This window comes from Pseudomonas sp. NPDC089407 (assembly GCF_044900445.1).
Taxonomy (GTDB): Bacteria; Pseudomonadota; Gammaproteobacteria; order Pseudomonadales; family Pseudomonadaceae; genus Aquipseudomonas.
Genome location: NZ_JBJDNB010000014.1, coordinates 57,290 through 114,960 on the forward strand (window position 1 = coordinate 57,290; position 57,671 = coordinate 114,960).

General features: G+C 62.7%; 44 protein-coding genes (2 of these 44 running past the window's edge). 14 read left to right on the forward strand and 30 right to left on the reverse strand.

Going from position 1 to position 57,671, the window contains the following annotated elements; all coding sequences use genetic code 11:
* The 3 genes from ACI2KG_RS13045 to ACI2KG_RS13055 all read left to right on the forward strand — a co-directional run.
* Window positions 1–230 carry the 3' end of a murein hydrolase activator EnvC family protein gene (locus tag ACI2KG_RS13045; RefSeq protein ID WP_404662173.1) on the forward strand. Its footprint begins 1,084 nt before the window's first position, so only the last 230 of its 1,314 coding nucleotides appear in the window; its start codon lies off the left edge, out of view; it ends in the stop codon at window positions 228–230.
* 75 nt (window positions 231–305) lie between these two features.
* Window positions 306–1,631, forward strand: coding sequence for a S41 family peptidase (locus ACI2KG_RS13050; protein ID WP_400612404.1), 1,326 nt, complete (start codon window positions 306–308; stop codon window positions 1,629–1,631).
* Between the two features lie 8 nt (window positions 1,632–1,639).
* Window positions 1,640–2,428 (forward strand): divergent polysaccharide deacetylase family protein, encoded by a 789-nt coding sequence (locus ACI2KG_RS13055; protein WP_404662174.1) that lies wholly within the window; start codon window positions 1,640–1,642, stop codon window positions 2,426–2,428.
* Here the strand turns inward: ACI2KG_RS13055 and ACI2KG_RS13060 are convergent.
* Together ACI2KG_RS13060 and ACI2KG_RS13065 are read right to left on the reverse strand one after the other, a co-directional pair.
* Window positions 2,412–7,034: a dermonecrotic toxin domain-containing protein gene (locus ACI2KG_RS13060; RefSeq protein ID WP_404662175.1), complete on the reverse strand. Its 4,623-nt coding sequence runs from the start codon at window positions 7,032–7,034 to the stop codon at window positions 2,412–2,414. The two genes, ACI2KG_RS13055 and ACI2KG_RS13060, sit on opposite strands and share 17 nt — an antisense overlap.
* 119 nt (window positions 7,035–7,153) lie before the next feature.
* The gene (locus ACI2KG_RS13065) at window positions 7,154–9,100 is read right to left on the reverse strand and encodes a BCCT family transporter (protein ID WP_400613236.1); all 1,947 of its coding nucleotides are present in this window, start codon (window positions 9,098–9,100) and stop codon (window positions 7,154–7,156) included.
* A 536-nt stretch (window positions 9,101–9,636) separates the two neighbouring features.
* Here ACI2KG_RS13065 and betI point away from each other — a divergent pair.
* From betI to trxC, 7 genes are all read left to right on the forward strand, one after another.
* Complete coding sequence (betI, locus tag ACI2KG_RS13070) at window positions 9,637–10,293, forward strand: transcriptional regulator BetI (RefSeq protein WP_400612411.1); 657 nt, start codon at window positions 9,637–9,639, stop codon at window positions 10,291–10,293.
* Between the two features lie 39 nt (window positions 10,294–10,332).
* Complete coding sequence (gene betB, locus ACI2KG_RS13075; protein ID WP_404662176.1) at window positions 10,333–11,805, forward strand: betaine-aldehyde dehydrogenase; 1,473 nt, start codon at window positions 10,333–10,335, stop codon at window positions 11,803–11,805.
* A 154-nt stretch (window positions 11,806–11,959) separates the two neighbouring features.
* Entirely contained in the window at window positions 11,960–13,651 is a 1,692-nt protein-coding gene (gene betA / locus ACI2KG_RS13080; RefSeq protein WP_404662177.1) for a choline dehydrogenase, read from the forward strand.
* A gap of 247 nt (window positions 13,652–13,898) precedes the next feature.
* Window positions 13,899–15,641 (forward strand): potassium/proton antiporter, encoded by a 1,743-nt coding sequence (locus ACI2KG_RS13085; RefSeq protein WP_201201866.1) that lies wholly within the window; start codon window positions 13,899–13,901, stop codon window positions 15,639–15,641.
* A 35-nt stretch (window positions 15,642–15,676) separates the two neighbouring features.
* Window positions 15,677–18,985 (forward strand): mechanosensitive channel MscK, encoded by a 3,309-nt coding sequence (gene mscK, locus ACI2KG_RS13090; protein ID WP_404662178.1) that lies wholly within the window; start codon window positions 15,677–15,679, stop codon window positions 18,983–18,985.
* Window positions 18,986–19,165: 180 nt separating this feature from the next.
* Complete coding sequence (gene selO / locus ACI2KG_RS13095; protein ID WP_404662179.1) at window positions 19,166–20,626, forward strand: protein adenylyltransferase SelO; 1,461 nt, start codon at window positions 19,166–19,168, stop codon at window positions 20,624–20,626.
* Window positions 20,627–20,763: 137 nt separating this feature from the next.
* Window positions 20,764–21,198 (forward strand): thioredoxin TrxC, encoded by a 435-nt coding sequence (trxC, locus tag ACI2KG_RS13100; RefSeq protein WP_404662180.1) that lies wholly within the window; start codon window positions 20,764–20,766, stop codon window positions 21,196–21,198.
* A gap of 371 nt (window positions 21,199–21,569) precedes the next feature.
* Here the strand turns inward: trxC and ACI2KG_RS13105 are convergent, their stop codons facing one another.
* Window positions 21,570–22,343 carry a ParA family protein gene (locus ACI2KG_RS13105; RefSeq protein ID WP_346645137.1) on the reverse strand — a complete coding sequence of 258 codons (774 nt, stop codon included), beginning with the start codon at window positions 22,341–22,343 and terminating at the stop codon, window positions 21,570–21,572.
* A 91-nt stretch (window positions 22,344–22,434) separates the two neighbouring features.
* Complete coding sequence (locus ACI2KG_RS13110; RefSeq protein ID WP_400612423.1) at window positions 22,435–23,328, reverse strand: LysR substrate-binding domain-containing protein; 894 nt, start codon at window positions 23,326–23,328, stop codon at window positions 22,435–22,437.
* Between the two features lie 107 nt (window positions 23,329–23,435).
* Here ACI2KG_RS13110 and ACI2KG_RS13115 point away from each other — a divergent pair, with 107 nt between their 5' ends.
* Complete coding sequence (locus tag ACI2KG_RS13115) at window positions 23,436–24,680, forward strand: MFS transporter (protein WP_404662181.1); 1,245 nt, start codon at window positions 23,436–23,438, stop codon at window positions 24,678–24,680.
* 118 nt (window positions 24,681–24,798) lie between these two features.
* Here the strand turns inward: ACI2KG_RS13115 and ACI2KG_RS13120 are convergent, their stop codons facing one another.
* The 11 genes from ACI2KG_RS13120 to gspD form a co-directional block, all read right to left on the reverse strand.
* Window positions 24,799–25,146: a YgiW/YdeI family stress tolerance OB fold protein gene (locus ACI2KG_RS13120; protein ID WP_404662182.1), complete on the reverse strand. Its 348-nt coding sequence runs from the start codon at window positions 25,144–25,146 to the stop codon at window positions 24,799–24,801.
* A gap of 61 nt (window positions 25,147–25,207) precedes the next feature.
* Complete coding sequence (locus ACI2KG_RS13125) at window positions 25,208–25,615, reverse strand: hypothetical protein (RefSeq protein ID WP_404662183.1); 408 nt, start codon at window positions 25,613–25,615, stop codon at window positions 25,208–25,210.
* Window positions 25,616–25,683: 68 nt separating this feature from the next.
* Entirely contained in the window at window positions 25,684–26,790 is a 1,107-nt protein-coding gene (gene gspL, locus ACI2KG_RS13130; protein WP_404662184.1) for a type II secretion system protein GspL, read from the reverse strand.
* A complete protein-coding gene (locus tag ACI2KG_RS13135) occupies window positions 26,783–27,640 on the reverse strand; it encodes a general secretion pathway protein GspK (protein WP_404662185.1) in 858 nt (285 codons plus the stop codon). Before ACI2KG_RS13135 ends, gspL begins: the two co-directional genes overlap by 8 nt.
* Complete coding sequence (locus ACI2KG_RS13140; protein WP_404662186.1) at window positions 27,640–28,227, reverse strand: type II secretion system protein GspJ; 588 nt, start codon at window positions 28,225–28,227, stop codon at window positions 27,640–27,642. Before ACI2KG_RS13140 ends, ACI2KG_RS13135 begins: the two co-directional genes overlap by 1 nt.
* Entirely contained in the window at window positions 28,214–28,594 is a 381-nt protein-coding gene (gene gspI, locus ACI2KG_RS13145; RefSeq protein WP_404662187.1) for a type II secretion system minor pseudopilin GspI, read from the reverse strand. The genes ACI2KG_RS13140 and gspI overlap by 14 nt, the downstream gene beginning before the upstream one ends.
* The gene (gene gspH / locus ACI2KG_RS13150) at window positions 28,572–29,042 is read right to left on the reverse strand and encodes a type II secretion system minor pseudopilin GspH (protein ID WP_404662188.1); all 471 of its coding nucleotides are present in this window, start codon (window positions 29,040–29,042) and stop codon (window positions 28,572–28,574) included. Before gspH ends, gspI begins: the two co-directional genes overlap by 23 nt.
* Window positions 29,039–29,485, reverse strand: coding sequence for a type II secretion system major pseudopilin GspG (gene gspG / locus ACI2KG_RS13155; RefSeq protein WP_404662189.1), 447 nt, complete (start codon window positions 29,483–29,485; stop codon window positions 29,039–29,041). Before gspG ends, gspH begins: the two co-directional genes overlap by 4 nt.
* A gap of 1 nt (window position 29,486) precedes the next feature.
* On the reverse strand, window positions 29,487–30,692 hold the full coding sequence (gene gspF / locus ACI2KG_RS13160; RefSeq protein WP_404662190.1) for a type II secretion system inner membrane protein GspF: 1,206 nt from the start codon (window positions 30,690–30,692) through the stop codon (window positions 29,487–29,489).
* Between the two features lies 1 nt (window position 30,693).
* Window positions 30,694–32,157 (reverse strand): type II secretion system ATPase GspE, encoded by a 1,464-nt coding sequence (gene gspE / locus ACI2KG_RS13165; protein ID WP_404662191.1) that lies wholly within the window; start codon window positions 32,155–32,157, stop codon window positions 30,694–30,696.
* Window positions 32,154–33,995: a type II secretion system secretin GspD gene (gene gspD / locus ACI2KG_RS13170; protein ID WP_404662192.1), complete on the reverse strand. Its 1,842-nt coding sequence runs from the start codon at window positions 33,993–33,995 to the stop codon at window positions 32,154–32,156. The genes gspE and gspD overlap by 4 nt, the downstream gene beginning before the upstream one ends.
* A gap of 86 nt (window positions 33,996–34,081) precedes the next feature.
* Between gspD and ACI2KG_RS13175 the strand changes: the two genes are divergently transcribed.
* The gene (locus tag ACI2KG_RS13175; protein ID WP_404662193.1) at window positions 34,082–34,327 is read left to right on the forward strand and encodes a hypothetical protein; all 246 of its coding nucleotides are present in this window, start codon (window positions 34,082–34,084) and stop codon (window positions 34,325–34,327) included.
* Window positions 34,328–34,494: 167 nt separating this feature from the next.
* Here ACI2KG_RS13175 and ACI2KG_RS13180 read toward each other — a convergent pair whose 3' ends face one another.
* The 12 genes from ACI2KG_RS13180 to pilM form a co-directional block, all read right to left on the reverse strand.
* A complete protein-coding gene (locus tag ACI2KG_RS13180; RefSeq protein WP_404662194.1) occupies window positions 34,495–35,007 on the reverse strand; it encodes a cytochrome b in 513 nt (170 codons plus the stop codon).
* A 50-nt stretch (window positions 35,008–35,057) separates the two neighbouring features.
* Window positions 35,058–36,524, reverse strand: a complete 1,467-nt coding sequence (gene gbpA, locus ACI2KG_RS13185) for an N-acetylglucosamine-binding protein GbpA (protein ID WP_404662195.1) — start codon at window positions 36,522–36,524, stop codon at window positions 35,058–35,060.
* 216 nt (window positions 36,525–36,740) lie between these two features.
* Complete coding sequence (hemE, locus tag ACI2KG_RS13190) at window positions 36,741–37,805, reverse strand: uroporphyrinogen decarboxylase (RefSeq protein WP_051099567.1); 1,065 nt, start codon at window positions 37,803–37,805, stop codon at window positions 36,741–36,743.
* A gap of 251 nt (window positions 37,806–38,056) precedes the next feature.
* Complete coding sequence (locus ACI2KG_RS13195) at window positions 38,057–39,475, reverse strand: FAD-dependent oxidoreductase (RefSeq protein ID WP_003249156.1); 1,419 nt, start codon at window positions 39,473–39,475, stop codon at window positions 38,057–38,059.
* 123 nt (window positions 39,476–39,598) lie between these two features.
* Entirely contained in the window at window positions 39,599–44,044 is a 4,446-nt protein-coding gene (gene gltB / locus ACI2KG_RS13200; RefSeq protein WP_404662196.1) for a glutamate synthase large subunit, read from the reverse strand.
* A 374-nt stretch (window positions 44,045–44,418) separates the two neighbouring features.
* The gene (locus ACI2KG_RS13205) at window positions 44,419–46,023 is read right to left on the reverse strand and encodes an SPOR domain-containing protein (RefSeq protein ID WP_404662197.1); all 1,605 of its coding nucleotides are present in this window, start codon (window positions 46,021–46,023) and stop codon (window positions 44,419–44,421) included.
* A 15-nt stretch (window positions 46,024–46,038) separates the two neighbouring features.
* Window positions 46,039–47,136: a 3-dehydroquinate synthase gene (aroB, locus tag ACI2KG_RS13210; RefSeq protein ID WP_404662198.1), complete on the reverse strand. Its 1,098-nt coding sequence runs from the start codon at window positions 47,134–47,136 to the stop codon at window positions 46,039–46,041.
* A gap of 97 nt (window positions 47,137–47,233) precedes the next feature.
* A complete protein-coding gene (gene aroK / locus ACI2KG_RS13215; protein WP_201201961.1) occupies window positions 47,234–47,752 on the reverse strand; it encodes a shikimate kinase AroK in 519 nt (172 codons plus the stop codon).
* A 4-nt stretch (window positions 47,753–47,756) separates the two neighbouring features.
* The gene (locus ACI2KG_RS13220) at window positions 47,757–49,019 is read right to left on the reverse strand and encodes a type IV pilus secretin PilQ (RefSeq protein ID WP_404662199.1); all 1,263 of its coding nucleotides are present in this window, start codon (window positions 49,017–49,019) and stop codon (window positions 47,757–47,759) included.
* Window positions 48,943–49,959, reverse strand: coding sequence for a pilus assembly protein PilP (locus ACI2KG_RS13225; RefSeq protein ID WP_404662200.1), 1,017 nt, complete (start codon window positions 49,957–49,959; stop codon window positions 48,943–48,945). Before ACI2KG_RS13225 ends, ACI2KG_RS13220 begins: the two co-directional genes overlap by 77 nt.
* Window positions 49,956–50,492, reverse strand: coding sequence for a PilN domain-containing protein (locus ACI2KG_RS13230; RefSeq protein WP_404662201.1), 537 nt, complete (start codon window positions 50,490–50,492; stop codon window positions 49,956–49,958). Before ACI2KG_RS13230 ends, ACI2KG_RS13225 begins: the two co-directional genes overlap by 4 nt.
* The gene (gene pilM / locus ACI2KG_RS13235; protein WP_404662202.1) at window positions 50,489–51,370 is read right to left on the reverse strand and encodes a type IV pilus biogenesis protein PilM; all 882 of its coding nucleotides are present in this window, start codon (window positions 51,368–51,370) and stop codon (window positions 50,489–50,491) included. The genes ACI2KG_RS13230 and pilM overlap by 4 nt, the downstream gene beginning before the upstream one ends.
* Window positions 51,371–51,548: 178 nt before the next feature.
* Here pilM and ACI2KG_RS13240 point away from each other — a divergent pair, with 178 nt between their 5' ends.
* Window positions 51,549–54,002, forward strand: coding sequence for a penicillin-binding protein 1A (locus ACI2KG_RS13240; protein WP_404662203.1), 2,454 nt, complete (start codon window positions 51,549–51,551; stop codon window positions 54,000–54,002).
* A gap of 224 nt (window positions 54,003–54,226) precedes the next feature.
* On the opposite strand, the gene ACI2KG_RS13245 is transcribed toward ACI2KG_RS13240, so the two are convergent.
* The 3 genes from ACI2KG_RS13245 to rpmE form a co-directional block, all read right to left on the reverse strand.
* The gene (locus ACI2KG_RS13245) at window positions 54,227–55,495 is read right to left on the reverse strand and encodes a malic enzyme-like NAD(P)-binding protein (protein WP_400612447.1); all 1,269 of its coding nucleotides are present in this window, start codon (window positions 55,493–55,495) and stop codon (window positions 54,227–54,229) included.
* 178 nt (window positions 55,496–55,673) lie between these two features.
* The gene (locus tag ACI2KG_RS13250) at window positions 55,674–56,495 is read right to left on the reverse strand and encodes a thermonuclease family protein (protein ID WP_404662204.1); all 822 of its coding nucleotides are present in this window, start codon (window positions 56,493–56,495) and stop codon (window positions 55,674–55,676) included.
* A 2-nt stretch (window positions 56,496–56,497) separates the two neighbouring features.
* Entirely contained in the window at window positions 56,498–56,713 is a 216-nt protein-coding gene (gene rpmE / locus ACI2KG_RS13255) for a 50S ribosomal protein L31 (RefSeq protein ID WP_012274639.1), read from the reverse strand.
* 167 nt (window positions 56,714–56,880) lie between these two features.
* Here rpmE and ACI2KG_RS13260 point away from each other — a divergent pair, with 167 nt between their 5' ends.
* Window positions 56,881–57,671: the 5' end (the start) of a primosomal protein N' gene (locus ACI2KG_RS13260; RefSeq protein ID WP_404662205.1), read on the forward strand. The gene runs 1,429 nt beyond the window's last position; 791 of the gene's 2,220 nt are visible here — the first part of the coding sequence; it begins with the start codon at window positions 56,881–56,883; its stop codon lies beyond the right edge, outside the window.

Here is a 57,671-nt window from a genome sequence, read left to right on the forward strand (position 1 = left end):
CCGACTGGTTGCGCGGCGCCGGGCTTCTGGTCATTCTCGACCATGGCAACGGTTACCTGAGCCTGTACGGCCACAACCAGAGCCTGCTCAAGAGCGCCGGTGATATCGTCAAGGCCGGTGAAGCCATTTCCACCGTTGGCGACAGCGGTGGCCAGGACGCGGCAGGCTTGTACTTCGCCATCCGCCAGCAGGGCCGGCCTACCGACCCTTCGCAGTGGTGCCGAGGCTAAAATATCTACGGTGTAGCCTGAATGCTGCGCCGATGCTCCCCTGGGAGCGCTTACAGGATCAGGAGTTCGTTCGACATGCTGCACTCGCCTCGTCTCACCCAGCTGGCCCTGTCCATCGCCCTGGCGGTCGGCGCGCCCCTGGCCATTGCCGCACAGCCGGCGCACGCGGCTCAGCCTGCAGCCGTACCGGCCACCGAGGTGACCGCAAAAGCGCCGTTGCCGCTGGAAGAACTGCGCACCTTCGCCGAGGTCATGGACCGCATCAAGGCCGCCTATGTCGAGCCGGTGGACGACAAGACCCTACTGGAGAATGCCATCAAGGGCATGCTCAGCAACCTTGACCCACACTCGGCCTACCTGGGCCCCGAGGACTTCCAGGAGCTGCAGGAGAGCACCAGCGGCGAGTTCGGCGGGCTGGGCATCGAAGTGGGCCAGGAAGACGGCTTCATCAAGGTGGTCTCGCCCATCGACGACACCCCGGCCTCGCGTGCCGGCGTGCAGGCCGGCGACCTGATCGTCAAGATCAACGGCGCGCCGACCCGCGGCCAGACCATGACCGAAGCGGTCGACAAGATGCGCGGCAAGGTTGGCGAGAAAATCACCCTGACCCTGGTGCGTGACGGCGGTAACCCGTTTGATGTGACCCTGGCCCGCGCAGTCATCCAGGTCAAGAGCGTGAAGAGCCAGTTGCTGGAGAACGACTACGGCTACATCCGCATCACCCAGTTCCAGGTCAAGACCGGCGACGAGGTGGGCAAGGCCCTGGCCAAGCTGCGCAAGGACAACGGCAAGAAGCTGCGCGGCGTGGTGCTGGACCTGCGCAACAACCCCGGCGGCGTGCTGCAATCGGCCGTGGAAGTGGCCGACCACTTCCTGACCAAGGGTTTGATCGTGTACACCAAGGGCCGCATCGCCAACTCCGAGCTGCGTTTCTCGGCCGACCCGGCCGATGCCAGCGAAGGCGTGCCACTGGTGGTGCTGATCAACGGCGGCAGTGCCTCGGCCTCGGAAATCGTCGCCGGCGCCCTGCAGGACCAGAAGCGCGCCGTGCTGATGGGCACCGACAGCTTCGGCAAAGGCTCGGTGCAGACCGTGCTGCCACTGGCCAATGACCGCGCCTTGAAGCTGACCACCGCGCTGTACTTTACCCCCAACGGCCGCTCGATCCAGGCCCAGGGCATTGTCCCCGACATCGAAGTGCGCCCGGCCAAGCTTACCGCCGAAGTCGATACCGACAACTTCAAGGAAGCCGACCTGCAGGGCCACCTGGGCAACGGCAATGGCGGCGCCGACCGCCCGACCGGCAGCAGCAAGCGCAAGGAGCGCCCGCAGGATGACGACTTCCAGCTGAGCCAGGCCCTGAGCCTGCTCAAAGGGCTGAACATCACCTCGGGCAAATGATCCTCACGATGCGTTACCTGCTGTGTCTGTTGTTCTGCCTGTTGGCCGGGGTCGCGCAAGCGGCGCCGGCCGGCAAGGCCTACCTGAGCATCATCATCGACGACCTGGGCCAGAGCCCCGAACGTGACAGCCGCACCCTGGCCCTGCCCGGGCCGGTGACCATGGCGATCATGCCCGACACCCCGCACGCCACCGACTTCGCCCGCCAGGCGCACAAGGCCGGTAAGACCGTGATCCTGCACATGCCCATGGACCCGGCCACCGGGCCATACGCCTGGCACCCTGGTGTGCCGCTCGAAAAGCTGGCCAAGCGCCTGGACATGGCGTTGAGCAAAGTCCCTTGCGCCGTGGGCGTGAATAACCACATGGGCAGCCGCATGACTGCCCAGAACGAGGCGATGGCCTGGCTGATGGCCGAGCTGCAGCGCCGTCACCTGTTTTTTGTAGACAGCCGCACCAGTGCCGCTACCGTAGCGGCGGCACATGCACAGAAAGTGGGCCTGGCGCAGGTCTCACGCGATGTGTTCCTGGACAATGAACGGACGCTCGAAGCGATCGACCAGCAGTTGCAACAGGGTGTCGCCCTTGCCCGTAAACAGGGCTCGGCAGTGCTGATCGGCCACCCGTATCCGCAGACACTGGCAGTACTGGCGCGGGAGTTACCCCACCTGAAAAGCCAGGGCATCGAACTGATCAGCCTTGAACAGATGATTGCCGAACGGGGCAACCAGACGATGCCCGCGCATCGCAGCCGCCGTACCGTCGCCCCGGCTGGCCAGGTCAGCGGAACGGAATGATGCCCCTGGCCTGTTCCAGTGTCAGTTTGCCGCGATGCAACCGCTGACCCGCAATGGCCGCCAGGCGGCTACTGAGCCGACGCTGGCTCCAGGTCTTGAGATGGCCCACGGTAAAATCCTCAGCGTTGGCGACAGGCGTAGGCAAATGGAAATGCGCGGCCCAGAGGTAGCGTCTGCTTGGCAGGCGAACAATTCGGTATTCATCAAAGACGCCTCCATCCTGCATGGTCTGCCTGGCGATGTACTCGACCTGGATCAAACCTTCGCCATGCAGGAAACGCAACGCCTCAGCTGAAGGATAGTGGGTATCGGTATACAGCGTTGTCAGTTGCAGCCGCTTCTCGTGGCGTAAGGTATCGGCGTCACGCTCCAGGCTCCTTATCAGCGCATCGTTACCTCCGGCATCGCGCACCACATCAACCGCCTTGTCCAGTTTCTCCAGCTGCTGGTCAAACAGCTGCGCAAGCAAGGGGCCTTTGATATCGTTCTCGACATAATCACTGGCCTTGGCCCGCACAGTGGTACTCTCATCCAGCAACGCCTGGACCCACATCGGCAGGTCGCTCGGCGCGCTATGTTCGGTCAATGATGGGCGCTTGCTGACACGCTGCACCCACTGGCCCTCCACCAGGTCAAACGTCGCCAGCATCTGCTCACTGAACCCTTCGCGCACCTCGACGACAGGCTGGCCGTCGATCTCGACCTGCGTGCCAATCATCAGCTGGCCCTCGCGGTTGCGCACTACCCGCTGTTGCTCGGTGGAAACCCGATACGGTACACGTTTACCCGCCGCATCAAGGGCTGGTTGCTGCAGCGCGGCGACCAGGCGTTGACCCGCATCACGCTTCAATTGCTCGACATGCTGGCGGTACCGTTCCAGCATGGCAGGCTCTACCAATTCGCCGCCGTCACGCAGCATGCGAGCACTGTTGAGCAACGCAGCAGAGTACTCATCCCATGCCTCCTGCAGGATCACCACCTGGTCTTCTGACGAAAGGTTGGCCAGATCCAGTTCACCGTGTGCATCAGCCGCACTGCGCAGGGACAGCCCGACCAGTTCGTCCCGATAAGCAGCAAGCGCCTGTCGGCCGGAAGCCGCGTCCAGATGCAGCGCCAGATCCGCCAGGTTTTGAACCTGGTGGAAGCGCAGCTGGACCGTGGTGAATTTGCGCTCACCGATCAACTGCCCCACCGTTTGCTGGTGCTCGGGAATGACCGAGGAAATGACCAGCTCATCCGGCGAACTGGCCAACAAATCATCCAGTACGATGCGCATCGCGAGCATGCGGTCCTGGTAGTCAGCAACAACCGCTAAACGGTCGCGAAGGGCGGCGTATTGTTGGCCAACTTCTGCCAAGGGCTTACCATCAAGGTTACTTTGCAGCACGCTCAGCTGAGGGTAGTCGGCAAGGATCTGAAACTCGTTGAAAACGAACTGGCTGTCGCGGATCAGGTCGACTCGGGTCGTAGCCTGGTGCTCTTCAAGCACCGGGTCCCAGGCGCCGATCCTGCGCTGGGTCGCATACTTGGCTTCTGCCATGGTCGATAACAGCCCTAGCCGATCCTGACCTTTGCGAACGGCTTCTTCCAACGAAGTAGCCGCCAGTTCCCGCGCTTGCACGATACGAGTCTTTAGCGCGGCGATTTTCTGGTCATATTTCAGCGCCAGCGATTGCAAACCCGAGAGTTCCTCGGTCGCCGGTGCCGAACCGATCTGTGTCTGCAAACCACTGCGCAAGCGCTGCACGGCTTCAAGCTCGCGCCCAGCAGAGACTACATCAGAACCTGCCTTGGCCACGTCCAACCTGACGTTTGCGATTTCAAGGTCCAGGCGCGCAACTTGCGTATGCATGGCGTTGAAACGCGCGGCAATCCGCGCCGCGCCACCCGGGACGCCCCCGGCAAGGCGTAACGCGGTATCGATACGCCAGACATCATTGGCGACCACAAGCCAGGGCCCTGATGCGCCTTGGTCATCAACTACCCGCACACCCTCTGGCAAAACCTCTACGCGGTAGACGTCACCTGACATGGCGGCATAGTAATTGTCATCGATGTGATACAACCCCGCATACATACCCTCAGGCAGCGGCCGCAACCCGTTGACCGACACGCTCGAGCGCATGGCCTGCAACTGTTTGCGTTGTGCCGGCGGCAACCAGTTGAAGCCGTGCTGGCCGCGCCACGAAAAGTCTATCGCCTGGCCGACCAGGGGGATGAGTGCCTGTTCAATGGGTTTGACCGCCACTTCACTGAACGCTCCTGTTTGACCTCGGGCGCCTTCAAAGCTAAAGGCGCCAGGCAAGACCTCACGGGATACTTCAAGATTCGGTTGATGGGCATGCAGCAATACCATGGACAGGTTCAGCAACAGATCGGCAACGGCAGCAGGCCGGTCGAAATCGCTGCCCTGCTCCAGCGCCGTCAGGTCATGCTGCAACGACGTCAGCAGCTGCACGAGCCAAGCAGCTGTAGCAACCGGGCCGCGCACCGCCAAGGTCACTACATCGAACAACAGCCAGGCCCCCTCAGTCAGGAGCGCCCAGCGGCTTTCGGCAGTGGAAACCGATTGCAGGTCTGCCAGCTCGATCAGCAAATCAGCATTGGCCTTGTAGAAGCGCTCGTCGAGGTCGTTGTGCCAGAACTTGATGTCGAGCAGCGCCGGGGCTGGACGCTCGGGCAGTGCATACGGGTCGATGCCCAGGCTGACGATATGCGGCTCAGTGAAGCCACCTTGCTGGTAGACAGTCTTAGCGCCAGGCTCCATCCAGTCGAGGATGCTGGCTTGCAGCAACGACGAATCTCGGACATGTTCAAGTAATGCGTCGAGGCTCGCATACTCGCGAACGGTGTCCTGCCGATACAGGGGCCGGTACAACAACACCCGGCGCGGCTCGGCACAGAACAGCACGTACATGCCACGCACCGCGTCTTTGTGGGTAGAAGTGCTACTGCGCCTGAATGCCAGGGGGAAAATGGTCATTCTAGGCGTCTGCGGGTCCACATGACCTGCGCAGAAATCAACCACGCTCTGCAAGCCGGTTTCGGAAACCTTATCGTCCAGTTTCCCCGTCAGGGCACTCGCCAGGAATGCGCTTCGCCACGCCTTGCCAAAGCGCATCACACGCTCGGCTCGCCCGGCAGGGTCGTTCAGCTGAGCAGCCACGTAGGCCGGATACCGGCCCCCGATATCGAGCTCAGTCACCAGTTGTGCAGCGGCCGTTGCAGTCAGCCAGGTCGGGCTTGCCTTGCCGTCCTTGCGGCGAATTTGTTTGATGAAAGCACCCTTTAGCGAAGCAAGGTTGCCGATGGCGAACTGTGTCAGGGTCTTGCTGCCGACAAACACCAATGGCTCACCACCACCTGCACCCGTCGCCGCCCCGCCCGGTACCCCGCGGGCGAGGTACAAATCCAGCAGCAGGTCATCGGGAGAGGTGTCATCGCCATGGTCCTTGGCGATCCGCTCACTCAACTTGTGGCTGGCGTACTCCGTTAATGGCTGGATACCATCCAGCGCTGACACGCCATCGGCATCCATGTGGTGCAGCGCCAACTGCAGCAAAGCAGCACGCCATGCAAAACTGTCCTGCGGGGAACAGGTAGCGATCCCCGGGGGTGATGCAACCGCTGCCGTCTCGTCCTCATATCGGAGGAACCAGGCGGCTGGATCGCTCAACCGGGCGTAGCACCGCTCAAGCTCGTCGACATCGGCAAAATTGTCGTGACGTAACAGGTCAACGCGTTCGAACATGCCGTCGAGAAGCAGCGATACCTGTTGGGCAAACACGTTGCCCTCAACGCTGCAGCGGGTCCAGCTGAGACTGTCGAAGCTGTAGCGCTGGGCCAATTCGTCGCGCAAGCCTTCGCCGAATGCGGATAACGAGGCAAAACTACGGACAATGCCCGACGGGGCGCACCACAACACCATCTGACGGGCATCGGACTCGCCCATCACCAGCAAACTGCTGAGCTTCTCCTGAAAATACAGCGAGCCATTTTCCAACTTGGCCCGCACGACAAACACCGGGGGCTGGTCTTTGCCACCGCTGATCAAGCCCCGTAAGCAAGCCTGCTCCTCTTGGTCCAGGCCTTGCAGCGGTAGACCGCGCAACAGGGCGGTGCGCAGCAACAACTGCAACCAGCTGTCCCGGCTAACGCCAGCGCTACCCTTCGCCCGCCAATAGTCCAGCTGCGCTTCACAGAACCGTCGCGGCAGCTGTTCAAGCAATTCATTGAGCGGGGCCGACAAACCGGCCAGTTGTCGCGTTGCGAATTCACTGTCCGAGCCTGCAAAGCGATAGTCTGCCGTCAAGCCAAGCTTGTAATGGCGCTCGCCGATAGGCTCCAGGTCCAGCTCGCCAGGGCCAAGCAGCGCTTCGAGCACTCTGCCGAGCAACGGCTGCGTGGTCCAGTAAGGTGTGTCGGGGTCTGGGCTATCGAGCATCAACGGGTCGGCATCCGGCAGCGCAGGCGTCACGTAGGCAAGCCACGGCAGCTCAGCCAGCAAGACCTTCAACAGCTGGCGACTCGCCACTTGGCGTAACGTCGGACGGTCGGAAAACTGCCTGGCGGCAGCGTACTGGAAGTCGAAGGCGGGAGGGTTCATGTGCAGCACCTTTGGGCAAAACCAGCAAGGTGCCTTGGCGGTGTCAACCGCGTGGGATACATAAAGCTTGGGCAAAAAAAAGGCCTTGCACACGGCAAGGCCCTTCTTACTAGCGTGGCTCAGCTGTACACACGCCCCAGCAACTGGCGGTGGCTTTCAAACTGGTCCAGCACATCACGCACGATCTGCTCAGGCGCAAAGCCCATCAGGTCGTACTCCTGGCTGCCATCGTGCAAGTATACCTCGGCACGGTAGAAGCGCTGGCGCACTTCCGGCTCGCCTTCCACCGGTGCTTCGCTCGGTGCGGCCATGTAGCCGTCCAGGCTCACTTCGTAAACGAACGGGTTGCCCTCGTCCATCATCACCCGCAGGCCCATCATGTTGCGCGACTGGCCAACGCGGGTTTCCACCTCGAAGCCCAGGGTCTGCAGCTGCGCAGCGGCCTCTTTCAGCGCCGGGCTGACCTGCTTGTCCATGAAACGCTGCACCACGGCCTGGGTCGGCTGCAGCTCAAGCTGGGACAGACGCTCGCTGAAGCCGCGACGACCACGGGCGGCCAGCTCGGCACGCTCCTGCTCGACCGCCACGTCCTGCTTCATGGCCTTGTACAGGCCGAACATGAACAGCACCAGCACCACCGAGAACGGCAGGCCTGCCAGCACCACCATGGTCTGCATGGCTTCGAAGTTACCGGCAAACAGCAGGCCGATGGTGACCAGGGTGATGACCACCGACCAGAACACCACCATCCAGTGCGGGGCGTCTTCGTCGACCTTGCCGCCTTTGCACGACAGGTTGGCCATCATCACCGCGCCGGAGTCGGCCGGGGTGAGGAACAGCACGAAGCCGACGAACACCGCCACACCGATCACGATCTTCGCCGCCGGGAAGTATTCCAGCAGCTGGTAGATCGACATCGAAGGCTGTTCCAGCGCAGTCTTGCCCAGCTCTACAGCGCCCTGGTTGATCACCAGGTCCAGCGCGGTGTTGCCGAAGATCGACAGCCAGGCCAGGGTAAAGCCCAGCGGGATCAGCAGCACGCCCATGACCAACTGGCGCACGGTGCGGCCTTTGGAGATACGGGCAATGAACATGCCGACGAACGGGCCCCAGGAAATCCACCAGGCCCAGTAGAACACGGTCCACAGGCCCAGCCAGCGCTCGGACTTGCCGGCTTCGCCTTCGTACACGTACAGGTCGAAAGTTTTCAGCACGATACCGTTCAGGTAGTCGCCGACGTTCTGCACGAAGCCATTGAGCAGGTGCAGGGTTTCGCCGCCCAGTAACACGAAGATCAGCAGGCCGCTGAACAGCGCAATGTTCAGGTTGGACAGGCGGCGGATGCCGTTTTCCACACCCGAAACCGCTGCCACGGTAGCCACGCCAGCCATGACCAGGATCACCACCAGCAGGTTGGTCTTGCTGTGGTCCATGCCGAACAGGTATTCCAGGCCGGACGACACCTGCATCGAGCCGATACCCAGGTTGGTCACCAGGCCCAGCAGGGTGACGAACATGCCGAAGATGTCCACGGCATTGCCCGCGGCACCTTTGACCCAACGCTCACCGACCAGCGGGTACAGCGCCGAGCGCAGGGCCAGGGGCTGGTTGTGGCGGTAGGCGAAGTAACCCACGGCCAGGCCGACCAGGGCGTAGATCGCCCAGCCATGCAGGCCCCAGTGCAGGAAGGTCAGCTGCAGGCCCTGGCGCGCAGCTTCGAGGCTGGCCGGGGTGCCTTCCGGTGGGTTGAAATAGTGGTCCAGCGGCTCGGAAGCGCCGAAGTACAGCAGCGAGATACCGATACCGGAGGAGAACAGCATGCCGGCCCAGGCGCCGTAGCTGAAGTCCGGCTGGTCGTCCTTGCCGCCCAGCTTGAGGCTGCCGTAGTCGGAGAAGGCCAGGTAGACGACGAACACCAGGTAGCCGCAGATGACCAGCATGTAGTACCAGCCAAAGGTGCGCGTCAGCCACTTCTGGGCCACGCCCAGCACCTGGCCGGCGGTTTCGGGTACGGCGATCAGCAAGGCAGTCAGAACAAGGATCATCAGCGCGGAGGTGAAGAACACCACGCGGTTGACCCGGACCCTCTCGGCGGGGGGCTTGGTAAGTGAGGCAGAACTCATTGCACGAATGCTCCGGGCAGTACGGCTGTGGAGGCTAATCAGTCTTTCCCGAGCAATTGGTGGAATATCCCCACTGCGTCAGGTGTTATAAAAGCACCCTGGAAACCGTGATCCCGAATCGATACGTTGCAAAAAAACAGACAGGTGGCCTGCTGAAAATGCCACGCCTCATGCCGAGGTGCGCGCATTCGTCACAGATCACCCCGCCCGCTCCAAGGGCCTGTCGCAGGGCCTGTGGCCGCACGGCAGAATCTGCATTTCGCATCGCTCATGCCCGTCAACGCCTTGTATTCCGGGGGTTACGCGATTTCCTGGGGTGTCAATCCATGCCTGCTCGACGGCCTGAAAAACTGTCAATGGCACAAATTGTCGCAGAGCTTATTCTTTATTGATTGAACGTTCAATCAAAACAAAATAGACTGGCCTTCGCCGAGTCAGCCGCATGTCGTCTGCTCGAAGAGGCCTGAGGAGATAGCAAGATGCCCAAGGTCGGTATGCAACCCATCCGCCGCCAGCAGTTGATCGAAGCCACGTTGCTGGCGGTCGATCAGGTCGGTCTGGGGGACGCCAGCATTGCGCTGATTGCCCGTTTGGCCGGTGTGTCGAACGGCATCATCAGTCACTACTTTCGGGACAAGAACGGCCTGATTGCAGCGACGATGGGTTACATCATGAGCATGCTCAACGAAGGCGTTCGAGCACGTCGCCAGGCCCTGACGGACGACAGCCCGCGCGCTCACCTGAAAGTGATCATCGAGGGCAACTTCGATGCCAGCCAGGTGAACGGCCCGGCAATGAAAACCTGGTTGGCCTTCTGGGCCTCCAGCATGCACCAGCCCGATTTGCACAGGTTGCAGCGGATCAACGACCACCGCTTGTATTCCAACCTGTGTTGCCAGTTTCGCCGCGCCCTGCCGCTCTACCATGCGCGCAAGGCAGCCCGTGGCCTGGCAGCCTTGATCGACGGCCTGTGGCTGCGTGGTGCCCTGTCGGGTGATGCATTCGACACCGACCAGGCGATACGGATTGCTTACGAATACATGGATCTACAACTGGCTAAGCAGCACACCCTGGCTACCAACGACCAGGTTGCTGACCCAGCGCGCACGGCCCTTGCCAACCCGGCAGGAGCGTGACGCGCAAGCCAAACCACACACTGCACTTGCGAGGACACTATGGCCCGTTTCGGAACGCAAAAACTCTACATTGATGGCGCATACGTCGACGCTGGCAGCGATGCCACTTTCGAAGCCATCAACCCGGCTACCGGCGAAGTCCTCGCCCACGTGCAACGTGCGACAGAGGCTGACGTCGAGAAAGCCGTCGAAAGCGCCGAGCGTGGCCAGAAAGTCTGGGCTGCGATGACTGCCATGCAGCGTTCGCGCATCCTGCGCCGCGCCGTCGACATCCTGCGCGAGCGCAACGATGAGCTGGCCATGCTGGAAACCCTGGACACCGGCAAGTCGTACTCGGAAACCCGCTACGTCGACATCGTCACCGGCGCCGACGTGCTGGAATACTACGCAGGCCTGGTACCGGCCATCGAAGGCGAGCAGATCCCGCTGCGCGAATCGTCCTTCGTCTACACCCGCCGCGAGCCGCTGGGCGTGACCGTGGGTATCGGTGCCTGGAACTACCCGATCCAGATCGCCCTGTGGAAATCTGCCCCGGCCCTGGCCGCTGGCAACGCAATGATCTTCAAGCCGTCGGAAGTCACTTCGCTGACCACCCTGAAACTGGCCGAGATCTACACCGAAGCCGGCCTGCCAAACGGCGTGTTCAACGTGCTGACCGGCAGCGGCCGTGAAGTCGGCACCTGGCTGACCGAGCACCCACGCATCGAAAAGGTTTCTTTCACCGGCGGCACCACCACCGGCAAGAAGGTCATGGCCAGCGCCTCGAGCTCGTCGCTCAAGGAAGTCACCATGGAACTGGGCGGCAAGTCGCCCCTGATCATCTGCGCCGACGCCGACCTGGACAAGGCCGCCGACATCGCCATGATGGCCAACTTCTACAGCTCGGGCCAGGTGTGCACCAACGGCACCCGCGTGTTCATCCCGGCTGAAATGAAAGCGGCCTTCGAAGCCAAGATCGCCGAGCGCGTTGCCCGCATCCGCGTTGGCAACCCGGAAGACGAAAACACCAACTTCGGCCCGCTGGTCAGCTTCCAGCACATGGAAAGCGTGCTGGGCTACATCGCCAAGGGCAAGGAAGAAGGTGCCCGCGTACTGTGCGGCGGCGAACGCCTGACCGCCGGTGACTTCGCCAACGGCGCCTTCGTGGCCCCGACCGTATTCACCGACTGCACCGACGATATGACCATCGTCAAGGAAGAGATCTTCGGCCCGGTGATGAGCATCCTCACCTACGAAACCGAAGAAGAAGTCATCCGCCGTGCCAACGACACCGACTACGGCCTGGCCGCCGGTGTCTGCACCAACGACATCAGCCGCGCCCACCGCATCATCCACAAGCTCGAAGCCGGTATCTGCTGGATCAACGCCTGGGGTGAATCGCCGGCCGAAATGCCGGTCGGTGGCTACAAGCAGTCGGGCGTCGGCCGTGAGAACGGCGTCAGCTCGCTGGCTCAATACACTCGCATCAAGTCGGTCCAGGTAGAGCTGGGCGGCTACTCGTCGGTCTTCTGACCGACAGCTGCAAGTCGTTAGCTTCAAGCTGCAAGAAAGAGCCGGTCGGCGCATGCCACCGGCCCTTGCAAGCCTCATCCATTCGCGAGCTTCGCACGGCTGCTTTTTCTTGCAGCTTGTAGCTTGAAGCTTGCCGCTCTAATGGGAGAAACCCATGGAATACGATTACATCATCGTCGGTGCCGGTTCCGCCGGTAACACCCTGGCCACCCGCCTGACCGAAGATGCCGGCGTCACCGTATTGCTGCTGGAAGCCGGTGGCCCCGACTACCGCTTCGACTTCCGCACCCAGATGCCAGCTGCGCTGGCCTTCCCGCTGCAGGGCCGCCGCTACAACTGGGCCTACGAGACCGACCCGGAGCCGTTCATGGACGGCCGCCGCATGGAGTGCGGTCGCGGTAAGGGCCTGGGTGGCTCGTCGCTGATCAACGGCATGTGCTACATCCGCGGCAACGCCATGGACTTCGACGGCTGGGCGGAACTGCCAGGCCTCGAGGACTGGACTTACCTCGACTGCCTGCCGTACTTCCGTAAAGCCGAAACGCGCGACATCGGCCCCAACGACTACCACGGTGGCGAAGGCCCGGTCAGCGTTGCCACGCCAAAAGCCGGCAACAACCCGCTGTTCCACGCCATGGTCGAAGCCGGCGTGCAAGCCGGCTACCCGCGCACCGAAGACCTCAACGGCTACCAGCAGGAAGGCTTCGGCCCGATGGACCGTTCGGTGACCAAGAACGGCCGCCGTTCCAGCACCGCCCGCGGCTACCTGGACCAAGCCAAGAAGCGCCCGAACCTGACCATCGTCACCCACGCCCTCAGCGACCGTGTGCTGTTCGACGGCAAGCGCGCCGTTGGCGTGACCTACCTGGTCGGCGACAGCGAGGAGCGCGTAGAAGCCCGTGCGCGCAAGGAAGTGATCGTCAGCTCCGGCGCCATCGCTTCGCCACAGCTGCTGCAGCGTTCCGGCGTTGGCCCGCGCGCCCTGCTGGAAAGCCTCGACATCCCGGTCGTGCACGACCTGCCGGGCGTTGGCGAAAACCTGCAGGACCACCTTGAGCTGTACCTGCAGTACGCCTGCACCCAGCCGGTATCGCTGTACCCATCGCTGCTGTGGTGGAACCAGCCGGCCATCGGTGCCGAGTGGATGTTCAAAGGCACCGGCATCGGCGCCAGCAACCAGTTCGAGGCCGGTGGTTTCATCCGCACCCGCCCTGAGTTCGAGTGGCCGAACATTCAGTACCACTTCCTGCCGGTCGCGATTAACTACAACGGCTCCAATGGCGTGAAGGAGCACGGCTTCCAGGCGCACATGGGCTCGATGCGCTCGCCAAGCCGTGGTCGTATCCAGGCCAAGTCGAAGGACCCGCGCCAGCACCCGAGCATCCTGTTCAACTACATGGCCACCGAGCAGGACTGGCAGGAGTTCCGTGACGGCATCCGCCTGACCCGTGAAATCATGGCCCAGCCGGCGCTGGACCCCTACCGCGGTCGCGAGATCAGCCCGGGCGCCCACGTGCAAACCGACGAAGAACTGGACAAGTTCATCCGCGAGCACGCCGAAACCGCCTTCCACCCGTCCTGCTCGTGCAAGATGGGCACCGACGATATGGCCGTGGTCGATGGCGAAGGCCGCGTGCACGGTATGAAAGGCCTGCGTGTGGTCGATGCGTCGATCATGCCGATCATCATCACCGGCAACCTCAACGCCACCACCATCATGATCGCCGAGAAAATCTCGGACAAGATCCGCAACCGCAAGCCTTTGCCGCGCAGCACCGCCAAGTACTACAAGGCCAACGGTGCACCGGTGAAGGGCAAGCCAATGCGTGAGGTGAAGCAGGCGTAAGCCTGCACCGGCCCTTTCGCGGCTAAAGCCGCTCCTACAAGAATAGGTTACCCCTTGTAGGAGCGGGTTCACCCGCGAATAGGCCCGCATAGGCAACACAACAAAAGGCACCCACCGCGGTGCCTTTTGCACATCTGCAGAAACGCTTTACATGCTGGCAATTCATCAGGTTAGAATCGATTGGCACGCGACTTGCCAAGTCAAGCAGCCAAGCCCCCTTTCCCGCGATATCCCGGAGTACCTGCCTTTGGATGCAAGCACCATCAACAGCCTGTTCCTGATCGGCGCATTGCTGGTGGGCGCAAGTATCCTGGTCAGTTCGCTGTCGTCGCGCCTGGGCATCCCTATCTTGGTCATCATCCTCGCGGTCGGCATGGTCGCCGGTGTCGATGGTGGCGGCATCATCTTCAACAACTACCCGACTGCCTACCTGGTGGGCAACCTGGCCCTGGCCGTGATCCTGCTCGACGGCGGCCTGCGCACGCGCGTAGCGAGCTTCCGCGTGGCGCTGTGGCCGGCGCTGTCGCTGGCCACCGTCGGGGTCATGATCACCACGGCACTCACCGGCCTGGTCGCCGCCTGGCTGTTCAACCTGAGCCTGATCCAGGGCCTGCTGATCGGCGCCATCGTCGGCTCAACCGATGCCGCCGCGGTGTTCTCGCTGCTGGGCGGCAAGGGCCTGAACGAGCGGGTGACTGCCACGCTGGAAATCGAATCGGGCAGCAACGACCCGATGGCGGTGTTCCTAACCGTCACCCTGATCGACATGATCGCCAGCGGCCAGACTGGCCTGCACTGGAGCCTGCTCACCCACCTGCTGCGTGAATTCGGCATCGGCGGGTTATTGGGCCTGGGCGGTGGCTGGCTGATGCTGCAACTGGTCAACCGCATCAACCTGGCCGGCGGCCTGTACCCGATTCTGGTAGTGGCCGGCGGCCTGGTGGTGTTCTCGCTCACCAACGCCCTGCACGGCAGCGGCTTCCTCGCCGTGTACCTGTGCGGCCTGGTACTGGGCAACAAACCGATCCGCAGCCGCCACGGCATCCTGCACATGCTCGACGGCATGGCCTGGCTGGCGCAGATCGGCATGTTCCTGGTACTGGGGCTGTTGGTCACACCACACGACCTGCTGCCCATCGCCTTGCCGGCGCTGGGCCTGGCGCTGTGGATGATCCTGGTGGCACGGCCACTGTCGGTGGTCGCGGCACTGCTGCCGTTCAAGGCCTTCCACGGCCGCGAAAAGGGCTTTATCTCCTGGGTCGGCCTGCGCGGCGCGGTACCGATCATCCTTGCGGTGTTCCCGCTGATGGCCGGCCTGCCGGACGCCCAGCTGTTCTTCAACCTGGCCTTCTTCATCGTGCTGGTGTCGCTACTGGTGCAAGGCACCAGCCTGCCGTGGATGGCCAAGCTGCTGAAAGTGACGGTACCGCCAGACCCTGCACCGATCTCCCGCTCCGCCCTGGAAGTGCACATCACCAGCGAGTGGGAAATGTTCGTCTACCGGCTGGGCAAGGAAAAGTGGTGCATCGGCGCCGCCCTGCGCGAGCTGAAAATGCCAGAAGGCACGCGGATTGCCGCGCTGTTCCGCGGCGAGCAACTGCTGCACCCATCGGGCAGTACCGTGCTGGAAGTCGACGACATGCTCTGCGTGATCGGCCACGAACATAACCTGCCGGCGCTCGGCAAACTGTTCAGCCAGGCACCGCAGCGTGGGCTGGACTTGCGTTTCTTCGGCGACTTTGTGCTCGAGGGCGATGCCGAACTGGGGGCGGTGGCCGCGTTGTACGGCCTGAAACTGGACGGCCTGGACGCGAAAATGCCGCTGGCACAGTTCATCCGACAGAAGGTCGGAGGCGCTCCAGTAGTAGGCGACCAGGTCGATTGGCATGGCACGATCTGGACCGTGGCGACCATGGACGGGAACAAGATCCAGAAAGTGGGCGTCAGATTCCCCGAAGGAACGCGACCCGGACCAGGATTGTTCCTCTAAACTTCGTTTCTGCCGGATCCACAAGTAGTCTGCCTATGTCCCTGCGCGTGTACCTTCGCACAGCCCTGCTCGGGCTGTGCCTGTCCCTTTCCTTTGCCGCCACCGCGGCGGAAGCCCCGACCACCGCCAGCATCCAGAACAGCCTCGACAAGATCGCCGAGCGCAAGCTGCCCGAAGCCGACCAGAAGGCCCTGCAGCAGGTGCTGGAACAGACCTTGAGCCTGCTGGCCAGCAAGGAAGACAACGAGAAGAAGCTGGCCGCGCTCAAGCAGCAGCTGACCAGCGCCCCGAAGGAAACCAGCGACAGCCAGAAAGAACTGGCCCGCCTTAAGGAAACCAAGGCGCAGCCGGTGGCCCAGCGCTACGGCAGCCTCAGCGTGCCGCAGCTGGAGCAGATGCTCAGCGAGCGCAACACCCAGCAGGGTGAGCTGCAGAAGGCGCTGTCTGAAGCCAATAGCCTGATCATCAACTCGCAAACCCGCCCCGAGCGCGCCCAGGCCGAGATCAGCAGCAGCCAGAGCCGCACCCAACAGATCAACAACATCCTCAAGACCGGCAAAGACGGCGGCAAATCGATCAACGCCGACCAGCGCAACCAATTGAACGCCGAACTGGCCGCGCTCAACGCGCTGACCCTGTTGCGCCGCCAGGAGCTGGCCGGCAACAGCGTGCTGCAAGACCTCGGCAACGCCCGTCACGATTTGCTGATCGAACGCGCCGCGCGCCTGGAGCAGGAAATCCAGGACCTGCAGACGCTGATCAACGACAAGCGCCTGGCCCAGTCCCAGGAAGCCGTTACCCAGCAGTCGATCGAAGCCCAGAAGGCCGGCGGCAGCAGCCTGCTGGCCACCGAAAGCGCGGCCAACCTCAAGCTTTCCGACTACCTGCTGAAAAGCACCGACCGCCTCAACGAGCTGACCCAGCAGAACCTGCGCACCAAGCAGCAACTTGACAGCCTGACCCAGGCCGACCAGGCGCTGGATGAACAGATCAACGTGCTCAAGGGCAGCCTGCTGCTGTCGAAGATCCTCTACAAGCAGAAGCAGACCCTGCCGCACCTCAAGCTCGACCGTGACCTCGCCGACCAGATCGCCGACACGCGCCTGTACCAGTTCGAGATCAATCAGCAACGCGAGCAGATGAGCAGCCCGGTTACCTATGTCGACAAGCTGCTGGCCGGCCAGCCGCAGGAAGACGTGACCCCGCAGCTGCGCAAGGCCCTGCTGGAAGTGGCGATCACCCGCAGCGACCTGCTGGAACGGCTGAACCGCGAGCTGTCGGCGCTGCTCAACGAATCGATCACCCTGCAGCTCAACCAGAAGCAGCTGTTGGGCACAGCCCAGAGCCTGCGCACCACCCTCGACGAGCAGATGTTCTGGATCCCCAGCAACAAGCCGCTGGACTGGGACTGGCTGAGCTACGTGCCACAGCGCTTGGCCGACCAGGTCGCCAACCTGCCGTGGGGCTCCGGTATCAAGGAACTGGCAGACGGCCTCAGCCAGCGCCCGCTGCTGTTCTTACCGCTGTTGCTGGTGATCGGCGCCCTGCTGTGGCGGCGTAAGTACTTGTACCAACGGCTGGGCAAGGTGCACCAGGACATCGGCCATTTCCGCCGCGACAGCCAGTGGCACACGCCGCAGGCGATCCTCATCAACATTCTGCTGGCAATGCCGGTCAGCCTCGGCCTTGCCCTGTGCAGCTATGCGCTGCAAATCGACGCCCGCGGGCAGAACGCCAACCTCGGCGCCGCGCTCTGGCAACTGGCCCAGGCCTGGCTGGTGTTCTACACCGCCTATCGCATCCTCGCCCCAGGCGGCGTGGCCGAAATCCACTTCCGCTGGCACAAGCCGCAGGTCGAATTCCTGCGCGGCTGGGTACGGCGCCTGGGCACCGTGGTGCTGGCCCTGGTCGGCGTGGTGGCGGTGGCCGAACACCAGCCTTCGGCGCTGGCCGACGACGTGCTGGGCATCGGCGTGGTGCTGACCTGCTACGCACTGATGGCCTGGCTGCTCAGCCGCCTGCTGCTCAGCAGCCCGGCGCACCGCGACACCTCGTTGTTCCGCAGGGCCGTGGGCGTGGCCTTTACCGCCCTGCCCATCGCTCTGTTCGTCGCCGTGTGCTTCGGTTACTACTACACCGCACTGAAGCTCACCGACCGGCTGATCTACACCCTGTACCTGCTGCTGTTCTGGCTGGTGATCGAGGCGGCGTTCGTGCGCGGCCTGTCGGTGGCGGCGCGGCGCCTGGCCTACCAGCGCGCGCTGAGCAAGCGCGCGGCAGCCAAGGAAGGGCTAGACGGCGAAGTCATCACCGAAGAGCCAACGCTGGACATCGAACAGGTCAACCAGCAGTCGCTGCGCCTGATCCGCCTGGCCCTGCTCGGCGGCTTCATCGCCGGCCTGTACTGGGTATGGTCCGACCTGATCTCGGTGTTCGCCTACCTCAACAACTTCGTGCTCTACGAATACACCAGCGGCACCGGTGCCGCCGCCAGCATGGTGCCGATCAGCCTTGGCGACCTGCTGGGCGCGCTGGTAATCGTCGGCATCACCTTCGCCCTGGCCGGCAACTTGCCAGGCCTGCTGGAAGTGCTGGTGCTGTCACGCCTGAACCTGGCCCAGGGCAGTGCCTACGCCACCACCACACTGCTGTCGTACACCATCGTCGGCGTTGGCATCGTCAGCACCCTGTCGACCCTGGGGGTCAGCTGGGACAAGCTGCAATGGCTGGTGGCCGCGTTGTCGGTGGGCCTGGGCTTCGGCATGCAGGAGATCTTTGCCAACTTCATCTCCGGCATCATGATCCTGTTCGAGCGCCCGGTGCGTATCGGCGACACCATCACTATCGGCAACCTGTCCGGCACGGTGAGCAAGATCCGCATCCGCGCCACCACCATCACCGACTTCGACCGCAAAGACATCATCGTCCCCAACAAGACCTTCATCACCGGCCAGCTGATCAACTGGTCGCTGACCGACACGGTGACCCGGGTAACGCTGAAGCTGGGCATCGACTACGGCTCCGACCTCGACCTGGTGCGCGACCTGCTGCTCAAGGGTGCGCATGAAAACCCGCGTGTGCTCAAGGACCCGGAACCGATCGTGTACTTCCTCAATTTTGGCGAAAGCTCGCTGGACCACGAACTGCGCATGCACGTACGCGACCTGGGCGACCGCAACCCGACACTGGACGAACTCAACCGCTACATCAGCCGCGAGTTCAAGGCGCATGACATCAAGATCTCTGTTCGCCAGGTGGAGGTGTTCCTGATGGACCCGAAAGGTGGCAAGCAGCAGCTGATACCGATGGAACAGCCGAAATCGGATGGCACTCAACCCGTGTGAGTGGACTCCATAGGGCATGAACGCCCAAAATGCCTGCGAGGGCTTTGCCCTCGATCGCCGGCAAGCCAGCTCCCACAGGTACTGCACATGACTTGAAGTCGGCGTGGTCGGTGTGGGAGCTGGCTTGCCGGCGATGGGCCGCAAAGCGGCCCCAATGGCACCGACCTCCAGGAGCAGCCCGTGAAAGCCCTCGACCAACTCACCTTCGACAACCGCTTCGCCCGCCTGGGCGACGCGTTCTCCACCCAGGTCCTGCCCGAACCCATCGCAGAGCCGCGCCTGGTGGTAGCGAGCGAGTCGGCCATGGCCCTGCTCGACCTGGACCCCGCCCAAGCCGACCTGCCGCTGTTCGCAGAGCTGTTCAGCGGCCACAAGCTATGGGAAGAAGCCGACCCCCGGGCAATGGTCTATTCCGGCCACCAGTTCGGCTCGTACAACCCACGGCTCGGCGATGGCCGTGGCCTGTTGCTGACCGAAGTGCTGAATGACGCAGGCGAGCACTGGGACCTGCACCTCAAGGGCGCCGGCCAGACCCCGTACTCGCGTATGGGCGACGGCCGCGCCGTGCTGCGCTCATCCATTCGTGAGTTCCTCGCCTCCGAAGCCCTGCACGCCCTGAACATCCCCAGCAGCCGGGCGCTGTGCGTAATCGGCTCCAGCACACCGGTATGGCGTGAAACCCGCGAAAGCGCGGCGATGCTCACGCGCCTGGCACAGAGCCACGTGCGCTTCGGCCATTTCGAATACTTCTACTACACCAAGCAGCCCGAGCAGCAGCGGGTGCTGATCGACCATGTGCTTGAGCAGCACTACCCCGAATGCCGCGATGCCGAGCAACCCTACCTGGCCATGTTCCGCACCCTCGTAGAACGCAACGCCGAACTGATCGCCCGCTGGCAGGCCTATGGCTTCTGCCACGGGGTGATGAACACCGACAACATGTCGATCCTCGGCATCACCTTCGACTTCGGCCCATTCGCCTTCCTCGACGACTTCGACGCCAACTTCATCTGCAACCATTCCGACGACCGTGGCCGCTACAGCTACGCCAACCAGGTGCCCATCGCCCATTGGAACCTCAGCGCGCTGGCCCAGGCGCTGACCACGGTAATCGAGGTGGAACCGCTGAAAGAAGCGTTGGGGTTGTTCCTGCCGCTGTACCAGGCCCATTACCTGGACCTGATGCGCCGACGCCTGGGCCTGACCACTGCCGAGGATGACGACATGGCGCTGCTCGAACGCCTGTTGCAGCGTATGCAGAGTGGGGGGGTGGATTACAACCTGTTCTTCCGCAAGCTGGGCGAGCAGCCAGTGGCCGAGGCACTGAGCGTGGTGCGTGACGACTTCATCGACCTGGCCGGTTTCGACGCCTGGGGCGCCGATTACCTGGCCCGCTGCGAGCGGGAGTCCGGGAATGCCGACGGGCGGCAAACGCGTATGCATGCGGTGAACCCGTTGTATGTGCTGCGCAACTACTTGGCGCAGAAAGCCATCGAAGCGGCAGAAGCGGGGGATTACAGTGAGGTGCGGCGGCTGCATCAGGTACTGAGCAAGCCTTTTGAAGAGCAGCCTGGTATGCAGGCTTACGCCGAGCGCCCGCCAGAGTGGGGCAAGCACCTGGAAATCAGCTGCTCATCCTGAATTTGGGGTTGCTGTACTGGCCCCATCGCCGGCAAGCCAGCTCCCACAAGTACAGCGTCGCTCCTGAGGCAAACGGTACCCCTGTGGGAGCTGGCTTGCCGGCGATAGGGCCCGAACAAACAACACAAGGAATTGATATGTCCGAATCTCTGATAATCCCCTGCCCCCACTGCAACGGCCTCAACCGCCTGCCGGCCGAACGCCAGGGCGACGCCCCAAAATGCGGCCGCTGCAAACAGGACGTGCTGCTGAGCACCCCCTTCGAACTCACCGAATCCAGCTACGCCAGCCAGATCAAGGGCGACCTGCCGCTGCTGGTCGACATCTGGGCAGACTGGTGCGGCCCATGCAAGTCCTTCGCTCCCACCTTCGAACAAGCCGCCCGCAAGCTGGCAGGCCGCTGCCGCCTGGCCAAGCTCGACAGCGAAGCCAACCGCAACCTGGCCGGGCAACTGGGCATCCGCTCGATTCCCAGCCTGCTGCTGTTCAAGAACGGCCGCGAAGTCAGGCGCCAGGCCGGGGCGTTTCCACTCCAGTGGTTGCTGGAGTGGGTGCGTGGGCAGGGGGTTTAGGGGGCTTCAGGTGCATGCCTTGAGTTACATAGCGCCTGTAAGATCGAGCGCCGCCCACGCGGCGCTTCGCGGGGCAAGCCCGCTCCCACAGTCTTTTTCGGGCCAGTCCCTTCTGTGAGGCTACCGCTGGCCGCCTTGTTTACCCCCTTCGATATCAGAGGTGGGCACAACTGCTTTTCACTGATCTCCAGTCATGCACCAAGGCGGGCACCGGTAATTGCACAGGAAAGACTGGCCCGAAACAGACTGTGGGAGCGGGCTTGCCCCGCGAAGCGCCGCGCGGGCGGCGCTCGATCTCATAGGCGCTGGAAATTTCATGGCAAGCACCTATAAGCGCTGACGAAGTCTCCAGCCAGGCACATCCCGACTTTTCAGCCATTCTCCTCCAGCAAATCATGCAACTCGACAAACTGCTGGGTCAGCTTGTGCTTCGGCTCCAGGTGAATCAGCGGCAGGCTGGCGTGGTGAGACTCACGCATCTTCACTGAGCTCCCCAGGTACACCGGCAGCACCGGCAGCCCCTCGGCCAGCAGTTCGTCGAGCATCTGCTGCGGCAGGCTGGCACGCGACTGGAACTGGTTGACCACGATCCCTTCGACCATCAGGTCTTCGTTATGGTCTTCCTTGAGGTCTTCGATCTCGGCCAGCAGGCCGTACAGGGCCTGGCGCGAGAAGCTGTCGCAGTCAAAGGGGATCAGCACACGGTCAGCAGCGATCAGCGCCGAAACCGCATAGAAGTTGAGCGCCGGCGGGGTGTCGATGTAGATCCGCTCATAATCCTCGTCCAGTTCGTCGAGCAACTTACGCAGCTTGTTGATCTTGTGCTTGGCTTCAAGCTTGGGCTGCAAGTCGGCCAGCTCTGCCGTGGCGGTGACCACGTGCAGGTTGTCGAACGGGGTTTCGTAGATATCGACCTTGTTCTTCTTGCTGAACGGCCCGCTGGACAGGCTCTGTTTAAAGAAGTCGGCAATACCCATGGGGATGTCCTCGCCGGTCAGGCCGGTGAGGTACTGGGTGGAGTTGGCCTGGGCATCCAGGTCGATCAACAGGGTCCGGTAGCCTTCATTGGCACTGACCGCCGCCAGGTTGCAGGCGATGCTCGACTTGCCCACGCCACCTTTCTGATTGAACACCACGCGCCGCATGATTGACCTCCGTGTTTCTACGAATGCCCGAGTATGTGGCGCCGCCGCAGCAATGGCCAGTGCCATTTGCCGGGTACGAATACCCGACCCTTCAACCATAGGCCTGCCCTGTGACCAACTCGGCAAACGCCTTGGCCATGGCCGAGCCGCCGCGCTCGCGCTGCACCAGCCACACCGCGGACATCGCCCCTTCATCGAGCAAGGTGCGGTACACCACCCCTTCAATGCGCATGCGCTGGAACGACGCTGGCAGCACCGACACCCCCAGCCCCGCCGACACCAGGCCGATGATGGTCATCGCCTCCCCCGCCTCTTGGGCAAAATGCGGGCTGAAGCCCGCCTGCCGGGCCAGGCTCAACAACTGCGCATGCAAGCCACTGCCATAACTGCGGGGGAAGAACACGAACGGCTCCTGGGCCAGCGCCGCCATATGCACGCCCTGCTCGGTGCCCTCGGCCAAAGGGTGCGAAGCATTGATAACCGCTACCAGCGGTTCACGGAACAACTCGGTGGCCAGCAAGCCCTCGGGCAGGGGCATCGGGCGCATCAGCCCCACTTCGATGGATTCGTCGAACACCCCCTCGGCGACATCGCGGCTGCTCATTTCCTTGAGGTTCAGGTGCACCGCCGGAAAGCGCTGACGAAAGGCATGGATGGCCTTGGGAATCTTCGAGGTGAACGGTGCCGAAGAGGTAAAGCCGATTTTCATCTCGCCCAGCTCACCCAATTGCGCGCGCCGGGCGACGTCAGCGGCCTTTTCCACTTGCGCCAGCACCTGTCGGGCCTCTTCAAGAAACAGCCGCCCCGCCTCGCTCAGCTCGACCCGACGATTGGTACGTTCGAACAAGCGCGCGCCCAGCTCCTGTTCCAATGCCTGGATCTGCTGACTCAGCGGTGGCTGGGAAATGCCCAGCTGCTGGGCGGCGCGGCCAAAGTGCAGCTCTTCGGCTACGGCAATGAAGTAACGCAGGTGGCGCAGTTCCATGGCCGGCTCCGAACAGGTCGCTAAACGTCTTAAATAGGTCGAACAATATATTGGATGTAATCATTAGCCAGCTATATGCTTTTTTCATTGCACCAGAGGTACCCGCCGTGAAAACTGCTTTAGCCCCCCTTCCTGCCGAGCCAGAAGCTGCTGCCCTGAACGACATGTGGATCGAAAAAGGCACCCCCGCCTTCATGAAGACCGTGCTGGCCCTGTTCAGCGGCGGCTTCGCTACCTTCGCCCTGCTGTACTGCGTGCAGCCGATGATGCCGCTGCTGTCCAAGGAATTTGCCATCAACGCGGCGCAGAGCAGCCTGGTGCTGTCTGTGTCGACTGCGATGCTGGCATTCGGCCTGTTGATCACGGGTCCCATTTCAGACCGAATCGGCCGCAAGCCGGTGATGGTCTTCGCCCTGGTCTGTGCCGCCCTGTCGACCCTGGCCAGCGCGGTAATGCCGAGCTGGGAGCTGGTCCTGGCCACCCGCGCCCTGGTCGGCCTGTCGCTGAGCGGCCTGGCGGCGGTGGCGATGACGTACCTGAGCGAAGAAATCCACCCGCAACACATCGGCCTGGCCATGGGCCTGTACATTGGCGGCAATGCCATCGGCGGCATGAGCGGGCGTCTGATTACCGGCGTATTGATCGATTTCGTCAGCTGGCATACAGCAATGCTGACCATCGGCGGCCTGGCTTTGGTGGCGGCATTGGTGTTCTGGAAAGTGCTGCCGGAGTCGCGAAACTTCCGCCCGCAGCAGATGAACCCGCGCAGCCTGGTGGATGGCTTTGTCATGCACTTCAAGGATGCCGGGCTGCCGTGGCTGTTCCTTGAAGCCTTCCTGCTGATGGGCGCCTTCGTCACCCTGTTCAACTACATCGGCTACCGCCTGCTGGCCGACCCCTACCATATGAACCAGGCACTGGTCGGCTTGCTGTCGGTGGTGTACCTGTCAGGCATCTATAGCTCGGCGCAAGTCGGCGCCCTCGCCGACAAGCTGGGCCGGCGCAAGGTATTCTGGGCCAGTATCGTGGTGATGGCGGGCGGCTTGCTGATGACCCTGGCCAGCCCGCTGGCGATGGTGATCGTTGGCATGCTGGTGTTCACCTTCGGCTTCTTTGGCGCGCACTCGGTGGCCAGCAGCTGGATCGGCCGGCGCGCGCTGAAGGCCAAGGGGCAGGCATCGTCGTTGTACCTGTTCAGCTATTACGCAGGGTCGAGCGTGGCGGGTACGGCGGGTGGGGTGTTCTGGCACCAGTGGGGCTGGAGCGGCATAGGGCTGTTCATAGGCAGTTTGCTGGCGGTGGCGTTGCTGGTGGCGTTGCACCTGAGCAAGTTGCCGCTGAAATCGAGCTAAATCTTGGGGCCGCTTTGCGGCCCATCGCGACACAAGGCCGCTCCTACAGGGATCGCGTAACACCAGTAGGAGCGGCCTTGTGTCGCGATGGGCTGCAAAGCAGCCCCAGAATCTCGGATCAGTTGATGATCTCGACAATATCCACATCCACCTCCCGGCTCATCAGGTGCTTCTCCACCTCACCGGTCAGCTTGACCTTGGTCTTGTCGTTGAATGGCGTTGGCGGCAGGTCTTCATGATCGATTTCCACGGTGATGGTGCCGGTGTTGTCCTTGAATTCGTACCTGTCGTCGTTGTTGATCTTCTTGGTCACGAAGCCTTGCAGCACCACCGGGGTATCATCGGCGGCATCGTTGGCGGCAGCGACGGTGGTGACCGACTGGGCACCAGGGCCGGTGTAGCCAGCCGCCAGCGCACCAGTGCTGAACAGTGAAGCGAAGATCAAAGCGAGGTAACGGGTTTTCATGGTGACAGGTCCTGATTCGATTTCGATGGGAACAGCCTACTGTTGTTGGCTGAAGCCAAGCTTAATCGGAGCTGGTCTCAGGCAGTGCCAACCCTAACTGCGCCTGCAACTGCTCATCGACTACTTGCAACTGCAAACTGCGAACCTGCGCGCCGTCAAGCTCCAGCGTATGCAGCCAGCCCAGCAGTGGCGCAGGTTCTCCCTCAAGGCTGACGTCCACCTGCCCCGCCCGTGCCTGCAACCCGTTGATTCGCAAGCCAGCGGCCAGTGCGCGCTCGTTCAGCCCGGCGGGTGTCAGCACTTTCACCGCTTCCCGCACCATGGCCGGGCCTGTCGAAACCCGCTGCAGGTGCCCAGCAAGCTTAAGCTCATGCTCATGGGCAAGCTCGGCCTGTTGCAAGCGCTGGTTGCCGGGCACCCAGGCAATCTGCCATAGCACCACCATTGCCAAACTCCAGAGTGAGAACATGATCACTCTCCGTCGATTACCGGGTATCGATTGCCAGTGGCCTATCAAGGCTTGCTCAAGCCTGCGCATCAGCCAGCCTCCCTGAAAGTCAGGGTCGCGCGCACACCTTGTTTGGCCTGCCGGGCTTGATCCATCAGCACGGCAGGGGCCCGCCGGCGCAGACGCTCAAGGTCACCGAAACCCTGCGCAAGCACTTCCAGGCGCCACCCTTCGCCAAGGCTGAACACGGCTCGTTCAACCGTGATGTTACCGGTCTCCACCAATTGCTCCGTGAAAGCAACCAGCCCCTCGACAGTAGTCGGCGCCCTAGGACGGAACTCCAAGGCTTTGATTTGCGCGGCCAGGTCACCTGCGACAGGATACCCGGGCGCCCAACGCAGAAACGCCTGAATGTTCTCGGCATGCAGCGGCTCCGTCCGTTTCGACAGCCAGTCAGCGCGCAGATGCTCCGCCAGGCACACCATCGCGAAGGCCAGTAACGCTCCGCCAGCCAGGGAGGACCAAGGCACTAACGCGACGCGTCGGCGAAAGGGCCCCTTGCGCAGGTCCAGGGCCTGGGCTCGGCCTTGGATGAAGGCTTGGAAGGCACCCTCGACGGTTGGGTTGTCTACCGTCTGCACAGCAACAGTTTCGGCCTGCCGAGCCATCGGCGGCAACTGCCCCATCAGTACCTCGGCCGCCTGGGGACTGGCGGCCAGCCAAGGCCCACCCTGTCCGCCCGACAACCAGCGGCCTTCGAGCCACAGGGCATGAGGCTGCCGGGCGCCCAATAGGTCGGCATCGGCATGGATACCGAGCGGGTCGATACCCTGAGCGTTCAACAAGGCTATCAAGTTGGCCAGAACCTTACGCTCTACCACCAAGGCCCGCCGATGCCCTTGTGCATCCGGCGAGCCGAATACCAGGTGCAAGGTTTCCAGCGGCGCCGCCAGATGGTCTTCGGCGGCGTACGCTAGTGTTTCAGGCTTGAGCCGCTTTCCCGGCACAGGTCCGATCTCACAACTGCCCAGCATCTCCATAGGCACCACCACGATCGCAGGACCAGTCAGGGCCGGGGCCAGCTCATGCAGTCGTGTCTTGCTCAGGCTACCGTCCTTCGCACGCCACCACACCGGCCAACGCGCATCGGCCGCCGCAACCCCTTCAGGCAAGAGATACAGCCAATCATCACTCATCTGCTCTTCGCTCCCGCACCGCAGAAAACACTCGCCGCACCACACGAACCTGGTGCGTGTTCAAATCGATCTCCAGGTCGCTGTACAGGTACATGCGCTTACCTGTCATCTCCGCTTGCACCTCCAGGCGAAACCAGCGGCTGGTCACGGCCAGCCCACGCCTGTCCAGACCCACGCCCTCCAGTTCAGGCAGGGCCGAAAAGCGCTCTACCGTTGGGTACCCACCCTCGGGGCGCTCCTGCACCAGTTGGCCAGCAACCGTAAGCGACACCTCGGTGAACGCCGCAAGCAGGCGCGCTGGCGCCGTGTTGATGTTGAGCCGCGCCTCCTTGGGCAACACCACCACCCACGGTTGCAAGCGCGCCATTACCTCAGCGGAAATACCTGGCAACGAGCGCAACTGGGTTGGATCGAGCATCGGCTGGCCAGCAAGCGCATCCAAAGCCGGTGGGTCCACCTGCAACGAATGGCACAGGCGCTCCCAGCGCTTGAGCAGCAGCGGGTCGGGTACCTTCCCGGCCATCAGGGCACCGAGATTCAAACGGCCCGACAGGTCCTCAAGCCGCAGACTCAGCTGCCCCTGCTCAAGGGTGAGTGCGCGAGGCTCGGCCCAGGTTTGTCGGCCATGAGTAACCTGCAGCACTTCGCCCACCTCGCGGCGCAGGCTTGCCAAGGCCTGCTGCTCGCCGGCCTGAGCCAAGCGCAGCAAGCGTGACGCCTCGATCTGCTGGGTTACGCTGCCGATGAGCAGCCGATGGCTGTGCAACATGCCGGCTGCCAGCATCGTGAGCAGCGCCATGACGAGCAGCACTGTGACCAGCGCGAGCCCCTTTTGACGTTGCCACCTCATTAGCTGCTTCCCCCCAGCGGCAGTACCCGGCGAATCTGCTCAAAACGCCTGGTCGACAGCGTCACCTCCAGCGCCTGCGGTGCCACAGGCCGCCGCTGGGCCATTGGCCAGCGCGCCTGCCAGCCGCTACCGGGCACATGCAGACGCCAATCCAGGTCGCTTATCCCCTCAAGCAACCGCTGCGGGCGTGGCTGCCCTTGCCCCGGCGTGCGCCGCAGGCGCCACAGCACACCGTCATCGAGCCAGTACTCGACAACCCTCAGCTCGCTGCGCTTGAGCGCTTGACTGTCTTGCTCGCTGACCACCCAGCGGGCGCGTGTACCGTCCAGCAGGACCCCGTAACCGCCCTTGCCCAAGCTCGTGGGTAAATACCCCAGCATGGCGTCGCGCTGGATCAGGCTCATGGCCCTGCCCAACGCACGCAGCTCATCAACCTGTATCTGGCGTGCGCTTTCGGCACGCATGAACACATCGAGCACGCGCGCCGTGCCGAGCGCCAGCAAGGCAAAGATGGCGAGCGCCAACAGTAACTCGATCAAGGTGAAGCCCCGCTGGCGGGCCACCCTGCCTGACCTAGCGTGGCGCATTGGCCATCCCCAGCCACCCCGTGGCCTGATGCAGCACCTGGCGATCCGCAGCAAGGCTCACACGTACATGCACTTCCAGCAGGCCACCCACGCCCAGGTGGCGGCTTTCGTCCAAGGTCCAGTGACGTTGGCCGAACATGATCTCCAAAGTGCGCTGGCCGGGAGCCGGCGCAGCTTGCAGGCTCAGCTCAGTCAGGTGGTTGTCGGCGACCCAGCTGGCCAGGAGCCGCTCGCGAACCCCCTGCGATTGCGCCAGTACATGCTGGCTGGCCGTGGTCACCGCCACGGCCAGAACCGCGAAAATCGCCAGTGCCACCAACACCTCCAACAAGGTGAAGCCGCGTTCAATACTCGAACTGAGGGTCATTGAGGCCATCACTCGACACAGAAACGAGGCGCACATTGTCCGCCTCGAAATGCAGGGAAAACGGCGTGTGCTCGTCACTGCCGTACATCAGCAGTTGCGGCGCCGCGCCAGCCAAGGCATGTGGCACCGGCAGCCCATCGATTTCCAAGCGCAAGCGCAAGCCCAGGCCGATGTCGCGGCGCTTGCCAGCTGCCACCCAGTCATCCTCAAAGGCTCTTAGCAGTTGGTAGCCCTGGCCATCGATGCGAATACCCAGCGCCTGTCTTTCCAGCACGGCCTGCTGCCGCGCGTACTGCACCAACTGAAGAAACAGGTTGGCCTCCTGGCTGGCCATGCGCTGCGGATCTCGTGCGAACGTAAACCCAGCCATGCCCATCACAATGCCCAGCAAGAGCATCACCATAAGCAGCTCCAACAGGGTGAAGCCTCGCGAGCGGCGCTGTTTCATTCAGACCAGTTACCGATGTCGGCATCCAGCTCCTCCCCGCCCGGCTGACCGTCGCCTCCCAGGGAGTAAAGGTCATAGCCCTGGGTCGAACGGGTGCCTGGGCTCGCATACTGGTAGTGCGAGCCCCAGGGATCGGTTGGCATGCTCTTCAGATAGCCTTGGGCGCTCCATTGACGCGGCAGTGGTGCCACGGTCGGGCGTTTCACCAAGGCGTCCAGACCTTGCAAGGTAGTCGGGTAGCGACCGTTGTCCAGGCGGTAGATTTCCAGCGCGGTAGAAATTGACTGGATATCGGTGCGGGCTGCAGTCAGCTTGGCGTGGTCTGGACGGCTCATCACGTTGGGCAGCACCAGCGCACCAAGCACCCCCAGAATAATGACCACCACCATGATTTCGATGAGTGTGAAGCCGCGTTCGGCGCGGCGTGAGGAACGCATGGACATGTTAATTGACCAGTTGGTTGAGGTTAAGGATCGGCAGCAGGATGGCGAGCACAATGAACAGCACGATGCCCCCCATCACCAGCAACATCAGCGGCTCACAGAGACTCACCAGCAAGGAGATGCGACCTGCCAGTTGCTTGGCCTGAAGGTCTGCGGCACGTTCAAGCATGTTGTCCAGCTCACCGGCGCGTTCGCCGCTGGCGATCATGTGCAGCATCAGCGGTGGCAGGGCTTCGCTGCGCGCCAGGCAGTTGGCCAGCGTGGAGCCCTCGCCCAGCTCACGGGCGGCCTGCAGCAGGCGTTCGCGCAGGATCAGGTTGCCAATCACCGCCGCACCGATGTTCATCGCTTCGATCAAGACCACGCCGCTGCGCGTCAGAATCGCAAGAGTGCTGATAAAACGGGCCGCTTCACTGGCGCGGACGAACTCGCCATATCCGGGCAGGTGCAATGAAAAGCCATGCCATTGCCGGCGCTGTGTCGGTTGGCGAAGGGCGCAGGCAAGCAGGGCAATAGCCACCGCCACCAGCGCCAGCGCTGCCAAACCATATTGGTTCGTGGCATCGCTCAAGGCGATCAGCACTCGCGTTGCCAGCGGCAGTTGCGCATGGTCACGTGAAAACGCCTGTACGACGTCTGGCACCACATAACCCAGCAGAAACCCCACCACCAGCAACGAAACAACCAGCAGGATCACCGGGTAAACCATTGCCAGCTGTACTTTCTGGCGCAGGGCCTGATGATTTTCGCCATGTTCGGCCAAGCGCTCGAGCACGCCCGCCAAGTGGCCGGAACGTTCGGCGGCGGCCACGGTGGCCCGATAAACCACGGGGAACGCCTGTGGGTAGTGCGCCAGAGCCTGGGCCAGCGCATGGCCCTCGGCAACCCGTTCAGCCACACCGTGCACCACCTGACGCACCTGGCGCGGGGTACTCTGCTCGGCAACTGCCTGCAAGGCCTCGGTCAACGGCACCCCGGCGTGCAGCAAAGTCGCCAACTGGCGTGTCAGCAGCGAGCGCCGCGCCAGGCTCAGGCTGTTGCGTGTCAGCAAACGGACCAAAGGTGATGCCCGTACGGGGCTCATGCTGAGCACCAGCAAGCCTTGTTCACGCAATGTCTGTCGGGCCTGGCGCGCAGCCGACGCCTCAACGGTGCCTCGCTGGCGCACACCCTTTGCGTCCTGGGCCTGGTAGCGAAACAGTGCCATGTCAGCCCTGCCCCGTCACACGCAGCAGTTCTGCCACGCTTGTCTGCCCCTCAGAGACACGCTGAACGCCATGCTGGAACAGGCTCGGTGTGTCCACGCGGATCAATTCGAGCATGTCGTCCTGAGACACCTTGGCATGGATTGCCTGAGCCAGCGAGGGCTTCACCACCAGCATCTCGTGCAACGCCAGACGCCCGCTGTAACCCAGCTGGCATTCACTACAGCCATGCGCCTTGTAGAGCTGCGGCGGCAACGCGGCCGGGTGGCCCAAGATGCTGGCCGTGGCCTCGTCCACATCATGCTCGACCCTACAGTGGGGGCAAAGCCTTCGCACCAGCCGCTGGGCCATGATCCCAGCCAGTGAAGAGGCGAGCAGACGCGTATCGATGCCCATGTCGGCAAGGCGTGTGATTGCGCCCAAAGCGCTGTTGGTATGCAGGGTGGACAACACCAGGTGGCCTGTCAGCGAGGCCTGCACCGCAATCTCGGCGGTCTCCCGATCGCGGATCTCCCCCACCATGACCACATCAGGGTCCTGTCGCAAAATGGCACGCAGACCACGGGCGAAGGTCATGTCGACCTTGGTGTTGACCTGAGTCTGGCCGACGCCGGGCAGGTAGTACTCGACCGGGTCTTCGACGGTAAGGATATTGCGAGATTCCTGGTTGAGGTACGAAAGCGCGGTATACAGCGTCGTAGTCTTGCCGGAACCTGTGGGCCCGGTAACCAGAAAAATGCCATGGGGTCTCTCTAGCATGCGCATGAAGCCAGCACGTACGGAGCCGGACATCTGCATGCTGTCGATGTCCAGACGCATTGCCTGCTTGTCCAGCAAACGCAGCACCACGCGCTCGCCATGGGCGGCGGGCAAGGTCGACACCCGCACATCCACTTCGTGGCCAGCCAGGCGCAGGCTGATTCGGCCATCCTGAGGCACGCGCTTCTCGGCGATGTCCAGGCGCGCCATCACCTTGATGCGCGAAACCAGCAGGGCAGATAGCTCCCGCGGTGGTGTCAGCACTTCGCGCATGACGCCATCGATACGCATGCGTACACGCAGCTGATGCTCGAAGGTTTCCAGGTGCACGTCCGAGGCCCGCGACCTCACCGCCTCGCTGAACAAGGCATTGAGCAGGCGGATGATCGGCGCATCGTCTTGTTGCTCCAGCAGGTCGCCAGTCTGCGGCAAGGCCTCAGCCAGTTGCGTCAGGTCAATCTCCTGGTCCAGGCCTTGGACAACCGTTTGCGCGGCATCCTGGCCTTGGCCATAGCAACTAGCCAGGCGCTCGGCAAAGTGGGCATCGCTGACGCGACGCAACTGCCAGGTACTGCCCACTACACGGCAAGCCTCTGTCATGGCGGCCAGCGAAGTACCCTCTCGCATCAGCAACGCAGGCTCAGCCGCGTGGCGGTCGAGCAGGATGCCGTGACGTCGGGCAAAGCTGAACGGCAGGTCGACGGTCATGAGCGTGGCCCTGGCACGCTGGGCAGAACCTGTGTCTCGAACATCTGCTGGGCATCTACCGGCAGAGTCGAGTCATCCGCGGCACGTACCCCTTCGTAGGCACGTCGTCCCGTCTCGATCAGCTCGGCCTGGCTACGCAGAATAGTTGGACGAAGGAAGACCATCAGGTTGGTTTTTTCCTGAGTGTCGCTGCGCCACCGGAACAAACCGCCCACCCATGGTATACGGCTGAGCAGTGGCACGCCGCGCTCTACCTTGCGCACGCTGTCCTTGATCAGCCCGCCAATCACAATGATCTCGCCATCGGCAGCCAGGATGGTGCTCTTGAGCGTACGCTTGTTGGTGATCAGGTCGTTCTCGGCCGTGCTCGGTGAAATTTCGGAGCTCTCCTGCTCGACTTCCAGGCGTAGGCTGCGCCCTTCATTGATGTGCGGGCGCACCTTCAGGCTGATACCGATGTCCTTGCGCTCGACGGTGGTAAAGGGGTTCTCCGAACCACTGCCGGGGGTTACGTAGGAGCCGGTCTTGAACGGCACGTTCTGGCCTACCAGGATCTGCGCCTCCTGGTTGTCCAGGGTCAGCAGGCTTGGCGTCGACAACAGGTTGCTGCGACTGTTACTGGCCAATGCCGAAACCAGCGCAGCAAAACGGTCCGAGCCAATGGCCAGGGCGACGCCACCTGGTAGTTTGGTCTCTTTGCCCAGCAGGTCGGCCAAGGCTGCACCGCTTTCGCTAAAGGTAACCCCGCCTTTCAGGCCCCCTTTGTCCATGCCCCATTGCACGCCCAGCGCTTCATCGATGCTGCCACTGACCTCTACGATGGCTGCATGGATCAGTACCTGCGCCCGCGGTTGGTCCAGTTGCTGGATGATCTGCTCCACGCGGCCAAGCGTCTGCGGCTCGCCCAGCAGTACCAAGGCGTTCTGGCTGGTATCGGCCTTGACCATGACTTCGCCGGTGAGAGCCGTGCCCAGAGCATTGGTGCCCGGTTTGCCATCGAGCCGCTTGCCCACCTCACCCAGCACCTCGGCAAGCTGCTCGGCACTGCCATGTTGCAGGCGCACCACCCGCCAGTTCTGTGAAGCGGCCGGTACCGGTACATCCAGCGAGCGGGTCAACTGCGCAAGACGGTGCCGCGACTTGATCGGCCCCAGGATCAGAAGGCGGTTACCGCTCACGTCAGCCAGCACCCGAACGCCACTGTCCGGGCCACCGGCGGCGGCTTCGACCACCGGGAACACAACCTCGGCCTGAGCTTTGTGCAAGGTCACCAGTTCATAGTCATGCCGCTGGCCGCTGTCGAGCTGCAACACCAGGTTCTCCAGGCGCTCCAGGTTGGCTGCGGAGTCGGTGACCACGAGGGCATTGGCTGAACTGGACGGCCCAATGTAGCCATTGCTGGAAACCAACGGCCGCAGCAAACCGGCAAGATCGGCGGCGACACTGCCCGACAGGCTGAAGACCCGTGTAGTGAGCGCCGCCGGTATGGCCTCCACCTGCTGGTTTGCCCAGGCCTTGGCTTCGCTCGCAGGCAGCACAAGCAAGCGGTCACCGTCATTTACGGCGGCAAAGCCTTGGGCATTCAGTACCGAGTAGAACAGCCGCCGTATTCCTTCCCGGTCGAGCGCTTCGCTCGAAAGGACTGTGATACGGCCCTGCACGCGCGGGTCGAGAATGATCGTCTGGTCAAGGATCGCCCCCACCTCGCGCACCACATCGCGCACATCGGCATCGCTCATCGCCAGTTGCCAGGTGGGTGCCTCCGCCAGTGCCAGGGAGCAAGCAAGGGTAAGGCTGCCGCCGAACGAGGCGGCGCGCAGATATCGCATGAAAGTCATTGCACCTCCCGCAACAGGCGGGCTGAGGGGTCGGAAACAGGGCGCGGTCGAGGCACCGCACCCGTAGGCAGAAACACAGAGGGGCTATGGCTGGACAGCGACACGACTTCCTCGCGGCCGTCGACCCAAACCACAATGGAACGCACATCGATACGGCGCAGCACACCATGGCCTGGCAACCGGTCCCCAACGCGGTACATAGCCTCGCCGCTACGGCTTTTCACCAACGCTCGGGCATCGCCCTGGCTGGAAACGAAGCTGGCCTTGAGGGCGATATCCGCCTGGCTCGATTGTCTTTGGCCCGGCGCTTGAAAGCCGAATGCCAGGGCTAAGGTAGCTGCCGATAACGGTTTCTCTGGCAGGGCCGCTGTCGCCGCTGGCCCAGCCTTGGCGACCGGGCGCGCACCAACAGGGTGAACACTTTCACGCCATGCCACCCAGGCAAGGGCCACCAGCGCGAACGCCAGCCAGATCAAATACGCTGAAAGCCTCATGCGAATCAGGGCAACATCCGCCGCAGCACGCGTCGCCCGGACAGCTCATGCAGCACCACGGCAGCGATGTGCATCGACACGCCTACAGCCAGCAGCAGGCATGAAGCTATGTGAGCCTTGAACCATACGCTGTGCCAGAACGGGTCGCTCAACAGGGGGGCGATAGAAAACCAGCCGAACACATCAATGGCCCGCTCCATCATCAGCACCCCGGACAGCAGCACGACAAGGGTGGTCCAGTACAAGCCCTCATGCACGACATGAGCGATACGCTGCCCCTTAGAGTCGCCATGGAGGCTGCGTGGCTTGGGCTGCGTGAGGCGCAGTAGCCAGCGCAACAGGAATACCGGGATGAACAGCGTGGTCAAGGCCACATTGATGAATGCGACCCGATGGTACGTGCAAGGGGCAACATTCAGGTACGCCACGGAGAAGCCGCTGATCAAAACCCAAATGATGACCAAGGCAGAGATCCAGTGCAGAAGGATCTGCTGCCAGCAATATTTGTGTGCTTGCATTTAGAGTGCTCAGAGAGCCTGGCCCCGCAGCGGGGGCCAGGTTGGACGTATTACTGTTCTTTCCAGGCCATGTTCCAGTGAGAGCCAACGCCTGGCTCGAACTGGTTGGCGCCCGCAGAGTACTGAACGCAGTAACCTGAGTTCGGGAACGGCTGGCACTCGTAGACCTTGCCATTCTTGGGCTGCAGCACTGTCGTGCCGGCCTTGTAGCTCGAAAGCGATTCAGGGAAGACGAAGTCGTGGGACGCATCGCCAGCCGCTTTGAGCCGAACCTGCTTCTCGTCCTGCAGCATCACCCGCTCACGCTTGTCCACGCCAACTACCTTGAGGGTATGCTCGCCTGCGGTACTTTCGACATTCAGCACGAACGGTTCGGTGCCATTGACGTTCTGGCGCGAGTAAGAGACCTGTTTATTGGTGCTATCGAACAGCTGCGCCGTCACTGTCAGGGCCTTGTTGGTCATGACGGTGAAGTCCACGCCACCCTTGCCATCCGTCAAGCTGTACTCTGGCTTGACGTCATGCAGGTGCAGGTAGCTGTCATCGACCGGCACGCTTTCGAAGTCCAGCTGATAGCTGCTGATGCCGGTTTCCGGTTTGGCGAAGATGTTGTTGGCACCCTGCACGGGCTTGATGTTGCCGTCATTATCGAGTTGTCCGGCCTGCACCATTGACTGGGTCTCATTGATGCGCTTGGCCAGCTTGTACGACCAGTTCGGGGCCTGGCCCTCGTCGGCATTCTCGATGACTACGCTGACGCTGAATTGAGCGCTTTCCGAACCCGCCACGAACGCGCGCACCTTGACCTTGTCACCCACTTGGAGGTCACGGTGCGGGTTAATGGCGCCGACTTGCGGCCATTCAGGCGTCGGTCCACCATCGGCCTGGATATCTACATCCATGACATTGTAGAAAGCTGCTGCAGTGTCACCGATGGTCCAGACACCCAGGATGACGTTATGCCCCGACCGATCGGCAGGCAACGTGCACTGGTGCTTTTCCAGTGCCGGACCTTTCATGGGCTGTCCCTCGCCACGGGCAGGCTTGCCCTGGCCATCGACTGCGCAAAATGGCACTGACTCGAACGATTCGCGGCTTAATGCGGCATTCGGATTCCAACCATTCTTGGTGATGAAGTATTCCCACTTGGTCGTCACGTGCCCAACTTCGTAGTACCAGTCAAACGCGACTTGCCGGTCTTTTATCGGCGTCAAATGCCAACGGCCAGCCGATTGTTCGTCAACGGCAGAAAAATCCGGGCGCACGCCACCACTTGCAATTTTGCCGTCGGCCGGGCCAAGTGCCGGGAAACCCTTCGCAGCTTCACCCACAGATTGCGGTTCGTACATGGCCTGGCCACACCCGGTGTTCAAGCCTAACCGGCAGGCATATGCCCGGGACGGCGGCTCACTGATATAACCGTGTGCATTGGCCAACTGGGCATGCATGCCCGCACCGGCTATCGCCAACCATGCTCCGCTGGCGACAGCCCTTCGCAGATTCATTTTTGTACTCATGACGCACTCCTGACTGCTAGAGCTTGCGTCGGGGAGCCCCGACAGGAGTGCGCGAGCTTAGAAGCAGGTGAGGCGTCGATATGTAGGACAAGCCATCAAATCAGCAGGCTTATCTGCTTCGGCTCAGTCGACCAGATTAGCAACGATCGCTGAGTTAAAATTAAAAGCAACGAAAAGCCCGGCGCAGGGCCGGGCTTCTTGACTTCAGCGATCAGTTTACTGATGGTACTGCGCCGACAACTCATGCACCGCGTTGATGAACACGCCGGCATGCTCCGGGTCGACTTCCGGAGTGATGCCGTGCCCCAGGTTGAACACATGGCCAGTGCCGTGGCCGTAGCTGGCCAGGATGCGTGCCACTTCCTGGCGAATGGCCTCGGGCTTGGCGTACAGCACGGTCGGGTCCATGTTGCCTTGCAGGGCCACCTTGTCACCTACGCGGCGGCGGGCATCGCCGATTTCGCAGGTCCAGTCCAGGCCCAGCGCGTCGGCACCGGCTTCGGCGATGCTTTCCAGCCACAGGCCACCGTTCTTGGTGAACAGGATCACCGGCACCTTGCGCCCTTCGTGTTCGCGAATCAGGCCGCTGACGATCTTGCGCATGTAGGCCAGGGAGAATTCCTGGTAGGCCGCCGCCGACAGGTTACCGCCCCAGGTGTCGAAAATCTGTACGGCCTGGGCGCCAGCCAGGATCTGGCCGTTGAGGTAGCTGGTAACCGACTGGGCAAGCTTGTCCAGCAGCAGGTGCAGGGCTTGCGGGTTGTCGTAGGCCATGGCCTTGGTCTTGCGGAAGTCCTTCGACGAACCGCCTTCGACCATGTAGGTGGCCAGGGTCCACGGGCTGCCGGAGAAGCCGATCAGCGGCACGCGGCCGTTAAGCTCGCGGCGGATAGTGCTGACCGCGTCCATCACGTAGCCCAGGTCTTTCTGCGGGTCTGGGATCGGCAGTGCTTCGATATCGGCCGGGGTGCTGATGACCTTCTTGAAGCGCGGGCCTTCGCCGGTTTCGAAGTACAGGCCCAGGCCCATGGCATCGGGAATGGTGAGGATGTCCGAGAACAGGATCGCTGCGTCCAGCGGGTAGCGGTCCAGCGGCTGCAGGGTCACCTCGCAGGCGAACTGCGGGTTCATGCACAGGCTCATGAAGTCACCGGCCTTGGCGCGGCTGGCGCGGTATTCCGGCAGGTAGCGGCCGGCCTGACGCATCATCCACACCGGGGTGACGTCTACGGGTTGCTTGAGCAGTGCACGCAGGAAACGATCGTTCTTCAGGGCAGTCATGTCGGCATCCGGAAAAATAGTGCGGGCATTTTCTCAGACGCCAGCGCAAAAGGCACGGCCATGGCCATGCGTTTTGTCTATTGGATGCCACAGATCAAGCGTTTTTGTATACAAAAATACCTGTTGGGGCTGCTTTGCAGCCCATCCGACCGGTCCGGCGCCCCGGCAAGGCCGCTCCTACAGGGACCGCATAACCCCTGTAGGAGCGGCCTTGTGTCGCGATAGGGCCGCAAAGCGGCCCCAGCAATCGATCAGACTTCCAGATAGTCCAGGATACCCTCGGCAGCAGTACGCCCCTCGAAGATCGCCGTCACGACCAGGTCCGAACCGCGCACCATGTCGCCACCGGCAAACACTTTCGGGTTGCTGGTCTGGTGCTTGAACTTGCCCTTCTCGGGTGCCACCACACGGCCCTGGCTGTCCAGCTGGATGCCATGCTGCTCGAACCACGGTGCCGGGCTCGGGCGGAAGCCGAAGGCGATCACCACGGCATCGGCCGGCAGGATCTCTTCAGAGCCCGGGATCGGCTCGGGGCTGCGGCGGCCACGGGCATCCGGCTCACCCAGACGGGTCTCGACCACCTTCACGCCTTCCACCTTGTCCTCGCCGACAATGGCGATAGGCTGGCGGTTGTACAGGAACTTCACGCCTTCTTCCTTGGCGTTCTTCACCTCTTTGCGCGAACCCGGCATGTTGGCTTCGTCACGGCGATAGGCGCAGGTCACGGCTTTGGCGCCCTGGCGGATCGAAGTGCGGTTGCAGTCCATCGCGGTGTCACCACCGCCCAGTACCACGACCTTCTTGCCCTGCATGTCGACGAAGTCTTCCGGCGACTTCTCGAAGCCCAGGTTGCGGTTGACGTTGGCGATCAGGAAGTCCAGCGCGTCATGCACGCCTGGCAGGTCCTCACCCGGGAAGCCACCCTTCATGTAGGTGTAGGTGCCCATGCCCATGAACACCGCGTCGTACTCGGCGAGCAGCTGCTCCATGGTCACGTCCTTGCCCACCTCGGTGTTCAGGCGGAACTCGATGCCCATGCCGGTGAACACTTCGCGGCGGTTGCTGAGCACGGTCTTTTCCAGCTTGAACTCAGGGATACCGAAGGTCAGCAGACCGCCGATTTCCGGGTTCTTGTCGAACACCACCGGGGTCACCCCGGCACGCACCAGCACGTCGGCGCAGCCCAGGCCGGCCGGGCCGGCGCCGATGATGGCAACGCGCTTGCCGGTCGGCTTGACCTTGGACATGTCCGGGCGCCAGCCCATGGCGAAAGCGGTGTCGGTGATGTACTTCTCGACCGAGCCGATGGTCACCGCGCCGAAGCCGTCGTTCAGGGTGCAGGCACCTTCGCACAGACGGTCTTGCGGGCATACGCGGCCACACACTTCCGGCAGGGTGTTGGTCTGGTGCGACAGCTCCGCCGCGGCCAGGATGTTGCCTTCGGAAACCAGCTTCAACCAGTTGGGGATGAAGTTGTGCACCGGGCATTTCCATTCGCAATACGGGTTACCGCAGCCCAGGCAACGGTGTGCCTGCTCCACGGACTGCTGCGGCTTGAACGGTTCGTAGATTTCCACGAACTCCTTCTTGCGCTGGCGCAGCAGCTTCTTCTTCGGGTCCTTGCGGCCCACTTCGATGAACTGGAAGTCGTTGTTCAGACGTTCAGCCATTTTTCAAACCTCTTAACAGCAGCTGCAAGCCACAAGCTGCAAGCTGCAAGACGATCACGTAAGCCGGGCGAACCGCAAACTGCTTCTACTTGCAGCTTGCAGCTCGCCACTTGCAGCTGTTTTTTACTGCGGGTTGGCACGGGTGCTGGACAGCAACTGCTTCAGGTTGGCTGCCTTCGGCTTGACCAGCCAGAAGCGCCGCACATAGTCGTCCAGGTTCTCCGAGAGCTCACGCCCCCAGTCGCTGCCGGTCTCTTCCACGTACTCGCCCAGGACCCGCGCCAGATGGCTACGGTAGGCTTCCATCGCCTCACCACTGATACGCTGGATTTCCACCAGCTCGTGGTTGAGTTTGTCGACGAAGCTGTTGTCCATGTCGAGCACATAGGCGAAGCCGCCAGTCATGCCAGAACCGAAGTTGTAACCGGTCTTGCCCAGCACGCAGACAAAGCCGCCGGTCATGTATTCACAGCAGTGATCGCCAGTGCCCTCGACAACAGCGTGGGCGCCGGAGTTACGTACAGCGAAGCGCTCGCCCGCCGTACCCGCGGCAAACAGCTTGCCGCCAGTGGCACCGTACAGGCAGGTGTTGCCGACGATGGCGCTGTGCTGGGTGGCGAACGGGCTGCCGGCTGGCGGCACGATGGTGACCTTGCCACCGGTCATGCCCTTGCCGACGTAGTCGTTGGCGTCGCCTTCCAGGTGCAGGTTCAGGCCACCGGCGTTCCACACACCGAAGCTCTGGCCCGCAGTACCTTTGAAGCGGAAGGTGATCGGGTTGGCGGCCATGCCCTGGTTGCCGTACAGCTTGGCAATTTCACCAGAGATACGGGCGCCGATGGAGCGGTCGCAGTTGCAGATGTCGAGGCTGAATTCGCCACCGGCCTGGTCACGGATGGCCGACATGGCCATGTCTACCATCTTCTCGGCCAGCAGGCCTTCGTCGAACGGCGGGTTCCTGTCGACTTCGCAGAACTGCGGCTTGTCCGCCGGAATGTGCGAGCTGCCCAGCAGCGGGGTCAGGTCCAGGTACTGCTGGCGTTCGGTGTCGCCTGGCAGTACGTCGAGCAGGTCGGTACGGCCGATCAGCTCGCCGAGGCTGCGTACGCCCAGCTTGGCCAGCCACTCACGGGTCTCTTCGGCGACGAAGGTGAAGAAGTTGATCACCATGTCGACGGTACCGATGTAGTGGTCCTTGCGCAGCTTGTCGTTCTGCGTGGCCACGCCGGTGGCGCAGTTGTTCAGGTGGCAGATGCGCAGGTACTTGCAGCCCAGGGCGATCATTGGCGCGGTGCCGAAGCCGAAGCTCTCGGCGCCGAGGATGGCTGCCTTGATTACGTCCAGCCCGGTTTTCAGGCCGCCGTCGGTCTGTACCCGCACCTTGCCACGCAGGTCGTTGCCGCGCAGGGTCTGGTGGGTTTCCGCCAGGCCCAGTTCCCATGGGGCGCCGGCGTATTTGATCGAGGTCAGCGGCGACGCACCGGTACCACCGTCGTAACCGGAAATGGTGATCAGGTCGGCATAGGCCTTGGCCACGCCAGCGGCGATGGTGCCAACGCCGGCTTCTGCCACCAGCTTGACCGATACCAGCGCCTGCGGGTTGACCTGCTTGAGGTCGTAGATCAGCTGGGCCAGGTCTTCGATCGAGTAGATGTCGTGGTGCGGCGGTGGCGAGATCAGGGTCACGCCCGGTACCGCATAGCGCAGCTTGGCAATCAGGCCGTTGACCTTGCCGCCTGGCAGCTGGCCGCCTTCGCCGGGCTTGGCGCCCTGGGCAACCTTGATCTGCAGCACTTCGGCGTTGACCAGGTATTCCGGGGTGACGCCAAAGCGGCCGGTGGCGACCTGCTTGATTTTCGAGCTGCGGATGGTGCCGTAGCGCGACGGATCTTCACCGCCCTCACCGGAGTTGGAGCGCGCGCCCAGGCGGTTCATGGCCTCGGCCAGTGCTTCGTGGGCTTCTGGCGACAGTGCACCCAGCGAGATACCGGCAGAGTCGAAGCGCTTGAGGATGGCCTCCAGCGGCTCGATCTGTTCCAGCGCCAGCGGCTGGTCGGCCACTTTCACCTTCAGCAGGTCGCGGATCATCGACACCGGGCGCTGGTCGACCAGCGTGGTGTATTCCTTGAACTTGGCGTAGTCGCCCTGCTGCACGGCGGCCTGCAGGGTGTTGACCACGTCCGGGTTGTAGGCGTGGTATTCGCCACCGTGGACGAACTTCAGCAGGCCACCTTGCTGGATCGGCTTGCGCGCGCTCCAGGCTTCGGCCGCCAGCAGCTTCTGGTCGCTTTCCAGGTCTTCGAAGCGCGCCCCCTTGATGCGGCTGGACACGCCCTTGAAGCTAAGGCCGACTACTTCCTCGGCCAGGCCGATGGCTTCGAACAGCTGTGCACCCCGGTACGAGGCGATGGTGGAAATACCCATCTTCGACAGGATCTTCAGCAGGCCCTTGGAGATGCCTTTGCGGTAGTACTTGAACACTTCGTCCAGGTCGCCCAGCACTTCACCGGTGCGGATCAGGTCGGCCAGTACTTCGTAAGCCAGGTACGGGTAGACGGCCGAGGCACCGAAGCCCAGCAGCACGGCGAAGTGGTGCGGGTCGCGGGCGGTGGCGGTTTCCACCAGGATGTTGCTGTCGCAACGCAGGCCCTGTTCGGTCAGGCGGTGGTGCACGGCACCCACGGCCAACGACGCGTGCACCGGCAGTTTGCCCGGGGCAATATAACGGTCGCTCAGCACCAGTTGGGTCTTGCCCGCACGCACGGCTTCTTCAGCCTGGTCGGCGATGTTGCGGATGGCCGCCTCCAAACCGACGCTTTGCTCATAGTTGAGGTCGATCAGCTGGCGGTCGAAGCCTTCGCGCTCCAGGTTCATCAGCGAACGCCACTTGGCGGGCGAGATGACCGGCGAGCTGAGGATGACCCGCGAAGCGTGCTCGGGGGATTCCTGGAAGATGTTGCGCTCGGCACCCAGGCAGATTTCCAGCGACATCACGATCGCTTCGCGCAGCGGGTCGATCGGCGGGTTGGTCACCTGGGCGAACTGCTGGCGGAAGAAGTCGTAGGGCGAACGCACACGCTGCGACAGCACGGCCATCGGCGTGTCATCGCCCATCGAGCCAACGGCTTCCTGGCCCTGCTCACCCAGCGGGCGCAGCACCTGGTCACGCTCTTCGAAGGTGACCTGGAACATCTTCATGTATTGCTTGAGCTGGTCAGCGTCGTAGCTGGCCACGCCCTGGTCGTCGGTCAGCGTCGCCTGGATGCGGGTGGCGTGCTGACGCAGCCAGCGCTTGTACGGGTGGCGCGACTTCAGGCGGTCGTCGATGGCGTCGGTGTCGAGGATCTGGCCGGTTTCGGTGTCTACGGCCAGGATCTGCCCAGGGCCCACACGGCCCTTGGCCAGCACTTCCTCAGGCTGATAGCCCCATACGCCGATTTCCGAGGCGATGGTGATATAGCCGTTGGTGGTGGTCACCCAGCGCGCCGGGCGCAGGCCGTTACGGTCCAGCAGGCACACTGCGTGGCGGCCTTCGGTCATGACGATACCGGCCGGGCCATCCCACGGTTCCATGTGCATGGAGTTGTATTCGTAGAAGGCACGCAGGTCGGCGTCCATGGTCTCGACGTTCTGCCAGGCTGGCGGTACCAGCATGCGCACGCCACGGAACAGGTCGATACCACCGGTGACCATCAGCTCCAGCATGTTGTCCATGCTCGACGAGTCGGAACCCACGCGGTTGACCAGCGGGCCGAGTTCTTCGAGGTCGGGAATCTGGTCGTTGGCGAACTTGGTGCGACGGGCCATGGCCCAGTTGCGGTTGCCAGTGATGGTGTTGATCTCGCCGTTGTGGGCGAGGAAGCGGAACGGCTGCGCCAGCGGCCATTTCGGCAGGGTGTTGGTGGAGAAGCGCTGGTGGAACACGCAGATCGCGGTTTGCAGGCGCTCGTCACCCAGGTCTGGATAAAACGCCGCGAGATCGCGCGGCATCATCAGGCCTTTGTAGATGATGGTCTTGTGCGAGAAGCTGCAGATGTAGTGGTCGGCGTCGTGGGCGTTGGCCACGGACGAGCGGCGACGGGCACTGAACAGCTTGATGGCGAATTCCTGGTCGCTCAGGCCTTCACCGCCGATGAACACCTGCTCGATCTGCGGCAGGCGCTCCAGGGCCAGGCGACCCAGCACGCTGGTGTCGATCGGCACTTTGCGCCAGCCTACCAGCTTCAGGCCGGCGGCGAGGATTTCGCGGTCCATGTTGGCGCGGGCAGCTTCGGCTTTGACCGGGTCCTGGTTGAAGAACACCATGCCGACGGCGTACTGCTTGGGCAGTTCGACAGCGAAATGTTCCTGGGCCACGGCACGCAGGAATTGATCGGGCTTCTGCATGAGCAGACCGCAACCGTCACCGGTCTTGCCGTCGGCGTTGATGCCGCCGCGGTGGGTCATGCACGTCAATGCCTGCATGGCGGTTTGCAGAAGGTGGTGGCTCGGTTCGCCCGTCATATGGGCGATCAGGCCAAAACCACAGTTGTCCTTGAATTCTTCGGGATGGTACAGACCTGTTTTCATAGACACATTCTCACCAGGTTCACCTCTCTAACGGAGGTAAAACTCTTTTTTAACAACCACTTACCATCCACGCCGATCAAACGCCAGCTTTTTTGCGGTGGTCATGGAAAACCATTGTTGCACAGCGACAGCGATGCCCACAAATTTTCATGTCTCACCATTGAAAATTTATGTCGCAATTTTGAATGTTTTTGCGCCATGCGCCGTGATAGCGGCTTGGCTAGAGTCTGAAGCGTTTCAGCCATGACTGCAACTAGGGGCTTGTGGCCGGCAGCCTGGGACAGAAAAGCCTGCCGCGCTCAGGCGCAGCAGGCTATTCGAAGTTCAGTAATCGCTCAGCAACTGGGCGGCGGGGTGATGCCGCCCGGCAGGTATCAGCGGGCCGTGGCCAGCTCTTGTTGGACGCTGCCGACGGTACGTGGCCAAGGTTTACCAGCCTGGACCTTCGCTGGCAAGTTCTTGATTGCCGCAACCGCTGCGTCACGGCTGGCGAAGCTGCCGTAAGTGACGACGTACAGCGGCTTGCCCTGCAGGTCTTTCTTGAAGTAGCGATAGTCGCCACCCTGGGCTTTCACGTACGCCTGAGCCGAAGCCTCGGAACTGGTGCCGAGGATCTGCACCACGTAATTACCGGGTTTTTGACCCGCGTACCAGCCACTGTTGCCGGCGCCGCTAGCGGTGGGTTTTTCAGCAGGTTTGGCCGTTGGCTTGGCCACGGCGACCTGGGTCGGTGCAGGTGCGGGCTTGACCGGCGCAACCGGTTTGGCAGGTTGGGTTGCTACTGGCTTCGGCGCAGGCGCAACCGGCTGCGCTGGCGCACTGGCGACTGGCTGCACAGGGGTCGGCGCCGGGCCTGCCGGCACGCCTTGTGGCGGCGCGATAGTGGTCACGGTCGGCGGCGGGTTGCCAGGCTGCAAAGCGGTATCGCCAGCGGGGCTGCCCTCCTCTCCTTCCCCCATGCCTGCGGCCTGGGCCAGGGGTTCGCGCATGACTGGCTGCGACTGGCCAACCAGCGGCAGCGGCATTGGCTGCGACGAGCCGGAGAACTCGATGTTGGCCCCTTGCTTGCCCTCGCCAAGCGGCAACTGGGCTTGGGCGGCAGGCGCATCGGCGGGAGCCTTCTCGCCCTTCTTGGGCATCAACACCGCAGCTGCAACGGCAACCACGACCACGGCAGACAACGCGAGCACATGTTTTTTTGGCATCTTGAACCCCATGGATGGTCGCTTGGCCGTGGTGCGGCTGGCGATCATGGCTTCGATCAAAGTGTCACGGGCGACCTGGTTGATGTTGCCAGGCCAACCGTCGGAGTTTTCATGGATATCGACGATCTGTTCACGGCTGAACACCTCGATGCCCCGGCCAGCCCCTTCCAGGCGCTGCTCCAGGTACTCGCGGGTTTCTTCTTCACTGTAGGGGGCCAGCTCGATGATGTGGAAGCGTTCTTCCTCGACATTGAGCTCGTCCAACCCGGCAATCAGCGAAGGCTCACCGAACAGGAACACGTGCGGGCGCCCTTCCGGTACCCCCGCCGCCAACTCCAGCAACGCTTGGAGTGCCGACTCGTCGAGTTGTTCCGCATCGTCCACCAGCAAATACACTTCCTGACCGGTCAGTGCCAATTGCACCACCTTGGACAGGATCGCCTGCATCTCGGCCTGGGCCACGTCCAGGTTTTGTGCAACTTGGCCGAGCACACTGGCGGCATCGCTGGCGCCACGGGCGGACACCACCACGCTCAGCACGGCCTGCTTGTTGGTACTGGCCACCAGCGCCTGGCGCAGCAGGGTCTTGCCGCTGCCCAGCGGGCCGCTGACGACCAGCATCAGCTGGCTGTAACGCGCCAGGTGGTGCAACTGGCCAAGCACAGGCTTGCGCTGGGCCGGGAAAAACTTGAAGCCGGGCACGCGGGGCGCGAACGGATCGTGGCTCAACTGGTAATGGTCGAGAAAGGCCTCATCGGCATGCAAACTGGTCATTGCGCTGTCACAACCTCAAAGCTGGGCCACGATCGCGCGGTAATCCGCCGACAGCGTGGCCTGTAGAATCTCTTTCGGATAGTCGTCGGTCACCACGGCCTCGCCCATCTGGCGCAGCAGCACCAGACGCAGACGACCGTCGAGCACCTTCTTGTCGACCGCCATGTGCTCCATGAAATGCGCCGGGGTCATTTCCTGTGGTGGCACCACCGGCAAACCTGCGTCCTGCAACAGGCGGATTCCGCGATCGCGCTCGGCCTTATCGATCCAGCCAAGGCGCATGGACATTTCCAGCGCCATCACCGTGCCCGCTGCCACGGCTTCGCCATGCAGCCACACGCCATAACCCATGTGGGTTTCGATGGCATGCCCGAAGGTATGCCCCAGGTTCAGCGTGGCCCGCACACCAGACTCGCGCTCATCGGCACCCACCACTGCGGCCTTGGCCGCGCAGGAGCGACGGATAGCCTCGGTCAGGGCTACCGGGTCGAGGGCGCGCAGGGCCTGCATATTGTCTTCAAGCCAGGTGAGGAACGGCTTGTCACAGATCAGGCCGTACTTGATCACTTCGGCCAGGCCTGCCGACAGCTCACGCGGCGGCAGGGTCTTGAGGCTGGTGGTATCGATCAGCACCGCGTTGGGCTGATAGAAGGCACCGACCATGTTCTTGCCCAGCGGGTGGTTGATACCGGTCTTGCCGCCCACCGAGGAGTCGACCTGGGACAACAAGGTGGTTGGCACCTGGATGAAGTCGACGCCGCGCTGGTAGCAGGCAGCGGCAAAGCCGGCCATGTCCCCGATCACGCCGCCGCCCAGGGCAACCACGGTGGTACGGCGGTCATGCCGTGCAGTCAGCAGGCCATCGAAGATGAGTTGCAGGGTTTCCCAGTTCTTGTGGGCTTCGCCATCGGGCAAGACCACTGGCAGCACCGAGTAGGCACCCAGGGTCTTGGCCAGGCGTTCGAGATACAAGGGTGCGACGGTCTCGTTGGACACGATGGCGACCTGCCGCCCGGCAATGTGCGGCGCCAGCAGCTCAGGCTGGTCCAGCAGGCCTTCGCCAATGTAGATCGGGTAGCTACGCTCGCCCAGGTCGACCTTTAGTGTCTGCATGTATCCCCACAATGTACTTGGGCGCGGTGCCATTCGGGCGACCGGCGCGGTAACGTTGAACCTCGCCTCGGCGCTGGTGGCCGAGAATAGTCCCGGGTTAACGGGGCGGCAACTGCTGCAAGCGCTCGAGAATATCGATTACCACCATGCGTGGCGGCCGTTCGTCGGTTTCAATCACCAGGTCGGCGATCTCGCGGTAGAGCGGGTCGCGGGTTTCCAGCAAGGTACGCAAGGTCGCTTCAGGATTGGCGGTGCGCAGCAGCGGGCGATTGCGGTCGCGCGCGGTACGGCCGACCTGCTGCTCCACCGAGGCATGCAGGTAGATTACCCGGCCGCCTTGATGCAGCGCCTGGCGGTTGGCTTCGCGCATCACCGCGCCACCACCGGTCGCCAGCACCACGCCGTCAAGTGCGCATAACTCGGCAATCATCGCCTGCTCGCGATCACGGAAACCCGGCTCGCCTTCCTTGTCGAAGATCCACGGGATGTTGGCGCCGCATCGCAGTTCGATTTCCTTGTCGGAATCCTTGAACAGCAGGCGCAGCTCTTTGGCCAATAGGCGCCCAATGGTGCTTTTACCAGCGCCCATGGGCCCCACAAGTATCAAATTTCGCACAGAATCAACGACTCACAGCAATCGCCTGGTCACTCATGATACGCGGAGTCAGGAAGACCAGCAGCTCGGATTTTTTCTCTTGTAATGCATCGCGTCGAAACAGCCGCCCAACATACGGCAGATCACCAAAAAATGGCACCTTGTCGACCACATTGTTTTGCGAAGTCGAGTAGACGCCACCGATCACGATCGTTTCGCCGTCAGCTACACGAACCTTGGCATTGACCTCGTTCTTGCGGATCGGCGGTACGTTGTTCAAGGCATTGACGTAATCCGGCTCGTCCTTGGTCACCCTCACGGTCATGATTACCTTGTTGTCCGGGGTAATTTGCGGGGTTACCTCCAGCGACAGCGACGCTTCGCGAAACGAGACAGAGGTGGCGCCGCTCTGGCTGGTTTCCTGATAGGGCACCTCGGTGCCCTTGAGGATTCTCGCGGTTTCCTTGTCGGCGGTGACCACCTTGGGCTGTGAAATGATCTCACCGTTGCCGCTCTTTTCCATCGCGCTGAGTTCCAGGTCGAGCAGCACGCCCCCACTCAGCAGCCCAAGGCCGATGCTGCTGCCGGCGCGCTCCACCCCGAGGTCGACGAACAGTTCCTTGCCGGGGCGCAGCTTTTCACCGTACAGCGGCCCGCCCCAGCGCACCCCCAGGCTCTTCTCGTAATCGACGTTGGCCTCGACAATACGTGCCTCGATCGCCACTTGACGCACCGGCACGTCCAACTGCGCGACCAGTTGCCGCAACTCGGCCAGGCGTTCGGCCGGCAGGTACGCCACCAGCGTATTGGTGCGCTCATCAACGCTGAGGCTACCGCCCTGGCTGCCATCGACCGCCAGGCTCGCCAGCAGCAATAGCGCCATCTCGTCAGCCTTGGCGTGGTGAATGGGCAGCAGCTCCCGACGCAATGGCGCCAACTGCGCGTCCACTGCCTGCACCACCCGCGCGTCGCCTGAATGCGCGGCAAATTCGGCTGCCGGTGCCACCAGCAGCACGTTGCCCTCCTGGCGCCGGGCCAGGCCCTTGCTGCGCAATACCAGATCCAACGCCTGGTCCCACGGCACATCCTGCAAGCGCAAGGTGACACTGCCCTGCACCGCATCGCTGGCCACCAGGTTTACCCCGGCGTAGTCCGCCAGCACCTGCAACACCGCACGCACCTCGACGTCCTGAAAATTCAATGACAGGGGCTCACCCTGGTAAGGCGTCGCCGACGCCAGCTGGATCGGCAGCAGGGCTGCCAGCAGGTATTTCATCCACGTTTTCATTCTGCTCCGGGGCCTCCTTGCCCAGGTAGTTGGCAAGGGTGATGAACGCCGTGCGCTCATGCCATTCCCCCGCCATGAACAGCCGCTCACGCACTTCGACCTGGCGTTGATCAATGTGCTTCACCAGCCCTTGGTCGCGCCCTACCCGGTCGCCCGGACGCACGCGATAGAGCCTTCCGGATGCCATCAGCAAGGCTTCACGGGCAGCACCGTGCGCCAGGCTGCCCACCATTTCCAGCTGTGCCAGCGGCACGCCGGCCAGCCCGCCACCCTCCAACCGAGTGGCCGGGGGCGCAAACGGGTCTACTGCTGGCCTGGCCAAGGCAGCCCTTGCCGGTATATGTGCCATTACTGCTGTCGAGGGCATGGGTGCAGGCGCGTGGTAGGCATCGACCCGCAATTGCAGGCGCAATAGCCCAGGCTGGCGATCAGCTGGTGCCAGGCGCATGTCGCCGCTGTGCAACACCCGCGCCTGGCCCAGCCATTCGTCCAGCCATAGCCGCAAGGCCGGGTATGGCCCCACCACCTGCAGCTCAAGCGGCACTTTATGGAAGCCGTCCTGTTGCTCGCCCTCCTGGACCACGAGACGCTCGACAAGCAAACCCTGTGCATGCCCCGAAACCGTCAATCGCTCAAGCAGGTCGCTCATGCCCTCCCCGGCAGCCAGCTGCCAGCGCGCCGCCTGCAACCGCTGCTCGGCACCTGCCACAGAAGCCCGCAGGCTCTGCAGCTCGGCCAACTGCAAAGCACGGCTCGCTTGCAACTGGTGCAACTCGGCATGCCTGGCGTCCTCCCCGGCCTGTTGCTGCCAGAATGCCGGCAGGCGCACCGCGCAACCCGCGCTGAACAGCACAACCGCGACCAACACGGGCGCCAACCGCCGAAATCGGTCGGAGCGCTCGACTGCGACCAACCAGGCGAAAAGCTGTGCCGCATTCACGACCAGATCGCCGAAACGCGCGCAGCCAGCAGGAACTCGTCACCGCCCGGCAGGCTCTTGATGTGCTTGAGTTCCAGGTCGAGCAATACGTTCGAGCGGCCCAGGTCTCGCATGAACTGCGCCACCACCGCCCCGGACGCAGCCAGCCCGGTCATCTGCAAACGACCGTTCTCAAGGCTCAAGTCAACCAGTTGCACCCCCTCAGGCAACGCACCTTCAAGGTCAGCGAACACACCGGCCAACACATCCTGATCGGCGCGCAAGGCCTCCAGAACGGCGGCACCGGCAAGCAGCGCTTCGTGCTGTTCTCGTACATCAGCCAGTGGCTGCAGCCGCTCGCCCAGCAGCTCAAGGGCTGCCTGGTGCTGCGCATTGGCCAGTGCCTGTTGCTGTGCACGTTGACGGGCCAACTGGTCCACCAGCGTAACGGCGCACAAGGCCAGTAAAGCGCCAGCAACCAGCTGGCCACGAAAACGCCGCAGCGCCGCCTGACGCTGGCGTTCGCGCCAAGGCAGAAGGTTCAACCGGATCATCGGCACAATCCTCCCTGGGCCAAGGCGCAAGCCAGGAGCAGGGTGCCATCGACATGCTCGAGGCCCGCCAGACCAGGCAGGTGCCGGCACGGCACATTCAGCCGGCCGCCAAGCCCCTGCAACCAGCCAGGGTCAATCGCTGAGCTGCCGGCAACCCACAGCTGCCCAGGCAACCGCTCTGCAGCAAGGAGTGCCTGCAGCCGCTCCGGCAATTGCGCAGCCATTTCCGAGTCTGCCGTTTGCAGTTCGCGCCGCTGGAACACCCCACCCGGCTGCCAGCAGTGAAGTGTCACCCTGTGCGCTTCGATGCGCAGCAGTGCCGCCCCCTCCAAGTCGCCCGCTGGCAACATGCGGCACAAAGCAATGTTGTCGATCTCAACGGCTTCGAGTTGCAGCCCTGCCCCCTCGACCACCGCCTCAAGTGCCGCCAAAGCGCTTTGCCGACAAGCCGCAACCAGCACCTCGCTGCAGCCTGGCTGTAGGCGTGAAGGCCCAACGACCTGAAAATCCAGGGCCAGGTCCTCAAGCGGAAACGGAAACAGCCGTTCGGCATCGGCCAGCAGCTGCGCCTCCAACTGTTCCACGCCACGCTCCACCGGCATATGGCACAGCTTGTAGATGACCTGGCTGGCTGGCAGCGCCAACGCTACCCGGCGCTGCCTGAGGCCACTCTGCCGATGGGCGCGCCGCAACGCCGCCGCTACCAGGCCAGGCTCTGCCGCCCAGTCATTCCCCACCTCCTGGGGCAGCGGTTCGTGCGCCGAGCCCATCACCCGCCAGCGTCGCCTGCGCTGTTGCAGTTGCACCAAGCGAATGGCATCAGGGGCGATTTCCACCCCTACGAGTGAACCGGCATCCATGCCAAAGCGTCCAAGCATCGCGACTTCCTTGCTGTGTGTTGCAACCCCGCGGCCACACTGGGCCGGGGCCGCCCGCCAAGGCGACGGGTAGCCTGGCCGGTAACCCGGAGAGGCGAAAAAATGCGTATAATGCCCAGCGTTTTTTGGTCCGCCGGACCTGCGTGCAATCCACTCTCAACCTGGACACCGAAAAGCCTTGATACGTCTGCTGAAGTTCTTCTGGTGGTCTTCCGTCGCAGTCATCTGCGCGCTCGTACTCGGTGTGAGCGGTGCGTTTCTGTATCTTAGCCCCAGCCTGCCCTCGGTCGATTCGCTCAGAAGCATCCAGTTGCAGATCCCCCTGAGGGTGTACAGCAGCGATGGCAAGCTGATTGCCGAGTTCGGCGAAATGCGCCGCTCACCGATCCGCTTCGCGGAAATTCCCCCACAGTTCATTCAGGCACTGCTGTCAGCCGAGGACGACAATTTCCTCAACCACTACGGTGTCGACCCCAGCAGCCTGATGCGCGCGGCAACCCAGCTGGTGAAAACCGGGCATATCCAGACCGGCGGCAGCACCATCACCATGCAGGTGGCGAAAAACTTCTTCCTCACCAGCGAACGCAGCTTCTCGCGCAAGACCAACGAAATCCTGCTGGCCCTGCAGATCGAGCGTGAGCTGACCAAGGACGAGATCCTTGAGCTTTACGTGAACAAGATCTACCTCGGTAACCGCGCATACGGCATCGACGCTGCTGCCCAGGTGTACTACGGCAAGTCGATCCGTGACGTCAGCCTGGCGCAGATGGCGATGATCGCCGGCCTGCCCAAGGCACCGTCACGCTTCAACCCGCTGGCCAACCCGGTGCGCGCCAAGGAGCGCCGCGACTGGATCCTGGGCCGCATGTACAAGCTGGGCAAGATCGACCAGGCCAGCTATGAAGCGGCCCTGGCCGAGCCGCTCAATGCCAGCTACCACGTGCCGACACCTGAGGTGAATGCGCCGTACATCGCCGAGATGGCCCGTGCGGAAATGGTCGGCCGTTACGGCAGCGACGCCTACACCGAAGGCTTCCGCGTCACCACCACAGTGCCCAGCGACATGCAGGAAATGGCCAACAAGGCCATCCTCAACGGCCTCTCCGATTATGACGAGCGCCACGGCTACCGCGGCCCTGAAGCACGCTTCCCGGGCCGCACCCAGGCAGCCTGGCTGCAGGAGCTGGGCAAGCAGCGCACCCTTGGCGGCCTGGAGCCGGCCATCGTCACCCAGGTCGAAAAAACCGGCCTGAAGGTGCTGACCCGAGACGGCCAGCAATCCGAGGTTGCCTGGGACACGATGAAATGGGCGCGCCCATTCATCAACAGCAACGCGATGGGCCGCGCGCCGCAATCGCCGGCCGACGTGGCCCAGGTCGGCGACCTGGTGCGCCTGCAGCGCCTGGAAGATGGCAAGTTCAAGTTCAGCCAAGTGCCCGGTGCGCAAAGTGCGCTGGTCACCCTGGACCCTTACAACGGCGCCATCCGCGCCCTGGTCGGCGGTTTCTCGTTCGAGCAGAGCAACTACAACCGCGCGATGCAGGCCAAGCGCCAACCAGGTTCGAGCTTCAAGCCGTTCATCTACAGCGCCGCGCTGGACAGCGGCTACACCGCTGCCAGCCTGGTCAACGATGCGCCGATCGTGTTCGTTGACGAGTCGGTAGATAAAGTGTGGCGACCAAAGAACGACACCAACACCTTCCTCGGCCCGATCCGCATGCGTGAAGCGCTGTACAAGTCGCGCAACCTGGTATCGATCCGCCTGCTGCAGGCCATGGGTGTGGACCGCACCATCGACTACATCGCCAAGTTCGGCTTCAACAAGCAGGACCTGCCGCGCAACCTGTCGCTGGCTTTGGGCACCGCCACCCTGACCCCGATGGAAATCGCCACCGGCTGGAGCACCTTTGCCAACGGTGGCTACAAGATCACCCCGTACCTGATTGACCGCATTGAAAGCCGCAGCGGTGAGACGTTATTCACCGCCAACCCTGCCCACGTGCCGCAAGGCGCCGAGGACCAGGCCGGCCTGGCTGCACCCGAGCAGCCGATCAGCACCGCAGCCATGCCAGGCGAAGCACCTTCGGCGTTTGGCCAGGTGACTGCTGCGCCGCCAACACCGGCCGTGGCCGAGCGGATCATCGACGGGCGCACCACTTACATCCTCACCAGCATGTTGCAGGACGTGATCAAGCGCGGTACCGGCCGCCGGGCGCTGGCCCTGGGCCGCACCGACCTGGCAGGCAAGACCGGTACCACCAACGAATCCAAGGACGCATGGTTCTCCGGCTACAACGCCGATTACGTGACCACCGTGTGGGTCGGTTTCGACCAGCCGGAAACCCTCGGCCGCCGCGAATACGGCGGCACCGCGGCGTTGCCGATCTGGATGAGTTTCATGGGCGCGGCGCTCAAGGACAAGCCTGCACATGCCCCGGCAGAGCCGGACGGTATCCTCAGCCTGCGCGTCGACCCGGTCAGCGGCCGCGCGGCCTCGCCAAGCACACCGAATGCCTACTTCGAGCTGTTCAAGGCCGAAGACTCGCCGCCGTCGGTGGATGAGCTGGGTAATGGCTCGGCACCGGGCAGCCCGCTGCCGGCGGATGAAGCGACGCCGATGGATTTGTTCTAAACCTGACAGGCCAACACCGTTCGTGTAGGAGCGGCCTTGTGTCGCGAAAGGGGCGCGAAGCGCCCCCAGCAATATCTGCTTGGTGCATAAATCCTGGGGGCGCTTCGCACCCCTTTCGCGACACAAGGCCGCTCCTACAAGGGACCGCGTCAGCCGGGACATCGGCAAACAAAAAGCCCCGGCTCTTGCGAGCCGGGGCTTTTTCATGACCGCTACAACAGCAATCAGCCGTTGAACACGTCATCCACGCTGGTCAGCGGGTAGTGCTTCGGATACGGCAGGGTAGCCACGCCGGATTCGATCGCAGCCTTGGCCACCGCGTCGGAAACAACGGTGATCAGACGAGCGTCCAGTGGTTTCGGAATGATGTACTCACGGCCGAACTCCAGCGCCTGTACGCCGTAGGCTTCGCATACTTCCTTCGGCACTGGCAGCTTGGCCAGGTCTTTCAGGGCGATAGCGGCGGCGATCTTCATTTCTTCGTTGATGCGCTTGGCGCGAACGTCCAGGGCACCACGGAAGATGAACGGGAAGCCCAGTACGTTGTTGACCTGGTTCGGGTAGTCGGAACGACCGGTCGCCATGATCACGTCGCTGCGCGTGGCGTGAGCCAGCTCTGGGGCGATTTCCGGGTCCGGGTTCGAGCAGGCGAACACGATCGGGTTGGCAGCCATCGACTTCAGGCCTTCCGGGCTCAGCAGGTTCGGGCCGGACAGGCCAACGAACACGTCGGCACCGTCGAGTGCGTCAGCCAGGGTGCGCTTGTCGGTCGCGTGGGCGAACTGCGCCTTGTACTGGTTCAGGTCGTCACGGCCAGCGTGGATCACGCCGCTGCGGTCGATCATGTAGATGTTCTCGACCTTGGCGCCCATGCTCACCAGCAACTTCATGCAGGAGATGGCGGCAGCACCGGCACCCAGGCAGACGATCTTGGCGTCTTCCAGCTTCTTGCCGGCGATTTCCAGGGCGTTGATCATGCCGGCCGCGGTCACGATGGCGGTACCGTGCTGGTCATCATGGAATACCGGGATGTCGCACTGTTCGATCAGGGTGCGCTCGATTTCAAAGCACTCTGGCGCCTTGATGTCTTCGAGGTTGATGCCACCGAAGGTGATCGAGATGCGGCGAACGGTGTCGATGAACGCTTGCGGGCTTTCCGACTCGACTTCGATGTCGAACACGTCGATACCGGCGAAACGCTTGAACAGAACACCCTTGCCTTCCATGACCGGCTTGGAAGCCAGTGGGCCGAGGTCACCCAGACCGAGGATGGCGGTGCCATCGGAAATCACCGCAACCAGGTTGCCTTTGCCGGTGTATTTGTATGCCAGCTCTGGATCACGGCCAATTTCACGTACCGGCTCGGCAACACCTGGGCTGTAGGCCAGGGCGAGGTCACGGGCGGTAGCAGTGGGCTTGGAGAGTTCGACGCTCAGTTTCCCCGGACGAGGTTGAGCGTGGTATTCGAGAGCGGCGGTTTTCAGGTCTGACATGGTGGGCATTCCGCTATTTACTGTTCTGACGGACCGCCGAGGATACGCAAAGAGCCGGGGAGTCACAAGACTGGTCGGTCACTTGTGTCAAGGCCTTTAGCCTACGACTTTACGCTAAAACCCACGGGGGCATACGGCTAACAGTGTGTACAATCCAATAGCGAACTGTCTACATCTTTTAGCCTGAAATGCGCTGCAACATGCTCGGATCGGTCAATGGCAGCACCCAGCGTCGCTGCCCAGGCTTAAGCCCGCCCTTGCGGGAACGGTCCAGCACCCAGCCACGCGCTTCAACCTCGCGCCCCTTGAGATTATCGAAGAAGCTAGCAGGGAAGTTGCGCTGCAGACGAGCGGGAACCTGCAGCACCATGGCACCGCCCAGGTTCAGCCAGACCCCGCCACGATTGCGCTTGACGCTTTCGATGCGACCACTGACAACCGCGAAACCCGACTGCCTGACATCGCCCGCAGGCACTACGGGCGACCGCCGCCACAGACCGACGCCGGCCTGGCGCGCAGCCTGCTCGGCCAACTGCTGGCAGCCACTGAGGCGCACATTGGGGGCAACGGCCACGCGGTAGCCCAGGCCTTCGCTGAGCAGTTGTGCTTCTAGATTGTCGCCATTACGGCTATAGATATGCGCCAGTGTGCGGCCGTACCTGTCTTTGGTCTCGACCCCTGGCACCAGCCCGACACGCCCGTCATTACCTTTGACCAGGGCCTGCAAGCGCCGCCGGGCCGCGTCGGCGTAAGGCTCGCTGGTGCGCCCCTTGCGGCCGATCTCCGGCGCGTTGATACCGATCAGCCGCACACTGCGGCCATCGACCAGGCGCAAGGTGTCACCATCGACCACCTGTCGCACCATGACCTGCTGGGGTTTGTCCGGCAAAGGGCAGAACGCCTGTGCCGGGTGATGCCAGATTGCGCCCACAAAAAAGGCGCCCACAAGGGGCGCCTTCTTCAGCAACAACGCGAAACCCGAAGGGTTCGCCATGCGCATGATTACTTCTTGGTACCGAACATACCGAAGCGGTCGGCGAACTTCTGTACGCGACCACCGGTGTCCAGGACTTTCTGCTTACCGGTGTAGAACGGGTGGCACAGGTTGCAAACGTCGATCGACAGGACATTGCCCAGGGTCGAACGGGTTTCGAACTTGTTGCCGCAGCTGCAGGTGACTGCAACTACTTCGTAGTTCGGGTGGATACCTTCTTTCATGGTCACTTCCTCGAGCTGCGTGCCGCCACCCAACACCAATTGTTGAATACCGCACGTAATTAGGCGGCGAATAATACCAGAGCACACCGTCAGCGCAAGATGTCGCTTGCACCGACCGTCGTCTGCTAGGCTCGCCAGTTCTTGTAATGCCCTCCGAGACTTTCCGCGTGTCCGACGTCATCCTGCGCCTTGCCCTGCCCTCTCCGTTGCGCCGCCTGTTCGACTACAAGGCGCCAGCGAGCATGGCGCGCCAGGCCTTGACCCCGGGCATGCGCATTCGCGTGCCTTTCGGCCGCCGCGAAATGATCGGTGTGCTGGTAGAGGTGTGCGCCCAAAGCGAAGTGCCTGCGGACAAACTGAAGCCCGCCAGCGCCCTGCTCGACCCGGTGTCACCCATTCCGGCCTCGCTGTTCAAGCTGTGCCTGTGGACCGCCCAGTACTACCAGCACAGCCTGGGTGACACCTTGAGCTGGGCCTTGCCCACCCTGCTGCGCCAGGGCGAACCGGCAGAGATGCGCCAGGAGCGTTTCTGGCACATTGCCCCCGGTGCCCGCCTGGAAGACCCGCGCATTGCCCGCGCACCGCGCCAGCGCGACGCCCTCAAGACCCTGGCCCAGCACCCGCACGGTGTGGCCCACAGCCTGCTGGCCAAGCTCAACCTGAACAAGGACAGCCTCGACCTGCTGCTGGCCAAGGAGCTGGTACAGATCGAGGTACGCCGCCACCTGCCAGCGCTGCGCCATGAACACTGGCTGGCACAGCCGGAACTGCCGCTCAACGAAGAGCAACGCGACGCCTTCGACGCCGTGCGTGAGGGCTTTGATGGCTTTGGCGCGTTTCTGCTGGCCGGTGTCACCGGCAGCGGCAAGACCGAGGTCTACCTGCAGCTGATCCGCGAAACCCTGGAGGCCGGCAAGCAGGCGCTGGTGCTGATCCCGGAAATCAACCTCGGCCCACA

Excerpts from the sequence above, each read along its gene's own strand:
- ACI2KG_RS13050 (WP_400612404.1), top strand. The coding sequence starts at position 306 with ATGCTGCACTCGCCTCGTCTCACCCAGCTGGCCCTGTCCATCGCCCTG.
- ACI2KG_RS13055 (WP_404662174.1), top strand. The coding sequence starts at position 1,640 with ATGCGTTACCTGCTGTGTCTGTTGTTCTGCCTGTTGGCCGGGGTCGCG.
- ACI2KG_RS13060 (WP_404662175.1), bottom strand. The coding sequence starts at position 7,034 with ATGAACCCTCCCGCCTTCGACTTCCAGTACGCTGCCGCCAGGCAGTTT.
- betI (WP_400612411.1), top strand. The coding sequence starts at position 9,637 with ATGCCCAAGGTCGGTATGCAACCCATCCGCCGCCAGCAGTTGATCGAA.
- betB (WP_404662176.1), top strand. The coding sequence starts at position 10,333 with ATGGCCCGTTTCGGAACGCAAAAACTCTACATTGATGGCGCATACGTC.
- betA (WP_404662177.1), top strand. The coding sequence starts at position 11,960 with ATGGAATACGATTACATCATCGTCGGTGCCGGTTCCGCCGGTAACACC.
- mscK (WP_404662178.1), top strand. The coding sequence starts at position 15,677 with ATGTCCCTGCGCGTGTACCTTCGCACAGCCCTGCTCGGGCTGTGCCTG.
- trxC (WP_404662180.1), top strand. The coding sequence starts at position 20,764 with ATGTCCGAATCTCTGATAATCCCCTGCCCCCACTGCAACGGCCTCAAC.
- ACI2KG_RS13105 (WP_346645137.1), bottom strand. The coding sequence starts at position 22,343 with ATGCGGCGCGTGGTGTTCAATCAGAAAGGTGGCGTGGGCAAGTCGAGC.
- ACI2KG_RS13110 (WP_400612423.1), bottom strand. The coding sequence starts at position 23,328 with ATGGAACTGCGCCACCTGCGTTACTTCATTGCCGTAGCCGAAGAGCTG.
- ACI2KG_RS13120 (WP_404662182.1), bottom strand. The coding sequence starts at position 25,146 with ATGAAAACCCGTTACCTCGCTTTGATCTTCGCTTCACTGTTCAGCACT.
- ACI2KG_RS13125 (WP_404662183.1), bottom strand. The coding sequence starts at position 25,615 with ATGTTCTCACTCTGGAGTTTGGCAATGGTGGTGCTATGGCAGATTGCC.
- gspL (WP_404662184.1), bottom strand. The coding sequence starts at position 26,790 with ATGAGTGATGATTGGCTGTATCTCTTGCCTGAAGGGGTTGCGGCGGCC.
- ACI2KG_RS13135 (WP_404662185.1), bottom strand. The coding sequence starts at position 27,640 with ATGAGGTGGCAACGTCAAAAGGGGCTCGCGCTGGTCACAGTGCTGCTC.
- ACI2KG_RS13140 (WP_404662186.1), bottom strand. The coding sequence starts at position 28,227 with ATGCGCCACGCTAGGTCAGGCAGGGTGGCCCGCCAGCGGGGCTTCACC.
- gspI (WP_404662187.1), bottom strand. The coding sequence starts at position 28,594 with ATGACCCTCAGTTCGAGTATTGAACGCGGCTTCACCTTGTTGGAGGTG.
- gspH (WP_404662188.1), bottom strand. The coding sequence starts at position 29,042 with ATGAAACAGCGCCGCTCGCGAGGCTTCACCCTGTTGGAGCTGCTTATG.
- gspG (WP_404662189.1), bottom strand. The coding sequence starts at position 29,485 with ATGTCCATGCGTTCCTCACGCCGCGCCGAACGCGGCTTCACACTCATC.
- gspF (WP_404662190.1), bottom strand. The coding sequence starts at position 30,692 with ATGGCACTGTTTCGCTACCAGGCCCAGGACGCAAAGGGTGTGCGCCAG.
- gspE (WP_404662191.1), bottom strand. The coding sequence starts at position 32,157 with ATGACCGTCGACCTGCCGTTCAGCTTTGCCCGACGTCACGGCATCCTG.
- gspD (WP_404662192.1), bottom strand. The coding sequence starts at position 33,995 with ATGACTTTCATGCGATATCTGCGCGCCGCCTCGTTCGGCGGCAGCCTT.
- ACI2KG_RS13175 (WP_404662193.1), top strand. The coding sequence starts at position 34,082 with ATGGCTGGACAGCGACACGACTTCCTCGCGGCCGTCGACCCAAACCAC.
- ACI2KG_RS13180 (WP_404662194.1), bottom strand. The coding sequence starts at position 35,007 with ATGCAAGCACACAAATATTGCTGGCAGCAGATCCTTCTGCACTGGATC.
- gbpA (WP_404662195.1), bottom strand. The coding sequence starts at position 36,524 with ATGAGTACAAAAATGAATCTGCGAAGGGCTGTCGCCAGCGGAGCATGG.
- hemE (WP_051099567.1), bottom strand. The coding sequence starts at position 37,805 with ATGACTGCCCTGAAGAACGATCGTTTCCTGCGTGCACTGCTCAAGCAA.
- ACI2KG_RS13195 (WP_003249156.1), bottom strand. The coding sequence starts at position 39,475 with ATGGCTGAACGTCTGAACAACGACTTCCAGTTCATCGAAGTGGGCCGC.
- gltB (WP_404662196.1), bottom strand. The coding sequence starts at position 44,044 with ATGAAAACAGGTCTGTACCATCCCGAAGAATTCAAGGACAACTGTGGT.
- ACI2KG_RS13205 (WP_404662197.1), bottom strand. The coding sequence starts at position 46,023 with ATGACCAGTTTGCATGCCGATGAGGCCTTTCTCGACCATTACCAGTTG.
- aroB (WP_404662198.1), bottom strand. The coding sequence starts at position 47,136 with ATGCAGACACTAAAGGTCGACCTGGGCGAGCGTAGCTACCCGATCTAC.
- ACI2KG_RS13220 (WP_404662199.1), bottom strand. The coding sequence starts at position 49,019 with ATGAAAACGTGGATGAAATACCTGCTGGCAGCCCTGCTGCCGATCCAG.
- ACI2KG_RS13230 (WP_404662201.1), bottom strand. The coding sequence starts at position 50,492 with ATGATCCGGTTGAACCTTCTGCCTTGGCGCGAACGCCAGCGTCAGGCG.
- pilM (WP_404662202.1), bottom strand. The coding sequence starts at position 51,370 with ATGCTTGGACGCTTTGGCATGGATGCCGGTTCACTCGTAGGGGTGGAA.
- ACI2KG_RS13245 (WP_400612447.1), bottom strand. The coding sequence starts at position 55,495 with ATGTCAGACCTGAAAACCGCCGCTCTCGAATACCACGCTCAACCTCGT.
- ACI2KG_RS13250 (WP_404662204.1), bottom strand. The coding sequence starts at position 56,495 with ATGCGCATGGCGAACCCTTCGGGTTTCGCGTTGTTGCTGAAGAAGGCG.
- rpmE (WP_012274639.1), bottom strand. The coding sequence starts at position 56,713 with ATGAAAGAAGGTATCCACCCGAACTACGAAGTAGTTGCAGTCACCTGC.